The organism is Halomonas halocynthiae DSM 14573 (genome assembly GCF_000425725.1).
GTDB lineage: Bacteria > Pseudomonadota > Gammaproteobacteria > Pseudomonadales > Halomonadaceae > Halomonas > Halomonas halocynthiae.
Window position 1 is genome coordinate 376,121 of sequence record NZ_KE384441.1, and the last position, 43,941, is coordinate 420,061.

The 43,941-nt window shown below is 54.5% G+C and carries 36 protein-coding genes (1 of these 36 running past the window's edge); 21 read left to right on the forward strand and 15 right to left on the reverse strand.

Features of this window, described 5'->3' with window-relative positions:
* Together H616_RS0113645 and H616_RS0113650 are read left to right on the forward strand one after the other, a co-directional pair.
* A protein-coding gene (locus H616_RS0113645) for an NAD-dependent succinate-semialdehyde dehydrogenase (RefSeq protein ID WP_035573221.1) crosses the window boundary here: on the forward strand, window positions 1–222 show its 3' portion. Its footprint begins 1,260 nt before the window's first position; only the last 222 of its 1,482 coding nucleotides appear in the window; its start codon lies off the left edge, out of view; the stop codon is at window positions 220–222.
* A 115-nt stretch (window positions 223–337) separates the two neighbouring features.
* Window positions 338–1,756, forward strand: a complete 1,419-nt coding sequence (locus tag H616_RS0113650) for an aminotransferase (protein ID WP_027967850.1) — start codon at window positions 338–340, stop codon at window positions 1,754–1,756.
* Between the two features lie 64 nt (window positions 1,757–1,820).
* Here H616_RS0113650 and H616_RS15145 read toward each other — a convergent pair whose 3' ends face one another.
* From H616_RS15145 to H616_RS0113665, 3 genes are read right to left on the reverse strand one after another with little or no spacing between them, the layout of a single operon-like run.
* A complete protein-coding gene (locus H616_RS15145) occupies window positions 1,821–2,507 on the reverse strand; it encodes an ATP-binding cassette domain-containing protein (RefSeq protein ID WP_051234313.1) in 687 nt (228 codons plus the stop codon).
* Between the two features lie 20 nt (window positions 2,508–2,527).
* Window positions 2,528–4,273, reverse strand: coding sequence for an ABC transporter permease (locus tag H616_RS0113660; protein ID WP_051234314.1), 1,746 nt, complete (start codon window positions 4,271–4,273; stop codon window positions 2,528–2,530).
* Window positions 4,260–5,516, reverse strand: coding sequence for an ABC transporter substrate-binding protein (locus tag H616_RS0113665; protein ID WP_027967852.1), 1,257 nt, complete (start codon window positions 5,514–5,516; stop codon window positions 4,260–4,262). The genes H616_RS0113660 and H616_RS0113665 overlap by 14 nt, the downstream gene beginning before the upstream one ends.
* Before the next feature lie 338 nt (window positions 5,517–5,854).
* Here H616_RS0113665 and H616_RS0113670 point away from each other — a divergent pair, with 338 nt between their 5' ends.
* The 4 genes from H616_RS0113670 to H616_RS0113685 all read left to right on the forward strand — a co-directional run bounded on the left by H616_RS0113670 (window position 5,855) and on the right by H616_RS0113685 (window position 9,096).
* Window positions 5,855–7,345 (forward strand): SulP family inorganic anion transporter, encoded by a 1,491-nt coding sequence (locus tag H616_RS0113670; protein WP_027967853.1) that lies wholly within the window; start codon window positions 5,855–5,857, stop codon window positions 7,343–7,345.
* Between the two features lie 93 nt (window positions 7,346–7,438).
* Complete coding sequence (locus H616_RS0113675; RefSeq protein WP_027967854.1) at window positions 7,439–8,293, forward strand: universal stress protein; 855 nt, start codon at window positions 7,439–7,441, stop codon at window positions 8,291–8,293.
* 83 nt (window positions 8,294–8,376) lie between these two features.
* The gene (locus tag H616_RS0113680; RefSeq protein ID WP_027967855.1) at window positions 8,377–8,736 is read left to right on the forward strand and encodes a RidA family protein; all 360 of its coding nucleotides are present in this window, start codon (window positions 8,377–8,379) and stop codon (window positions 8,734–8,736) included.
* Window positions 8,737–8,850: 114 nt separating this feature from the next.
* Window positions 8,851–9,096: a hypothetical protein gene (locus H616_RS0113685; protein WP_027967856.1), complete on the forward strand. Its 246-nt coding sequence runs from the start codon at window positions 8,851–8,853 to the stop codon at window positions 9,094–9,096.
* A gap of 192 nt (window positions 9,097–9,288) precedes the next feature.
* On the opposite strand, the gene H616_RS0113690 is transcribed toward H616_RS0113685, so the two are convergent.
* Together H616_RS0113690 and H616_RS0113695 are read right to left on the reverse strand one after the other, a co-directional pair.
* Window positions 9,289–10,197, reverse strand: coding sequence for a LysR family transcriptional regulator (locus H616_RS0113690; protein WP_027967857.1), 909 nt, complete (start codon window positions 10,195–10,197; stop codon window positions 9,289–9,291).
* A gap of 181 nt (window positions 10,198–10,378) precedes the next feature.
* Window positions 10,379–12,445: a TonB-dependent receptor domain-containing protein gene (locus tag H616_RS0113695; RefSeq protein WP_027967858.1), complete on the reverse strand. Its 2,067-nt coding sequence runs from the start codon at window positions 12,443–12,445 to the stop codon at window positions 10,379–10,381.
* A gap of 193 nt (window positions 12,446–12,638) precedes the next feature.
* Here H616_RS0113695 and H616_RS0113700 point away from each other — a divergent pair, with 193 nt between their 5' ends.
* The 6 genes from H616_RS0113700 to H616_RS0113725 all read left to right on the forward strand — a co-directional run bounded on the left by H616_RS0113700 (window position 12,639) and on the right by H616_RS0113725 (window position 18,290).
* Complete coding sequence (locus H616_RS0113700) at window positions 12,639–13,517, forward strand: ABC transporter substrate-binding protein (RefSeq protein ID WP_027967859.1); 879 nt, start codon at window positions 12,639–12,641, stop codon at window positions 13,515–13,517.
* 83 nt (window positions 13,518–13,600) lie between these two features.
* On the forward strand, window positions 13,601–14,533 hold the full coding sequence (locus H616_RS0113705) for an ABC transporter substrate-binding protein (protein WP_027967860.1): 933 nt from the start codon (window positions 13,601–13,603) through the stop codon (window positions 14,531–14,533).
* 50 nt (window positions 14,534–14,583) lie between these two features.
* Window positions 14,584–15,552, forward strand: a complete 969-nt coding sequence (locus tag H616_RS0113710; RefSeq protein ID WP_027967861.1) for a FecCD family ABC transporter permease — start codon at window positions 14,584–14,586, stop codon at window positions 15,550–15,552.
* 12 nt (window positions 15,553–15,564) lie between these two features.
* On the forward strand, window positions 15,565–16,653 hold the full coding sequence (locus H616_RS0113715) for a FecCD family ABC transporter permease (RefSeq protein WP_051234315.1): 1,089 nt from the start codon (window positions 15,565–15,567) through the stop codon (window positions 16,651–16,653).
* 8 nt (window positions 16,654–16,661) lie between these two features.
* A complete protein-coding gene (locus H616_RS0113720) occupies window positions 16,662–17,459 on the forward strand; it encodes an ABC transporter ATP-binding protein (protein WP_027967863.1) in 798 nt (265 codons plus the stop codon).
* An 81-nt stretch (window positions 17,460–17,540) separates the two neighbouring features.
* A complete protein-coding gene (locus H616_RS0113725) occupies window positions 17,541–18,290 on the forward strand; it encodes a siderophore-interacting protein (RefSeq protein ID WP_027967864.1) in 750 nt (249 codons plus the stop codon).
* On the opposite strand, the gene H616_RS0113730 is transcribed toward H616_RS0113725, so the two are convergent.
* From H616_RS0113730 to argE, 4 genes are read right to left on the reverse strand one after another with little or no spacing between them, the layout of a single operon-like run.
* Window positions 18,287–19,207: an aldose epimerase family protein gene (locus tag H616_RS0113730; protein ID WP_027967865.1), complete on the reverse strand. Its 921-nt coding sequence runs from the start codon at window positions 19,205–19,207 to the stop codon at window positions 18,287–18,289. The genes H616_RS0113725 and H616_RS0113730 overlap by 4 nt on opposite strands.
* A gap of 56 nt (window positions 19,208–19,263) precedes the next feature.
* A complete protein-coding gene (locus H616_RS15320) occupies window positions 19,264–21,189 on the reverse strand; it encodes an FUSC family protein (protein WP_027967866.1) in 1,926 nt (641 codons plus the stop codon).
* Between the two features lie 4 nt (window positions 21,190–21,193).
* The gene (locus H616_RS15155) at window positions 21,194–22,000 is read right to left on the reverse strand and encodes a glutamine amidotransferase (RefSeq protein ID WP_084155933.1); all 807 of its coding nucleotides are present in this window, start codon (window positions 21,998–22,000) and stop codon (window positions 21,194–21,196) included.
* Between the two features lies 1 nt (window position 22,001).
* Window positions 22,002–23,348 carry an acetylornithine deacetylase gene (argE, locus tag H616_RS0113745; RefSeq protein ID WP_276195566.1) on the reverse strand — a complete coding sequence of 449 codons (1,347 nt, stop codon included), beginning with the start codon at window positions 23,346–23,348 and terminating at the stop codon, window positions 22,002–22,004.
* A 217-nt stretch (window positions 23,349–23,565) separates the two neighbouring features.
* Here argE and H616_RS0113750 point away from each other — a divergent pair, with 217 nt between their 5' ends.
* Window positions 23,566–24,111, forward strand: a complete 546-nt coding sequence (locus tag H616_RS0113750; RefSeq protein ID WP_027967868.1) for a DUF1415 domain-containing protein — start codon at window positions 23,566–23,568, stop codon at window positions 24,109–24,111.
* A gap of 66 nt (window positions 24,112–24,177) precedes the next feature.
* On the opposite strand, the gene H616_RS0113755 is transcribed toward H616_RS0113750, so the two are convergent.
* Window positions 24,178–24,888, reverse strand: coding sequence for a gamma-glutamyl-gamma-aminobutyrate hydrolase family protein (locus H616_RS0113755; protein ID WP_035573224.1), 711 nt, complete (start codon window positions 24,886–24,888; stop codon window positions 24,178–24,180).
* Window positions 24,885–25,880 carry an amidoligase family protein gene (locus tag H616_RS0113760; RefSeq protein ID WP_027967870.1) on the reverse strand — a complete coding sequence of 332 codons (996 nt, stop codon included), beginning with the start codon at window positions 25,878–25,880 and terminating at the stop codon, window positions 24,885–24,887. Before H616_RS0113760 ends, H616_RS0113755 begins: the two co-directional genes overlap by 4 nt.
* Window positions 25,881–25,995: 115 nt before the next feature.
* Here H616_RS0113760 and H616_RS0113765 point away from each other — a divergent pair, with 115 nt between their 5' ends.
* Both H616_RS0113765 and H616_RS0113770 read left to right on the forward strand, forming a co-directional pair.
* On the forward strand, window positions 25,996–28,335 hold the full coding sequence (locus tag H616_RS0113765) for a mechanosensitive ion channel family protein (RefSeq protein ID WP_027967871.1): 2,340 nt from the start codon (window positions 25,996–25,998) through the stop codon (window positions 28,333–28,335).
* Between the two features lie 113 nt (window positions 28,336–28,448).
* Window positions 28,449–28,664, forward strand: a complete 216-nt coding sequence (locus H616_RS0113770) for a hypothetical protein (RefSeq protein ID WP_027967872.1) — start codon at window positions 28,449–28,451, stop codon at window positions 28,662–28,664.
* Between the two features lie 17 nt (window positions 28,665–28,681).
* Here H616_RS0113770 and H616_RS15160 read toward each other — a convergent pair whose 3' ends face one another.
* Genes H616_RS15160 through H616_RS0113785 form a run of 3 tightly spaced genes read right to left on the reverse strand, consistent with a single transcriptional unit; the run spans window position 28,682 to window position 31,711 of the window.
* On the reverse strand, window positions 28,682–29,821 hold the full coding sequence (locus H616_RS15160) for a TIGR01620 family protein (RefSeq protein ID WP_035573226.1): 1,140 nt from the start codon (window positions 29,819–29,821) through the stop codon (window positions 28,682–28,684).
* The gene (locus H616_RS0113780) at window positions 29,818–31,206 is read right to left on the reverse strand and encodes a YcjX family GTP-binding protein (RefSeq protein WP_027967873.1); all 1,389 of its coding nucleotides are present in this window, start codon (window positions 31,204–31,206) and stop codon (window positions 29,818–29,820) included. The genes H616_RS15160 and H616_RS0113780 overlap by 4 nt, the downstream gene beginning before the upstream one ends.
* A gap of 31 nt (window positions 31,207–31,237) precedes the next feature.
* Entirely contained in the window at window positions 31,238–31,711 is a 474-nt protein-coding gene (locus tag H616_RS0113785; RefSeq protein WP_027967874.1) for a peroxiredoxin, read from the reverse strand.
* Between the two features lie 226 nt (window positions 31,712–31,937).
* On the opposite strand from H616_RS0113785, the gene dapA reads away from it, so the two are divergent.
* The 5 genes from dapA to H616_RS0113810 all read left to right on the forward strand — a co-directional run bounded on the left by dapA (window position 31,938) and on the right by H616_RS0113810 (window position 36,362).
* Window positions 31,938–32,822 carry a 4-hydroxy-tetrahydrodipicolinate synthase gene (gene dapA, locus H616_RS0113790; RefSeq protein ID WP_027967875.1) on the forward strand — a complete coding sequence of 295 codons (885 nt, stop codon included), beginning with the start codon at window positions 31,938–31,940 and terminating at the stop codon, window positions 32,820–32,822.
* Window positions 32,823–32,872: 50 nt separating this feature from the next.
* The gene (locus H616_RS0113795) at window positions 32,873–33,838 is read left to right on the forward strand and encodes an outer membrane protein assembly factor BamC (RefSeq protein WP_027967876.1); all 966 of its coding nucleotides are present in this window, start codon (window positions 32,873–32,875) and stop codon (window positions 33,836–33,838) included.
* Entirely contained in the window at window positions 33,838–34,668 is an 831-nt protein-coding gene (locus H616_RS0113800) for an MBL fold metallo-hydrolase (RefSeq protein ID WP_084155935.1), read from the forward strand. The genes H616_RS0113795 and H616_RS0113800 overlap by 1 nt, the downstream gene beginning before the upstream one ends.
* Window positions 34,669–34,705: 37 nt before the next feature.
* Complete coding sequence (purC, locus tag H616_RS0113805; RefSeq protein ID WP_027967878.1) at window positions 34,706–35,419, forward strand: phosphoribosylaminoimidazolesuccinocarboxamide synthase; 714 nt, start codon at window positions 34,706–34,708, stop codon at window positions 35,417–35,419.
* Between the two features lie 205 nt (window positions 35,420–35,624).
* A complete protein-coding gene (locus tag H616_RS0113810; protein WP_027967879.1) occupies window positions 35,625–36,362 on the forward strand; it encodes a response regulator transcription factor in 738 nt (245 codons plus the stop codon).
* A 117-nt stretch (window positions 36,363–36,479) separates the two neighbouring features.
* Here H616_RS0113810 and H616_RS15835 read toward each other — a convergent pair whose 3' ends face one another.
* Entirely contained in the window at window positions 36,480–36,827 is a 348-nt protein-coding gene (locus tag H616_RS15835) for a hypothetical protein (RefSeq protein WP_027967880.1), read from the reverse strand.
* A 627-nt stretch (window positions 36,828–37,454) separates the two neighbouring features.
* Between H616_RS15835 and H616_RS0113820 the strand changes: the two genes are divergently transcribed.
* Window positions 37,455–43,941, forward strand: a 6,487-nt coding sequence (locus H616_RS0113820) for an ESPR-type extended signal peptide-containing protein (RefSeq protein WP_027967881.1), incomplete at its 3' end; no start/stop codon positions are given.

Consider the following 43,941-nt stretch of genomic DNA (forward strand, 5'->3'; position numbering starts at 1 on the left):
TATGCGTATACCCATGACATTCGTCGCATTTGGAAACTACTTCGCGGGCTAGAGTTCGGCATGGTGTCGGTGAACTCGGTGAAAATGACCGGCCCAGTGGTACCTTTCGGTGGTGTCAAACAGTCTGGGCTGGGACGTGAAGGCGGCCCAACGGGTATCGACGAATACCTTGAAACAAAATACTACTGCTTAGGGGCGCTGCCTTCTGTCAGCGGTAGCTGAGAGCTGTTGTCACTACGTGATGGCACAACATAGTTTGTATTTCACAACATAGTTTGTATTTTCAGCACGACTCTCCATGGTGAATCATGGGGAGTCTAATATAGAGAGATATGCCATGAGCCAGCAGCATCAAGATCTTGTTAACCGCGACCGCAAAGTTACATTTCATGCGTCAACTCACCTACGTGATTTTGCTCATGGTGATGCACCAGGGCGCGTTATTACCGGTGGTAAGGGGTTGAATATCGTCGATAAAGACGGTCGTGAGTTCATGGACGCCTTTGCTGGCCTGTATTGCGTGAACATTGGTTATGGTCGTACTGAAGTGGCAGAAGCCATTTATCAGCAGGCGCTGGAAATGTCCTATTACCACACCTATGTGGGCCACTCTAACGAGCCGCAGATTGCGCTGTCTGAAAAGATTATCGAAATGGCCGGCCCCGGCATGTCCAAGGTTTATTACGGCATGTCTGGCAGCGATGCTAACGAGACTCAGCTCAAGCTGGTTCGTTACTACAATAACGTGCTGGGTCGCCCGCAGAAGAAAAAAGTTATCTCGCGTATGCGCGGCTACCACGGTTCTGGCCTAGCCACCGGCTCACTCACTGGCCTTAAAGCGTTCCACGACCAGTTTGATCTGCCGCTTGCCGGCATCCTGCACACTGAAGCGCCGTATTATTACCATCGAGCGGCTGAGCAGGAAGGCATGACAGAGCTTGAGTTCTCCCAGTTCTGCGCGACCAAGCTGGAAGAAATGATTTTGGCCGAAGGCCCCGATACCGTGGCTGCCTTTATTGGTGAGCCAGTGCTGGGCACTGGCGGTATCGTACCGCCGCCAGAAGGCTACTGGGCGGCCATTCAGGCGGTTTTGAGCAAGTACGATATTCTGTTGATTGCTGATGAAGTGGTATGTGGCTTTGGCCGTATCGGTAGTGACTTCGGCAGCCACCATTACGGCATCAAGCCTGACTTGATCACTATCGCCAAGGGTCTGACCAGTGCCTATCAGCCGTTGTCAGGTGTGATTGTTGGTGACCGTGTGTGGAGTGTTCTTGAGAAAGGTACCAGCGAGCTGGGCCCGATCGGTCACGGCTGGACCTACTCTGGTCATGTGCTTGGCTGTGCGGCAGCACTGGCTAACCTAGCGATCATCGAGCGCGAAGGCCTGACCGCTAACGCCGCTGAGACGGGTGCCTACATGCAGCAGAAAATGGCTGAGACCTTTGCTGATCACCCCATCGTTGGTGACGTACGTGGTGTGGGTATGCTGGCTGCGCTGGAGTTCTCTGCTGACCCAGCCGCTCGCAAGGCCTTTGATCCGAGCCTGAAAGTTGGCCCGCGTCTGTCTGCTGCTGCGCTGGAGCGTGATCTGATTACCCGCGCTATGCCACAGGGCGATATCCTGGGTTTCGCTCCGGCAATGACTGCCACACGTGAAGAAATCGATGAGATCGTTGCGCGCACTCGTGCTGCTGTAGATCAGGTCACCGATGAGTTGACCCGTGAAGGTGCAGTCAAGGCGGTTAGCGCCTAAAAGGCACGCTAAAGGCGCTGCCGTAAGCGCAGTGCAGCAAAGGCAGGAAAAGTAAAAGTGTCAATCATACGCCGCAGGGGTCACTTCCTGCGGCGTTTTTATGCGTGGTTAGCTCGATAACTGGCCCGCCGGCGGCTTTCGCGTCGGCCTGGTCGTGAGTCACTAGCAATGTTGGCAAGCCTTTGTCACGTGCGCGTTTGAAGACGAGTTGGCGAATTTCCTCGCGAAGAGCCGCGTCTAAGCGTGAGAAAGGCTCATCAAGCAGCATGGCGCGTGGTTCGGCCAGGAGTACACGCATTAACGCGACACGGGCACGTTGGCCGCCGGACAGCGTTTCTGGATTGCGATTGGCGAAGCCGGTTAAGCCAATGTCAGCCAATGCTTGCTCGGCTTTAGCATGGCGCTGACGTTTTGAACCGCCATGAGGGATGCCAAATGCCAAGTTGCCGCCAACGCTTAGGTGGGGAAACAGCAGCGGATCCTGAAACAGCAATCCTAATCGTCGGCGTTCTGCGGGTAATGCGCTGATTTCGCTGTTGCCAAGCCACACCTGCCCGCTGGCGCTAAAGGTTGAGGCCAGAAATCCAGCAAGAAATGCTAATAGGGTGGATTTTCCCACGCCAGATGGCCCCATGATGGTGAGTATTTCGCCAGGCTCAATACGCGTGTTTAGCGCAATTAGGCAGCGTTCAGCCTGATGAATGCTGATCTGTTCAAGAATCAGGGCGTCTGGTGTCGGCGGGTCGAACATCAGTTGGGTGAGCTCCTGGGTTATGCCGATAAGGGGCGGTGCTTTTTGTGGCGTGGGCTTCGCCTTTGCCTTAGCAAGCGTGGCAAGCCAAGTGCCAGGGCGAAGCCCAGGGCGGGCAGTGTTAATTGTGTTAGAGCGTAGACAGCGGTAAGCCGCCGGTCGCCGCCGCTTGAGAGTGCAACAGCATCAGTGGTTAGGGTGGCAAGTCGGCCTGCCCCCAGCAGTATCGTGGGTAAGTACTGGCCGACGCTGACCGCAAAGCCAACGGCTGCTGCAACACCGATAGGGGCTGCCATCAGTGGTAGTTTTATCTGCCAGAATACGCGACTGGGTTTCGCACCCAGTGCCGCGCCTAGCTGTGACCAGCGAGGGTCAAGGCGTCGATAAGATTCACTCAGTGATAGAAAAACATAGGGTAGCACGAACAACGTATGCCCTAGCACGACAGCCAACCAGCCAGCGCTGAGGCCGAACTGGACCTGCCACTGAGTCAGCCCATAGAGAAATGCCACGGGGGGTATCAGTAGCGGCAGGTAGATAATTGTTATGGCGCTGGAGGACAGTGCGCGGGTGCGCAAGGTTTCGGCCTCAAGACAGCCAATGACCAACACCATGGCTAGCGCGGTAGCCGCAAAGCCAATGGATAGGGTATGACGAAATGGCTCGCCTAGCGTGGTAGTCGCTTGCTGCCAAGTACCCAGGCTCACAGGGCTTGGCCAAGCTGCAGGAAAGGGCCACCAAGTGGCCACTGACCACATGGCTAGCCCGATCAGTGCGGCACTTAGCAGAAAGATTAGCGCGGCGATTAGGCTGCCGCCTAGCCAGCGACTTAACTGCTCCGCCTGGTGACGTTTGCCATTGATTCGCCAGCAAGTTAGCAGGGAGGCTAGCAGTTGTTCTATTAACCACCAGATGATTAGCGCGGCGGCAGTTACGCCAAGCTGGAGCAGTGCTCCGGCAGAGGCAAGGAAGCGCAGCGAGAGGTCGGGATCGGTCTGCCAGCGCATTACCGCCACCGGCAGAGTTGGTGGTGTCGAAGGTCCCAGGATGATCGCTACGTCTACGTTGGCTGATGCAAAAGCAATAACCGCATAAACCGGCAAGCGAATTAGCGGATACAGCCCTGGCAGCACGGCTTTGGTAAAGGCCGAAGCAGGGCTGTAGCCCATGGAGCGAGCAACCTTTAGGCGTTGGGACGCTTGGCACTGAGGAAGGGCCGCCAAACACATCAGCAGCAGGAAAGGCGTTTCTTTGAGCACCAGCCCGCTGATCAGCGCAAGACCGAAAGGGTCGCCTGGAAACAAGTAGTCAGGCGGCTGGGCCCAGCCACTGGCCCAGGGTGAAAGCAGTCGACTGGCCAGCCCCGAGGGAGCGAGTAAAAACGCTACACCAATAGCCGCTGCGGAGTGGGGCACAGCAAGCAGTGGCGATAATAACCCACGTACTAGCCGGAATACGGCTGTTTCCATGAAGGCGGCGATGAACAGCAAGACGATGGCTAGTGATAGCGCCGCGCTAATCAGCCCACTGGTGAGGCTCAGGCTGATCATTTTGCCCAACCCTGGTGTTTGCCCCAGCGCCTGCCAAGGGGCAAGGCTTAGTGATTCACCGCCCAGCGCGGGCAGCCAGCCCAATGCGGGGGCGATAATGCCAGCCAGGCCTGCTACGACAGGCAGTGTCAGTAAGCCCAGTGTAACGACTGGCATCAGCCGAATGAGGCGGGTGAAAACGCCAGGCGTGACAGGCGTTAAATTAGCGGCTGCCATAGCGCGTAATCCAGCCTTTTTCCAAGACTCGGGTCCAGCTGGGGTGAGGTTCTGGTAGCACCTGCTCAAGCGCTGTTGCAGGTAGTTGTGCTGGATGCTCAGCGGTGTTTAATAGTGCTGCTTGTTGGGTAGCGTTCAGTTGCTGGCTATCAAGAACCGTCGGGTCGCCCCATACCGTTGTGTCCTGCTTGCGTGTTTGAGCGTCTGGCGATAGCAGAAAATTGGCTACCACCAGGGCTCCCGCTTGGTGCCTAGCATTAAAAGGAATGGCGACGAAATGCACATTGCCTAAGGTGCCGCCCTCCAGTATCAGGCTGCGTGTACTCGGGGGCAGCTGATAGGCGGTCACGGTAGCCGCAGGTTCAGAGGGGTTGAATGTGAAGGCTAGGCTAAGCTCGCCATCGCCCATTAGCTGTTTTAGCTCGGGGCCACTGGCGGGGAAGTGGCGACCCCCACGCCACAGCAGGGGGTGTAGGGTGTCTAGGTAATCCCACAGCGGCGCAGTGATAGCGTCTACGCTTTGCTCGTCAACGGGGTGCGTTAGTACGGCGGGGTCATCGACCAGGCTGATGAGTGTCTGTTTAAGAAACGTGGTGCCTAGGAAGTCGGGTATTCGAGGATAGCTGAAGCGCCCAGGGTTGGCGGATGCCCAGTCGAGTAATGCCGTCATTGAACGTGGTGGTGACGAAACACGCTGGCTGTCGTAGTAGAAGGTCAGCTGCGCTTTACCCCAGGGTGACTCGAAGCCCTCGGTGGGACGGGTGAAGTCGGTGGTGATTTCAGGATTATCCTGAGGGTTGGTCAGAGAAAAGTGAGGCAGTTGTTGTGTGAATGGGCCGTAAAGCAGATCGTTATCGCGCATGGCAGCGAAATTTTCACCATTAAGCCAGATCAAGTCGACACTGCCGTGTGTCAGATTGCCAGCAGACTTCTCGGCCAGTACACGCGATACGGCGGTGGCAGCATCGTCCAGCTTTACATGGATGAGTTCAATGTCGTAGCGAGAGGCCACTTGCTCCGCGACCCAGCGAATATAACGGTTGACGGTAGGGCTGCCTCCCCAAGCATTCCAATAGACTGTCTGGCCCTGGGCCTGCGCTTCGATACTCGCCCATGAAACGCTGGCTGCGTTATTTTCAGCGCCATCCGTTGCTGTGGGTGACAAGTTCGTGGCAAACGCCGTTGGCAGGGTGGCGCTGATGATAATGCAGATAAGAAACTTAGCGAGGCGGCAGCCTGGCATAGGCGATTCCTTAGGTCAGTGATTGTTATGGTGCTGCGCTATCGCTCGGCAGGGTACGGTAGCGCCGTCGTTGCATTAATCGCATCGTATTATTACTCGCTCTTAGTGGCTACACAGGAGCCGTTGTTCACGGCATATTAGCCCGTGTATTAGGCGGCGTAGAGTGCCATGATGGAAAGTCTTTACAGCGCTTGACATGGCAGGTTTAACGTCAATCTGCTAGAGTTCGCGGTCTATAATTTCCCACTTTCCTCGTAGATGCCATGCATCGGATAGCGTTCGCTAGCCAGATTGGTGCGCGTGCCCTAACTGATACGAACTCCTGACTGGACCGCTTCATGATCCGATCTCTCAAGCAAGACTGGTTTTTCAATATCCGAGGCGACATTCTGTCTGGCCTGGTTGTTGCCCTGGCTTTGATTCCTGAAGCCATCGCTTTTTCTATTATTGCTGGCGTTGACCCTAAGGTCGGGCTTTATGCGTCGTTCTCCATGGCGGTGATTATCGCTTTTGCTGGAGGACGGCCTGGTATGATATCGGCCGCGACGGCTGCCATGGCGCTACTAATGGTAACGCTGGTTCGAGAGCATGGCCTTGAGTATCTGCTGGCGGCAACTCTGTTAACTGGGGTGTTACAGGTTATTGCGGGCTACCTGAGGCTTGCTGATCTGATGCGTTTTGTGTCGCGCTCGGTGGTAACTGGCTTCGTGAATGCCTTGGCTATTCTGATTTTTATGGCGCAACTGCCGGAACTGACTAACGTCACCTGGCATGTTTATGCCATGACAGCCGCGGGTCTGGGCATTATCTATCTGTTTCCTTATGTGCCGACTATCGGCAAGTTGCTACCGTCGCCGCTGGTTTGCATTTTGGTGCTGACGGCGGTGTATCTGGTCACCGGTATGGAGATTCGCACAGTGGGTGACATGGGCGAGCTGCCGGATACCTTGCCGGTATTTCTATGGCCCGATGTACCGCTGAACTTGGAAACCCTAACGATTATTTTCCCCTACGCGGTGATGCTGACTGTCGTTGGTCTGCTGGAGTCGATGATGACAGCCACCATCGTTGACGACTTGACGGATACCACCAGCGACAAGAACCGCGAGTGTAAAGGCCAAGGCCTGGCTAACTTCGGTACAGGACTACTGGGTGGCATGGCTGGCTGCGCGATGATCGGTCAGTCGGTGATCAATATTAAATCGGGTGGTCGTGGTCGGCTTTCGACGCTGGTGGCAGGCGTGGTGCTGTTGATCATGGTGGTGTTTCTGTCGGACTGGGTATCGCAGATTCCTATGGCGGCACTGGTCGCTGTAATGATCATGGTGTCGATCGGTACGTTCAGCTGGACCTCGATTCGTGATCTGAAAAAGCACCCGATGTCCACCAATCTCGTGATGTTAGTGACGGTAGGGGTCACGGTGAGCACCCACAACTTAGCCATCGGCGTGTTTGTTGGTGTGCTGCTGGCGGCCATGAACTTCGCGAACAAAGTTGGCAACATTCTGTATATCGGTAGTGAAGACGACCCGCACGTTAGTCATCGCACCTATCGCGTTGTCGGGCAAGTGTTTTTTGCCTCGTCTGAGCGTTTCGGCAGGGCGTTTGATTTCAAAGAAACCGTCGAGAAGGTCACTATCGACCTGTCCCGAGCGCATTTCTGGGATATTACGGCAGTACAGGCACTGGATATGACCGTGATTAAATTCCGGCGTGAAGGGACTCAGGTAGAACTGATTGGCTTGAATGATGCCAGCGCTACCATTGTTGATCGCTACGCCATTCATGATGACCCTAAGGCTGTTGAAAAGCTGATGGGCGGCGAGTGACAGACGGCGAACCGTGGGTTATTACACCACGGCTGGACATAATGCAGAGCGTATTGGGTCAACTCTTATTCGCTAACTTGTGGAGCAGAAAAGATGACTGAACAGGTGATGGCCGCCATTGACGGCTCACATTTCTCAGAAGGTGTCTGTGATTATGCTGCTTGGGCTAGCTTGGCGCTGGGCGCACCACTGACCTTTCTGCATGTGGCCGACAATCATCTGCAAAGCCTTGAAACCGACCTGTCGGGCAATATTGGCCTGGGCGCGCGTGAGCATCTGCTTGAAGAGCTGGCGAAGCTTGATGAAAAACGTGCCCGTATTGCCCAAGAGCAGGGGCGTTTGATGCTTAAGGCCGCACAGGATCGCGCCATTGCTGGTGACGTTAGCGAGCCAAGTATGCGCCAGCGTAATGGCACCCTAGTGGAAACACTGGAGGAGCTGGAGGACGAGATACGCTTGCTGGTCATTGGAAAGCGTGGCAAAACAGCGCATGAAGATAGTGATCACTTAGGTTCCAATTTGGAGCGTGTAGTGCGCACGCTCCATCGGCCTATTCTGGTAGTGCCCGAGACGTTTCGCCGCCCAACAAAGATTATGGTGGCGTTCGATGGCAGCAGGACCACTCGCAAGGGCATTGAGATGTTGGCAAGTAGCCCACTGTTTCGCGGCATTGAATGTCATGTCGTGATGGTTGGCGCAGACACTGGCGATAATACGTCGCAACTGGCTTGGGCGTTAGCAACGTTGCGAGATGCTGAGCACAAAGCAGAAGGTGTGATTCGTGCGGGTGATGTGGAGCAGGTGTTGCGTAGCTACAAGCAGGAGCATGACATTGATATGACGGTAATGGGTGCCTACGGACATTCACGGATTCGTCACTTGCTGCTGGGGAGTACAACCACCAGTGTGTTGCGCGGTGCGAGTATTCCGGTGCTGTTATTGCGTTGATCAGGCGCGTGCCAGATGGATGTTTTTCGGTGTGTCTTTTCAGAGTACCATGTGGCCCCAAACAATCTGCAGGAGTTCTACCCATGAGCATTCAGCGTCACGATACACAAGCCCGTATGAGCCGTGCTGTTATCCATAATGGTGTGGCTTACCTTTGTGGTCAGGTGCCTGGTCCCGAGGCGCGCAACGGTGATATCACCGAGCAAACCCAAAGCATGTTGGCCAGAGTGGATGCACTGCTAGAAGAGATAGGTTCTGATCGTGAGCATCTGCTTGCTGCGACGGTTTATCTCACCAATGGTGAAGATGCCGCTGCCATGAATGCTGTGTGGGATGCTTGGGTGCCTGAAGGTCACGCGCCAACCCGTACTTGTGTTTGTGCGCCACTGCCTGCCAAGGAACTGCTGGTGGAAGTGACCGTGACGGCGGTAGTAAAAGGTTGAACCATCAACCGTAGGCTGTAGGATAGATTTGTTATTTTTGCTGATGTGTTGTTTGTGTCTAGACTGACAGTCTGTCGTGTCATTCAAGACATGCTCTGACAAGGAGGTGGAAAAATGGCTTACGTAACAATCGGTGGTGTGCAGTACGAAAAGGAATTAATTGACTTGGCCAACGCTCATACGACTGGGCAAGGCGAAGGAAAAGTCTCTAAAGATGAAGTGGATGATCTGCTCAAGTCGGCCCTTGATGGCCAGGGTGTCACGGACGTTGAGCGTCGCACGCTTGAGTACATTCGCAATAACTTTGATTTCACCGATGCGGCGGCTGAACGTTTTGACAAGAAGTTCGCCGAGCTGTAAACGCTGACAAGTAAAGTGACAGTGTATTAATCATGCTGCGCGAAGTGCCATGCCAGTCAACTGACGTTGACTGGCATTTTTGGTTTTTGATGTCAGGCGCAGAACGTATTGTTTTTTTTATCTACGTCAAAAGACGCCTTCTTTAGCGCCAAGGGTGATGACCTTGATGAGGTAGCCAGCGTTGCTCTGCTGCTACGGCATAGAGCGCCACGCTGACGGAACAGCTTGGCGTAGAGCATCAAGCAAAGCGTCTAGGCGTCGGGGGTGTGGCCCATAGGGAGAAAGTAGGCTGACGGCCAGAGGGGCTGGGCGCCATTCTGCCAAGCAAGGCACTAGCTCGTTGGGATGGTACTGCTCGCGTCTTGCAACAGACCATTCTGATAGAACGCCGATGCCTTGCCCTTGAGCGATGGCATCTACTTGCAACGTCGGTAGATCGACGCATAGCCGTGAGCGGGGGGGATGAAAGCAGAAAGAGCGTCGCTCAGGGTGGTGTAGCATCAGTCCGTTATGGGTTGTGCCAAGCAGGTCGATCCAGGGGTGTTGTGCTAACTCCTCGGGAGTTGTAGGTGCTCCGTGGCGTTTAAGATAACCAGGGCTGGCGTAAAGCCATTGGGTGAGTTGTCCTAGGGACTCTACCCGCAGTGGTGTGTCTGCAGGTAGGTCGCCTATCCACACTTGGGCGATCTGGCTTTCTGGTGAGTTTTCTGGCCGGTCGCGCGCCTGTAGGGTTAATTCCATTTCAGGGTGGCTTGCCAGAAAGGTTTTGACGACGTTAGCCGCCCAGTTACGCGCTAAACTGCAATGTACGCCTAGGGTCAGGCGTCCGCGCATTGTTCCAGAGAGGTCTGCCAAGGCTTCATGACTGTGGTTAGCCAAACTCAGCATCTGGCAACAATAGTCGTGAAATACCAGCCCGGCCTCGGTGGGAATCAGCCGATTGGCCTGTCGTCGTAGCAGTGTTTGCCCAAGCCGTGACTCCAGCTGGGTAATTCGACGGCTGAGTGTTGACTTGGCCAAGTCCATGCGTTGAGCGCTGCGTGTCAGGCTGCCAGAGGTCATCACAGCATCGAAAGCGGCCAGTTCATCGAAGTCATACATGGTTATGGGACGTATCGTGAGGAAGGTGTAAACATATCATGTCTATTTGCAAATGAAAATTATTATAATCTATTCTTTGGTCGTTCTGAGCAAAGAAATAAATATGCCAACGCTCCGGGGTGGCCGGAGCGAAAGGGCGATCTCAATTCACAAAGCGCATCACCAATAGCCTGCGTAAGGCTTAGAAATCTACAGTGAGTCCAAGGCTAACTTGGCGACCGTCAAGCACGACTTCGTAGTCGTCGTTGGTCACTTTCTTGTCACCTATGTTGTAGATACCCGCCTTGACGCGGGCATTATCATTCAGAGCATAAACTAAGCCAGCATCAACAAAACCATAGCCAGGAGTGCCTTCACTCATGCTGCTACGGCCCAGGTAGTCGCTGGTACTGCCTCGAATGTTGTTTTGCACCCAAAGGTTTAGGTCCTGGGTGGCTTGCCAGTCGAGGAGCAGGTTAAACATGTGTTCGGGAACTTTATTGAGCGGTTCGCCAGAAAACTCACCGGTTTTCTGTTCGGAGTGAGTGTAGGTGTAGCTGGAGGAGAGGTTCAGCTGTGGCGTGATGTCATAGGCCAGAGCTAGCTCGGCCCCCTGTATTTCGGCCTTGGAAATGTTCTTGCGTGTGCTGAGAAAGACAAAGTCATTACCCGCATAGTGGCAACCCCAAGTGCTAGGATCGTTGCGATCTGCGTCAGGCGTTACGCAGAAGCGATCTTCTGCGATTTTATCGTCGAACTGCGTATGAAACAGCGTCGCGCTGGTCGTCAAGCCGCCTGCAGCACTGTTGTAGGCAAGGCCGAATTCGTAGTTGGTGCTGGTTTCTGGGTCCAGGTCTGTGTTGCCAATGATAAGCGCTCGGGGGTGTGGCGCAGGAGAACCGCCACCGCCAGTACCACGACCAAAGCCTTCGGTGGCCTCTGATAAGCTGGGCTGTTTGTAACCGGTAGAAACGCCGCCTTTAAGTGTCCACTCTGGGGTCAGGTGGTAGTTAGCGTAAACGCGTGGTGAAAAATGGCCGCCGAACAGCTCGTCATCGTCATAGCGCACCCCAGTGGTCAGGTTAAGGTCGTCGGTAATACTCCACTCCATCTCCATGAACAAGGAGGCCAGCCAGCGGTCTGCTTTATTAATAGCGCCGGGCACGTTGGAAGAGAGTAAGCCATTGGTGTCGTCGGTCAGGTTTTCGTGCTTGTACTGGCCGCCGAACGTGAGCATGTGACTACCCCAGAAATAGGTTGTCTGGGAGTTGAACGTAGTCATTTCATTGGTTTTTTTCTTACTGTTATCGCTAAGGTGCCGGTCAGAGATATCGTGCTGCAGGTAGGTATCAGTTAAAAAGTTGCCGTAGTTACCACGATGAGACAGGGTGTAGATATCTTTGTCATAGCGCGTGGTATTCGCTTGTGTGGGGTTGCCGCGACGATCAACTGAAGCGATGCTGCGCCCAGGGGTGTGGGTGTATTCCTTGGTAGATGACGTGTAGCCCAAAGAGAATTCGTTACTGCCGTCAGGTGTTAAAATCAGTTCTACGCCACCTTGTCGAGTATCACTTTTCGGGTTGCTTTCAGCATTATCTCCGCCACCGATGTAATCGCTTTCCTCATTTCCGACCCAGCTGCCATGAACGCGAGCACCGAGCAAGCCTGCAATTAAAGGGCCGCTGGTAAAAAAGCTGATTTGTTGGGCGTCGTTACTGATGTCATTAAGTGAGTGCGTATACTCGGTAGTCACTGACCCCATCCACTGCTCAGTGACCTTTTTGGTAATAACGTTGACGACCCCGCCCATGGCCTGAGAGCCGTATAGCGATGACATCGGGCCGCGAATGACCTCGATACGTTCAATCATCGAGATCGGCGGCAGGCCGATCTGTTTACCGCCATCGGAACCGTTAGTATTAACGGTACGTCCATCGTTGATTGGGCGGCCATCAATCAGGTACAGCGTATAGCTATCATCTAGGCCGCGAATACTGATGTCCTTCGACTGCCCGCCTCCGGTGACATAGACGCCGGGAATGTTGTCCATAGCGTCCACGATGCTCGAATAAGACTGCTTGTTAAGCTCCTCACCAGTGATTACCGAGATGCTTGCTGGCGCATCAGAGATAACCTGCTCGAACCCCGAGGCGGTAATAACCAAGGGTTCTAGCTCGGTCGTGTCTTTCGCTAGGCTGGTGCCACTGGCGACAGCTGTAGAAATTGCTAGAGCCAAGGTGGAGTGGTAATGGGGCAAGAAAATCGGCATCGTAACGTTTCCAGTTGTTGGGTAGGCAGATCGATCGGACGCAAATGATAAAGATTATTATTAATAATTAAAGGTCCGTTCTGCCGAATGCTATGTTCCTGATAACGCAACGCAAACCGTGGTAGCCTTCTTTCCCTTATTGCAATCGATTCCCATTCGTGGGTCGGTTAATCAAAAACTAGGGGAGCGGTTCATGAAAACATCTGGCACATATACGCTGATGCTAACGTTGGTAATGTTGGCTCTGCCGGGAGCGGTGAATGCAGAGGCGGAGGTTGTTAACGAGCCAACGGTGGTGAGTTATGACTGGGGGAGTGTTGACACGCTAGAGGCGCTAGGGCTCGAAGAACATATTATCGGTTTGCCCTACCAGGCAGCACCGGCGTATATGCAGCATTTACTTGAAGGACGCACTGACGTTGGTGGCCTTAAGGTTCCAGACCTTGATGCAGTTATCGCCTCTCAGCCGCAGCTGATTGTGGTTACTGGGCGTCAGGGTGAGGCCGTTGAGTCGTTGGCTAATATCGCTGAAGTCATCGATGTAGGCCTTGAAGAAGGTCCGTATTTTACTGCTTTTAGTGACAAGGTTACGGGGCTGGCCGAGCGTTTCAATGCCGAAGCCGAGGCAGCAGAGGCTCTTACCGGTTTATCCGAGTTCATCGAGCAAGCACGAGCTTCGCTTCCTGAAGAACGTTCGGTCATGGTGATTACTCACAACGATGGCCGCTTTTCTTTACGCCAAGAGAGCGTGGTAAACGAACTGTTACAGCTTGATGTTCCAGCGGTGCCTGAGGATGTCGAGCTGGTACAGCGTGGCGAGCGGGTTTTCACGCCTTTAACGCCAGACATTATGGTGCGTATGTCACCTGATGTGGTGTTGGTTGTAGACCGTAGCTTGGCAATCGGTAAAGAACCGCTGGACGTATCAACACTTCAGAGCGCGCTGGCCGAACGTGGGGGCGAGTCTATCCGTGTTGTACCGCTGTCGGCCGATCTTTGGTATCTCTCTGGTGCGGGCCTTGGCAGTGTGCGAGCGCAAGTTAACGAAGTGATTGAAGCGGTTGGCCGCTGATAACTACGAAAATCATTTAAACATAATTATGCAAATGATTCTGATGTAGATTAAAATTATTGGCAGCCAAGGAGCCTTTACTGATGCCACTGTTTACACGCCCGACTGCCGCTATAGCTGGCCTGTCAATTCTTTTGACTTTTTCTACGGCGCAAGCCGCAAGTGTTTCTACTGCTTATGGAAACGTTGAGGTGCCTGATGCTCCTGAGCGAGTAGTTACCCTTTATGAGGGCGCACTGGATGCGGCCCTGGCGGCAGAGGTAATGCCTGTCGGCGCCGTTACCACCCGCGGTGGAGATAGTGTGGCGCGCTATATTGAAGCTCACCTGGATGAGGAAACTCGGCCAGCGATTGTTGGCGTGGTTCGTGAGGTGAATTTGGAGGCTGTATTAGCCGAGCGGCCCGATATGATTCTGGCGGCTCCACAGCTTGCTGATGAGCAGTATGCCTTGCTGTCTAAAATCGCGCCCACTGTGGTTCCTGTTGCTCGTGAACGTGCTGCCGATAACTGGAAGCATGAAGCGCGTCTTTTCGGTGAAGCGTTGGGCCGAGCGGAGGTACTGGAAGCCGTTATCACTGACGTGGAGGAGCGAGCATCAGCATTGTCACAGGCGCTTGCTGAGGCGGGAGTCGATGGGAGTACTAACCTAGTGCGCTGGATGCCCCAAGGCCCGCTAGTGATGTCTGACACCTTGTTTTCTAGCGGTATTCTGGCAGCCTCAGGCCTTAAGGTAAGTGATGCCGGATTGGTTAACCAAGGGGGCGCTCACAGCGACCCGCTGAGCCTTGAAAATCTCTCGCGGCTGGATGGCGACTGGTTATTTCTCGCCACGTTAAATGCAGAAGGTGAACAAGCGCTGGAAGCCGCTAAGCAATCGGCTGCTTTTGCTCGCTTGCCGGTAGTAACGCACGATCGAGTGGTGGTAGTGGATGGGCAGTTGTGGACCAGCGCTAGCGGCCCGCTGGCTGCCCAGGCAATTCTGAGCAATATTGAAGCCGCATTGTTGCCTGAATGATGATACCTCACTTATCAAAGCCCCACCGTGAGGCGGGGCTTTGGCGTGTCATGGCTCTGTTGCTGCTACTGCTGGCCGTGACCGCCATTATCAGTGTGTTACTCGGTGCCGGAGAGGTCACGCCAGCGCGTGCTCTAGCGGTGTTAGTAGGACATGGCGATGATGAGGCCACCTTTGTTGTGGGTTCGCTTCGTGCGCCACGCACCCTGATCGGTATTGTTGTCGGGATATCCCTCGGCGTGGCTGGCGCGTTGTTGCAAGCGGTTTCGCGTAACCCGTTGGCAGAGCCTGGGCTGCTCGGAGTTAGTGCTGGCGCGGCCTTCGCGGTGGGAGTGGCTTTATGCTTGGGGGCTAGTGCGGCAACACTGCGTATCGCAGTCGGGCAGGTCGGGGCATTGCTCGGGTGTCTGGCGGTACTTAGCGTTGTACGACTGCGTGGCATGGGCAGTGACCCTGTTCGCCTGATATTGGCTGGTGCTGCTTTTTCTGCGCTGCTTGCCTCGCTGACGTCGCTTTTATTGCTGTTTGACCAACGTGCCGCCGATGAAATTCGTTTCTGGGTTGTCGGTAGTTTAGCAGGGCGTCATGTAGACGATTTGTTGGCAATACTCCCTAGCCTGGTTCTAGCGCTAGCGATTAGTGCCATCATCGCGCGTCCTTTAGCGGCTTTGGCCTTGGGCGAGCGCGTTGCCTCTGGCCTTGGCCATCATCCGGGGCGTGTTCGCTTGCTGGTGGTTTTAGCGGTTGCGCTGATGGTTGGTGCGGCCACAGCGGTGGCCGGGCCAATCGCGTTTGTTGGCCTGGTCGTTCCTTTTGCGGCGCGTGCTTTGGCTGGGCCTGATGTGCGTCGTACGTTGTGGCTTTGCTTACCGCTAGGGCCGCTGATGGTGTTGGCGGCTGACATTATTTCGCGCCTGATAGTCGCTCCCTCAGAGCTGCCTATTGGCGTGTTAACGGCTTTAATTGGAGCGCCAGTGCTGGTAGTCGTGGTTCGAGCCCGGCGGTTGCCGACGCTTTAAAGGAGAACAGCAATGGACGTGTGGACTCTGTGGGGGCGAACCTCGACGGCAGGTGAAGAGGCGCAATGCCTAAGCGCTCCTTCAGGTTATTGGCAGTTCAGCATTGGCGCTGTGAGTGTATTGATTGAGCGCAGAGGGCTGTGGGTTAGTGGGCTGCTGTTGTCTGTATTACTGCTCGCATCGCTGGGCTATCTTGCATTAGGCACTGAGACGCTGTCGCTAGCGGCATTGTGGCCCGCCTTACAAGGGAATGGAGATCCTTTTTCGGTTTTTATTGTTCAAGAGTTACGTTTACCACGTTTGGCAGCCGCCTGGTGGACTGGCGCTGCCTTTGCCGTGGCGGGCTGTCTGATGCAGACCCTAGCGCGTAACCGCTTGGCCACGCCTGGCATTATCGGCATTGATAATGGCGCCACCGCTTTTGCCGTGGCTTCGGTGGTTGGGCTGGGTGTGTCTCTGGCTCCTCCTGCCATGGCACTGATAGGCAGTGCCACTGCGGCCAGCATTACCTTTGGTTTAGCCAGTGGGAATGATACCCGAGGCTACCGCTTTATTGTTGCTGGAATCGGCATTGGTGCAGTGTTCGGGGCTGTCACTCAGTTGCTGTTGTCTCAGGTTGATATTGACAGTGCGAATGCTGCCTACCCATGGACTGTCGGCACGCTCAACGCGCGGTCTTTAGGCGCTGTGAACCTGCTTTTTGCAGGGCTGTTGCTGGGGTTGCCTGCAGCGATTGCGCTTGGCCGGTCGTTATCTGGCATGCGTTTTTCTGATGCGGTGGCCGCGGGCATGGGGATTCCTTTGAAGCATCGCAGAATACAGGTGCTAACGCTTGCTGTGCTGCTTACTGCGTTGGCTGTGGCTGTGGCTGGCCCAGTCGGTATGGTGGGGCTAATTGGCCCCGAGATTGCCCGCTCGCTTTCTTCTCCGCGGGGAGTACCGCTGGTTGCTTCGGCGCTCGCTGGCGCACTGGTAATGGTATTGGCCGACCTGGTTGGTCGCTTACTGTTGGCACCTGTCGAGCTACCCGTGGGTATTGTTACGGCTCTTGTTGGCGGCCCTTGGCTGCTATGTATTCTGCTGCGGCCATCGAGGAGCTAAGGAGGAACATGTCTGCTCAACCGGCGTACCTACTGGAAGCCAAAGCGCTTTGTTTGGCTCATGGAAAAACAGCCGTTATCGATGCGCTGAACTTGACTCTTCCACCGGGGCGGGTAACGGCGATCGTCGGTCCTAATGGTTGTGGAAAATCAACGTTACTGGCAGGCCTGGCACGTTTGCATAGCCCGAATGAGGGAGCTGTGTGTCTTGATGGAGTGGATATTCAGCATTTGTCGGCACGAGATCTGGCCCAGCGCCTAGCCCTGTTACCACAAGAAGCCAGTGCGCCGGAGGGGCTGACAGTTGCCGATTTGGTGCGTTTTGGCCGACAGCCCCACCAGGGGTGGTTGCGCCAATGGTCGGTGGAAGACAGGCATGCTGTGGCCGAAGCGCTTTCTTCGGCAGGTCTTGACGAGCTGGCTGATCGCCCGTTAGAGGCGCTTTCCGGTGGTCAGCGGCAACGCGCCTGGATTGCAATGACCATTGCTCAACAGACTCCACTGCTGTTGTTGGATGAGCCTACGTCTGCCCTGGACCTGGGGCACCAGTTAGAGGTGTTTGAATTGATACGTTCGCTCGCGGGCCGTGGGCGAACAATTGGCGTGGTTCTCCACGACCTGGCTAGTGCTTGCCGCTACGCTGATCATCTTGTTGCCATGCGCGATGGCTGCATTGTGGCTCAAGGAGCACCAGCTGATGTGGTGACTGAAGCACTAGTGGCAGAGTTATATGGTGTCGCCTGCACCCTGCTTCATGATCCATCGACAGGCGCTCCCATTCTTACGGGGCTACGTCGGCTGCCGTGATTTTTTGCATTACGTTGTCATGTGGGTGGTCTTTGGTGGTGCAGACGGCGGGCAATCTGGAACAGTATAGGAGTGATAGGTATGGGTAAGCCCATGACAAGAGAGTTGGAGGTATTACGCACGGCCCAATTGTCGCCGCATATGCGGCGTATTACGTTAGGAGGTGATGGTCTGGCAGACTTTCCAGCAGACCAGGAAAGTGCCTATATCAAACTGATATTTCCGCGTGGTAATGGGGAAAAACCGTTGATGCGGACCTACACTATTCGGCATCAGCGCGAGAGGGAAATTGATGTGGATTTTGTTCAGCATCACCCCATGGGGCCAGCATCTCGCTGGGCTGATAATGCAATGCCGGGTGATCGTATCTTGGTTGGCGGGCCTGGTGCGAAGAAGCTGGTTCAGCAGCAGGCCGATTGGTTCTTGCTGGTGGGTGATATGACAGCGTTGCCTGCACTCAGTGTTAACCTTGCCGCGCTACCTGACGAAGCCTGTGGCCATGCGGTGATCGAAATTCTGCACCCCGCAGACAAACAGTGCCTGGTACACCCTGAAAACGTGCAAATTCATTGGGTCATTAACGCTCAGCCAAACCCTCTCGGCGCGCCTCTCTTAAACAAGGTACAGAGCTTGCCCTGGCTGAAAGGCCAGCCCGGAGTCTGGGCGGCCTGTGAGTTCGGAACGATGCGTGCGTTGCGGCGCTGGTTAAAGCAGGCGCATGAGGTGCCTAAGTCGCACATGTATGTGTCGAGTTACTGGAAAATTGGCCAGACTGAGGATGGACACAAGCTGGCCAAACAGCAGGATACGATGGCTGAGTCGGTGAGTTAGGCTGTGTCGTCGCCGTCGTGTTGCGGCAGTTTGCTGTCCAGAGACAGGGTCGTGCCTAGCAGGTGTTGAGCACCGGGCACCAACCAGACTGGGTCAAGGCGCGTGTTGGCTGATTCAACGCAAAGAAAATGTCGCGCTGCTTCAGGTGAGGTGTCGGAGGGCGGCTGTTGCGCAGGGTGCCAGATAACGGCAGAGTCGCTGTTTTGGCGGGCGACTCGTAGGCGCTTTCTGCCATCATCCAGAATCAGTTCAGCGTTGGTGTGGTAAATGCGGTCAAGCCCACCACATACGGCGAGTTCGCCAACCTGCTCGCTTTGTGAAAAATCGTTGTGTTTATCCAGGTAGCGTGCCCCAGCAAGGCCTTTGATCTGGCAGGCAAAGGCATCGGCTACGGCTAGGTAGCTGTGTAGAGCGCCAGTTAGCTTCACGGGGGTTTCGCCGACATGCTCTGTAATTAACTCGACATGCAGGCGCTGGGCATTGGCCTGTATCAGCGCACGAGGCGTTAGTTGAGAGTGCAGGCGCTCAACGGGAGACAGGTGCAGCTCAACGCCATCTTCATGTGGGTCTGCTGCGTCTAAGCGCCACTCAGCCAAGCGTGCGGGGCCATGCATTGGGCCTGAACGATCGGGTGACTCGTCAGCGGTGCGCTCGTCGGCAAACCACGGCCAGCACAATGGAATACCGCCGCGAATGGCACCGGGTAACGCCTGTGGTGTCGGTGTTACCCACAGCCAGCCACCAAGCGTGCTGTTAGACGGCGACGCGGGTAAATAATGCAGCACTTGGGCGCCTTGAAGAGATACCGCCAACTGGCCCCAGGGTTCATTGGCCAGCCACACTTGCCGTCCTTCCCAGTGTGCGAAACGCTGGCCGTCGGTGCCATCAATCAGCACTTGCAGGCTGTGTGGAATCATAACCTTAATCCTTCTATTGTGCCGTTCACGTATTGCCAACGGTCAGTGGTCAGAATTTACGTGGGTGACGCGGCTTTCAGTGCCGCTAACTGGCGAGAAAGCGTGTTGATATTTTCAATAATCCCATTAAGAAATGGGTTGTCTGAGGGGGGCTCGCTTGCTTTCAGCCGGTGATGATCGGTAGTTATCATCTGCATATGCGTTGCCAGTAACTCGACACACTGGTGATCAAGTGGTGACTCATCTGGCCGTGTGTTTTCAATATAAATGGTGATGCGGTCAGCAAGACGTTCCGTTGCCACAATCACGGGAAACCATTGCGCGGCTTCTTTGTTAGCCGGGGGTGGTTCAGACAGTTGCCTTTGCAGCTGTATACGCAGGTTAGAGAGTTTGCTGTAGACCTCAAAACGCAGGCTCTTTGATGCATCCGGGTCAGCACGACAAGCCATCAAGAAATAATCAGACATCGTCTTCATTGCAATAGTGTAAGCACCTGATAACTGCTTTTCATGGGTTTTTGGCCAAATAAAATAGCCAAAAATCAAAACAATTCCACCGCCGATTGCGGTATCTGTCAGTCGCTGCCCCGCATAGTTAATAGTCGCCGTGCCTGGTGCCACCAAGTCGACAAGAATTAATACCAGCGGTGTAATAAAAACAGACAGCAAGGCATACGATTTCAGCATGGCCCAAGGCATGCAGCTTGCCAGTATAACCAAGGCTATTAGTAGCGCAGAGCCCTTAGGAATTACCATCAACATGACTGTGCCGATAATGACTCCGATAGTTGTGCCAAGTGTGCGCAATACTGCTCGCACAAATACCGAGCCAAGTTCCGGTCTCATGACCAGCGATACGGTCAGCGGAACCCAATACCAATGATTGCTGTGAACAACAAACTGTGCGGAAAAAGCCAGCCCCATACAGAGGGCCAGTTTGGCGGCAACGCTAATAACCTCAGGGCCAACAATTAAGTGACTTAAGGCTAAGGCTGGGGTTCGATGTCTGGCTGAAAAAGGCGCTATAGGTGCGGTTTGTGAAGAGGTGTGGTTTTTCAACGAGCCTGCAACAATGAGGCTATCAGACAAGTCGATGATTCGCTCACCCAGTCGGCTATCAGGCAACTGGGTAGCCGGGCAGGCAGGTAGCCTATGGTGGTGTTGAACTGACTGAGCTGCCGCTTGTAACCAGCTTGCTGCGGCTGATAGGTGTTTTGTGTTGTTATTTGCCAGCACAGAAGAAAATATTGCGTCACCTGCCTGAAGAATATCAGCATTGATTTTATTTTCTTTTGAGCGAGTCGTATTAGCAGAGCGATGGTCTAGCAACATGCCATACAGCACGTTGTACTTGTCGATAGCCACGCGCCTTTTTTCTTCAATGGCTTTGTTGTCTGCCTCACGTTTGATACCAGAAGAACGTGCCGCTGCCAATGCCGATAATGCTGAGAGGTATTCGGCGAGTTGTTGGCGCTGAGGGCGTCTTTTATCTATCAGTGCTTCAGTAGCAAGCAGCAGTGCATAAAAGAGGGTGCCCAGCAGAAACAGGCCGCTTATCTTCCAGAATGCAATGACAGCATGAAGCTCTGGTGCCAGACCATAGGTTACCGATGCGGTAAGTAATGCCTGTAATGTGCCCTTGGAATAGGCCGCGCCATAGCTGTTGACAATGCCTGCAATGAAAGCCAAGAAGCTTAGGATAATAATTGCGGTAATTGATGGAAGAAACCACAAATAGCCGGCCAGAAAACCCAAACACCCGATAAGTGAAGAAATAAACGTATTTCGAAACAGCGAACGATAAGACCCGACTCCCTCGCCAGAAGACTGAAGCATGACAGCGATTGCCATCCACATGAAAATCAACGCATGGTCAGTAAAATAGCCCAGCGTCAGAGGTATGCCTAGGCCAAGGCTGATACGCACACTGCGATTAACCGGCCACTTGGCCGGTGTTAGTTTAAGTAGGTTTTTCAGCCACATATCGTTAGCCACGCTTTGGAAGAAAGGGTCTTATTTCTGCTCGGCTCGGTATTTCCAGCGCTGCTTTTCTCTTGCTGAGGTTAAGGCTGCACATGAGTTCGGCAAACCGGACCAGTAAGCTGGCAGACTGCGGCGTTTCTTGAACGTCGTGCAGTAGCTGCTCGGGGTTTTCGCCTTGCTGGCGCATGGCGTCGGTTTGGCGCATCAGGTAAGCGCGCATGACAGCAGCGTTAAACTCGGGATGAAACTGAACACTCCATTGCCTGGGGCCATAGCGTAGCGCCTGATTAGCATCAAACTCATTGGCAGCTAGTACGCTGGCATCGCTGGGTGCTGTGAGGACTGACTGGGCATGGGTTAGCTGGGCGACAAAGGGCGTTGGCAGTATGCCTAGCAGTGGGTCATGACGACCGGCGTCGGTTAGCATGATATGTCGACTGCCTGACTCCCGCCCAGCTGGATTATAGTCGCTGACGCCGTCAAACGCAGAGGCCATCAGCTGGTGGCCATAGCACACACCGAGCATGGCGATATTACGTTGGCGAACGTGTCTCAGCCAGGGTTTGAGTGCCTCGCTCCAGGGTTCGGCATCGCTCACCATGGCATGAGACCCAGTAATGATGAGGCCGTCTTTATCGTTCAACGCAGGCGGCTCGCCATCATAACGGGCGTCGTATACAGCAAGCTCCAGTTCAGGGTGGCTGTCAGCCAGAGGGCTTAGTGCAGCAAGAAAGCGTGCGTCGAAATCACCGTGGTCGGCAACTACCTCGGGAAAGGCGTCACCGGTTTTGATAATCCATAACGTTGGCATGTCAGTTATCCATTACCAGTCGGCTACCCAGTTTGCGCATGAAATCGCTGGCGGCCAGAAGTTGTGTCTGTTCGATGTACTCATTTGGCTGATGCGCCTGAGCGATACTCCCCGGACCGCAGATTACCGTCGCGAGTCCCTGGCGCTGAAACTGGCCAGCTTCAGTCGCATAGGCCACGGCGCTTGTGGGCTGATCGCCCAGTAGCTCGGTACATAGCGCGAGTGCCTGTGTGTTGTCTCGGTTGGCCAGTGCTGGCACGGTATCGACAAGGCGCTCAGTATGAATTTGGCAGTTTGGTGAGCGGGTCTGCATGTCGGCTTCCAAGGTTGCTGCGTAGTTGCTCACTCGGGCCAGAAGATCGTCGAAGTGGTCGCTTGGGAGGTGGCGAATTTCCCAGTCAAACTGGCATTCGCGAGCCATGATATTGATTGCCGTGCCGCCTTGAATTTTGCCGACATGCAAGCTGGAATGTGCCACGTTGAATGCGTCGTCAACGCGGCCTTCGGTGCGCAGTTCAGCCATTATGTCTTCGATGCGAGTGACCAAGCGGGCGGCCACATGAATGGCTGACACTCCTTGGTTCACTTGGCTGGAGTGAGCTTCCAGGCCAGTGACGGTGGTGCGCAGATTAGTGCTGCCTTTTTGTGCGACTACCGGCTGCATTAGGGTTGGCTCACCGACAATAACGGTGGCTGGGCGAGGGTGGTCACGCATTAAATGCTCGATCATGCGCGGTGCGCCAAGGCAGCCGACTTCTTCGTCGTAGGAGAGTGCTAAGTATATTGGCTTGTTTAGCTCCAGCATGACCCAGCGAGGCACCTCGGCCAGCGCACAGGCAATAAAGCCTTTCATGTCGCAGGTGCCGCGCCCATACAGATGACCATCACCGCCATCGGTAAGTGCGAAGGGGTCGCTAGACCACGGCTGACCATCCACGGGGACCACATCGGTATGGCCTGAAAGAACCACGCCACCCTCAACCGCGGGGCCAATACGCGCTAGCAGGTTGGCCTTGCGGCCGTCATCATTGGCCGTTCTCCATGACTCTACGCCATGGCGTTTTAGCCACTGCTCAATAAAATCAATTAGCTCCAGGTTAGAGTCACGCGATACTGTGGCAAAGCCCACCAGGCGTTCAAGCATCTCGACGGCGGTCATGGGGTTTTCCTTTGATGAAGTTAACGGGAGACTATCACGCGGCGCGGGGCGTTGTCGGGGCGACTGGTGACGATACAATAGCGTAATGACTCGGCTGAAGCGGGGGAAGTTCAGCCGTGGATAGTCACCGTTGTTAGAAGCAGCGAGTAGAAACTGAGCCAAAGCTAAATGATGACGCCAGCACGGCATGAATGGAACCTTTGCTCCACGTGACAGCGCTGCCTGTAGCGCTAACTGGCGGAGCAGGTTGCCCACCGCGAGCCGACACGCCTGGCTGACCGTTTGGCATCGCGGCGCAGCGGTTGGACGAGGTAGAATAGACGTTGGTGTTATGAGTTTCTCAGTGCTTTCTTTCTTCTTTTTCCTTTCTTTCTGCTGACGTAATAGCCTGTTGCGAGATCTGTTAATGAGCCAAACTGCTGCCTGTCCACTTGCCGCGTCCCGTGCCTGGGTCGAGTCTTTTGTTGTTAAACATGATATTTGTCCGTTTGCCAAGCGGGAGCTTGAGCATAACTCCGTTCGTTTTGTGGCACTGCCTGCCAGTGACCCTGTTGAAGCGATGCAAGGGCTAATCGAGGAATGTCGGCGGCTGGATAGCGAGCCTGACATACACACGACCTTGATTGTGTTGAGTGACGGCGTGAATGACTTTGACGATTACCTTGACTTACTCGGGCTGGCCGAAGCGCTGATGGAGGACCAGGGCTATGACGGCACCTACCAGCTAGCCAGTTTCCACCCTGATTATTGCTTTGACGGTGTTGAGGAAGACGATGCCGCTAACTACACCAATCGCTCGCCGTGGCCCATGTTTCATATCTTGCGTGAAGCGAGTATCGAAGGTGCGTTGAAACACTACCCTGACTCAGAAAATATCCCTCTGCGTAACGAACAGCAAATGCGCGACATTGGACGCCAACAGTTAGCTGAGTGGCTGCACGCGTTGCGTTAAATGTCATTCGGCGCAGTTTACTCGGCTCAGTGAGAAGGTCGTGTTAAACAAGGCAAAGGCAGCGTTTCAACCGAGAGTGGGGTGCTGTTGCAATGCGGCATCAACCAAGGCGCGAATCAGGCGCTGCTGAGGGCGATTAAAAATCAGCCACTCCGGATGCCACTGCACACCCAGCAAAAAGTCATGGTGTCGAGACTCGATGCCCTGCACTAATCCATCTCGGTCGCGCGCGACTATCTCCACATCATCACCTGTTTGGTCAACGGCCTGATGATGCAGGCTGTTGACACGACACCAACGCACCTTAAGGATGCGGTGTAGTTGGCTGCCATTGGTGATATCAACGGTTTTGCGCGGCAGCACCGTGCGCCGACGTTTCAGGCCATCGTGCGTGGTATAGATATCTGGATCTAGGGTGCCGCCGAGGTGTACATTAATTAGCTGGGCACCACGACAGATGCCTAATACGGGCGTGCCCTGAGGAATGAAATGTTCGAGCAAACTCAGCTCCAGCGCATCACGCTTAGGGTCAACACGCACATCAAGCTGCACTTCGCCGCCATAAAGTGATGTCTGTATATCATCGCCACCGCCAATAATCAGCCCATCAAGCGCTGCGGGCTGTGGCCGTGAGGGCGACAGACGTAGTGGTCGGCCGCCATGACGCCACACGGCAAACCAGTCAAACCACCAGGCAATCTGGCTTTTGCTGTCAGATGTCGTAATGCCAATGAGCGGCCTATTGTCTGGACGCGTTTGCTGATATCGACGTGTCATGAGCCCAGTACCCAGCGACGCAATGCTTTGCAGCCCTGTGCCCAGCGAGATGCGTGGTGTTGAGCAAGGTACGTTATGCTGCGCTGTTTTAATACCTTAGGGTTGGCTGCTAAGCGCTCTACCGCCAGCCAGCGGTTCCACTCACTGACGACCCCCCAGCAAGGGTCCGAAAGCTGAGCGTTGGGAAGCCGGTAGTGGAAGGTTGGGCGAGGCTGAACCAGTGGGCCGCTCAGCAGGGGGTGAGGGTGCTCGGGGGCCACAAAAGCAAACAGAGGTAGCAGGTCCAGTTCACGGTTGCGGGTCGGGTTGTAGTGCAGGTAGTCATCAATCAGTGTGGGTAAGTTGGGCGCATAGTCTGGGGCCAATACAAGCGAGGAATAATCGTAAGGAAAGGGGTTGGCATGAGGCAGTACTTCACGGGTAATATCCACTTGAATTTGGTCGCGCAGCCAGGTCGCCAGCAACAGATAAGCCCTGATATGTGCAAGGATGGTATCCACGCTGAGACTCGGTAGCTCAGGGTTGAGGTGCAAGCCAAAACCGTAGAGAAGGCTGGCATCGGTACCTTTGGCACCATGTTCTCGCAATACATGGAATAAGTTGTCCAGTGCGCCAAGCGCGTTCCAAGGGGTTGGCGGGCAGACAATTTCGGTTGGTACCAAGCCTGTGGCAACATCGCCAATGAGCTCGCGAATGCGGCCGTGAAACTCTTTGCGCACGCGCTCCCACTCGCTGTCATCAGACGTTGATGGGTGCATTATTCGCTCATCAGGGTGAGCATATTGGGAATCGAGTTCAATGCGAAAGTCACCCCACTGGGTGTTGTGTACCCATAAGCGGTGAGGACTAGAAGCCTCTAGCTGGCCGCCAAACAGGCGATGGATCAGCTCTGCAGTGGTACGAGGTGGAAGCCCCGCAAACTCGATTTCAACCCCCACACGGCGATAGTCGCCTGTTGCATTGCGTTCCGTGGGCGGCGATTGTGTTGTCATAGCGTCATCCTGTGAAACGGTGAAGCATCGTGTCGAGCAGGCTAACATACTGCGAGATAACGTCAGGGTTGGGTAGACAGTAGCGCCAGTGGATCCGAAAAGGAAAGGAGATTTAATGTCGCGTTTTGCGCCGTGCCGTCTGGCTGGATTTGCCGGGCTCTTGATCTTGTTGATGCTGTCCCTGGTGTGCTCGCCAGCCGCATCGGCCCAGACCTTGCCGTTTGGCATTGGTGGCAGTGACAAACCAGAGCAAGGGCCAAGTGCCCAAGAGCTTCAGCAGTCGTTGGACCAAGTCATTGGGGTGCTACAGAATGAAGCACAGCGTAACCAGCTGCTTGATGAGCTTGAAGCGTTGCGAGAAGCCAATAACCAGGTGCGTGACAAAGAGAGCCTGACCACCCAACAAGGGCTGCTGGGAGCTCTAGCAGAAACCTTTACTGACCTAGGAGAACAAGCTAGCTCAGACCAATCACCACTGGTGGAGTGGAAACGACAGTTAAAGGAAGGCTGGGTTGACTGGACAGGCTTGTTAATGACCACCGGCAATTCCGAGCTGGCAAAATTTACGGTTAACCTGGTGGTGTTGCTGTCGATATGGGTTGGTTTTCTGGTGCTGTTTATTGCATTGGGACGCATTATTGCAGCGCGTAATAACTGGCCGCTTGATTTGCCAAGAGAGCCGAAGGGCGGTTTGATGGTTTTCCATTTCTTACGCCGTTTGCTGCCTTGGGCGTTATCGTTTGCTGTTACCTTGGGTATTGCCCAACTCCTCCCAGAAAGCGCTGGGCGGATGGTCGGGTTAGTTCTTGCGTATGTGGCGCTGTGCGGCCGAGTGCTATCTGTTGTTGTAGAAACGGTAATTTCAGTCTTTACCAGTGGACACCGTTTTACAGCGGTGCACTTGCTGCACCGCGGCAGTTTACGGCCATTGTTTCTTATCGGTGCCTTTATTGCGCTGGGTGATGCGCTTAATACGGCGCGAATTATCGACATCATGGGCGAAGACCTTGCCGGGCTAATGTCTGTACTGAGCAATATTCTCGCAGCAGTTCTCAGTATTCGCTTCATTATTCGCTTTAAGCGACCTATCAGCCATTTGATTACTAATCGCTCTTATTCAGACCGTCGTGATGCGAGCAGTGCAATAGAAATGGTGCGCGTTCTGGGTGGGCTCTGGCATGTGCCAGCACTGCTGTTAGTGTGTGGTTCGTTGGTCGCCATTTTTATTTCTGGCGGCGATGTCGGGTCGGCGTTAGCCAGGTCGATTATTTCTGCCGCTTTACTGGTGCTGGCACTGGTTATGGTCGGGTTGATCCGGCGTAATGCCACACGCCGTTCAAAACGTCGCCGCTCAGAATACCGCCAGCGTCTTGAACGCTTCGGTTATGTACTCGCTCGCGTGTTGACCTGGATCGTGTTTGGTGAGCTGTTTCTGCAGGTATGGGGCGGTTCGCTGGTGGGTATTGGCCAACAAGGTGTGGCCAGTGTGCGTATTGGGCAAGCGCTCTTGGCCATTGGTTTTACCGGGTTGATTGCTTGGTTAGTATGGATTTTTGCTGATACGGGAATCCAACGAGCCTTGGTTGCCTCTGCCGGTGCGCGAGGACGGCGTGTTAATCTGGCGCGGGCTCAGACTATTACGCCGATGATTCGCAATATCATTTTTATCACTATCGTGATTATTGCCTCTATCGTTGGTTTGGCAAATCTTGGTGTTAACGTCACTCCTTTGTTGGCGGGTGCGGGTGTTATTGGCCTAGGGCTGGGTTTTGGGGCGAAAACGCTGGTGCAGGATCTAATTACCGGCATTTTCATTATTATTGAAGACTCTCTGGCTGTTGAAGACTTCGTTCGTATCAACGGCCACATGGGAACGGTTGAAGGCCTGACGCTACGTACCGTGCGGCTGAGAGACTTAGACGGTGTCGTGCATATCATTACCTTTAGCCGCATTGACTCTATTCACAACATGTCGCGTCAGTTTGGTATCGCCTTGATGAAAATTCGTATTCCTTACGACATGAAAATAGACGACGCCATTCAGTTAATGCAGGAGAACGCTTTGGCGTTGCGGAAAGACCCAATGATGCGCCACCACATTTGGTCACCGTTGGAAATGCAAGGCATTCATGCGTTTGAGGACGGTTGTGCGATTTTGCGAATGCGCTTTCGCACATCGCCAGAAATGCAGTGGGATGTGATGCGTGCCTTTAACCTAATGCTTAAGCGGCGTATGGAAGAACAATCCATGGATCTTGGTGTCCCTCGTATCAGCGTAGGAATGGAAGGCATTGCCGGAGGGCGCCTGAATAAGGCCAGTGGCGATAACAGCAGTCCAGATGCGAGCGAGGGCACTGAGCGGCGTGATGCCAGTGGGCGTCGCCCAGGAGACGCAGGGTCTGCCGACCCTGGGCGCAACACCAGCGCTACGGGTGCCTCACCAGACCCAAGCTAATGGTGGCTGGCTAGCTAACATATGGCGTGTTGGAATGGTTGCCTTGTCTTTGTCAACGAGGAATGGAGACCTCAGAATGACCTTAACTCTTGAGCTATGACGAGGAGAAAACGATGTCTGTCATCAGTCAGTTAAACGAGAAAAAAGCCCGAGGATTTGCTCGGCACTGCTTTGAAAAGATCACCGAAGAGAAACTGCGTGACATGGCCATGGGGCCTGCCAGCGAGCATGACATGAAACACTGGGGGCTCAGTGAAGGTGAGTGGGAAGAAGCGGTCTCTGCGGCGTTAGCCGATATGCAGTCTGAGAAAACGCCTCCGTCGGACTGATGCGTTGGCAGCGTGTATTAATCAGGCTCCACTGCTCGGCTTTCCAGACGCCGCAAACGTTGCCACATTTCGCTGCGCAGGTCAGAGAGGCGCGGGCGTTCGTCCTCAGCAAAGTTTAGTGGGCGCACCAGGCGCTGGGCCCGTAACCCTAAACGTGCCCCTAGCAGCCCAACGCCCAACCCTTGAGCGGCACGACTCGAGAGCTTGCCGGCTAAGTTCATTGACACCAGCTGCATGCTGGCATCGCTGGCCATTTCGCTAACGCCAGCAAACGCCATGTCACGTAGCACATGGCGCAGCAGTCGCAACCGCGAGGCATAGTTTAGCTCTAATCCGTACAGGCGGCTGAGCCGGTCAATCATGGCGAAATGACGCCAAGCCACCAGTGCCATATCTACCAACGTTAGAGGACTGACAGCCACCAGCACGGCAGTTTCGCTGCTCATGCGTGAAATTAGTCGGCTGGCCTCGCGGTCGCGGGGGGCTAACAGGTGGTGATCAAGCAGCACGTAAATGTCTTGACCATCGTGATGCGGTTGGCTGGCGGCGATAAATGCTTGCCAGTGTGGATGGTCTTCATCAAGGCGTAACCCTTGGCGTAGTAATTGCGCAGTGGCTAGGGCGTGTTGGTGGCTGGCCTGTGGCAAGGCATTGAGCGCCTCGCGTAGTTTATCATGGCGACGTAAGCGGCGAAGCCGAAATAGCTCGCGGGCCAAAGCCGCTGTGCCAAGGCCAACAGCCGTTAGTCCGAGCATCTGCCAGCCTGCGTTGAGCCAGTCTCCGGCCGCCAGGCTAGCTGGCAGTGATCGCCCAAGCTCAATAACACCTAGCGTAATGCCACCTGTTAGCAACCCAAGCAGCCCCCAGCGGCGCTTGCGTGGAGGCGCAAGGCTATCGGCCAGGCGGCGCTCAGCATGGCGGCTCTGGTCAGTCGTGTCGGTCACCAGCGGTTTGCTATCGGTGTCTGGTGAAAAGTGTTGGCCTGGGGCAGGGTCGTTGCTGCCGAATGGGGCGCGGTGTATTTGATCGCTGTGTTTGGCGTTTTGTCCGCTTTGTTGCCCAGGTTCGGGGGCGGTAAAACGCCGGCCAGGGCGTGGGTCTTTGGTGCTGTCTTGCCATGAGGCGTGGTTGTCAGAGGGCGGGTGACGTGAATTCATTGCAGCTTGTCTCCAATCAGCCAGTCGATGGCAGCATCCATGCGAATGTGAGGTAACGCGCCGCTTGTGCGTGGTAACGGGCGAAAGGCGGTGAAGTCAAACCCTTGGCGTGCCCAGAAGTCTGCTGTTGGTAATTGGCTGGGTACGTCTCCGGGAAACATCAAGGTAGGTTCTCCACTTAGGGTCGTGCCGCGCAGTGCGGTCAGGGTGCTGCCATTATCGCTGACTTCACGGACTTGTGTGGCGCGAATAGAGGCCAGTGAAAACGCTTTGACAGGCACGTCGGCATAGCGCAAATCCTTGATTGGCTCGGCCAGCAGTGCCTCTAGTAGCCCCGTCAGGCGTGAGTGTTGCTCTGGCGTTACATGGTCAGCTTTCGTCGCGGCGATGGCCAAACGGTCAATGCGTGGTGAGAACAGTCGGTTGAGCAGGCTGCGTTGGCCGTAGTCGAAGCTTTCCATCAGGCGAGACAGGGCGCGAGACAGGTCGTCGAAACGCTCAGGGCCAGCATTAAGCGCACCGAGTACATCTACCAGCACAATTTGGCGATCGAAGCGCTGAAAATGGTCACGATAAAATGGCTTAACGATGTGTTGCTGATAATAGCGAAAACGCCGTTTCAGCGTGGCATACAGGCTGTCGGCAGGCAGCTTAGCCAATCCGCCTGGGTCGTGCTCGTCAAGACCGAGCAATGGGAAAAACTGAAGCACTGGCGCACCATCAAGATCACCCGGTAATAGAAACCTGCCCGGTTGCAGGTCAGAAAAACCGGCTTCACGGGCTGCGCGTAGGCCAGTGGCATACAGTTCGGCGATCTCGGCTAGGCGAGTTTCATCAAGCTCATCGCTGGGTTTTAGGCCGGTAACAGCGCTGTGCCATTGGCTGAAAAATTCGTCGCGCTGTTGGCCGCTGGTACGTTGTTGCTGGCTCCAGCTGTTAAAGTCGTGAGCTAGCAGCGGTAAGTCCAGTAGCCATTCTCCTGGGTAATCAAACAGGTCCAGCGTTAACTCACGAACCTCCGACCCAAACAGGCGGCTTTTGCGTGGGCGGTAGCGCAGCACCAGGCGCAGCTCGCTGATGCCGCGAGTGGCCTCAGGCCAGCGGGGTGGGTGGGCGTCAAGCGCTGCCATGGCTTGGTCGAAAGGAAAGCGCGGAACGCCAAGGTCTTGCTGCTCGACGCGCCTGGCCCCCAGCAGTCGTCCTTCTCTGGCTGCACCGAGCAAGTCTAAGCGAGCTTCAACGCCCGCGTGTCGCAGTTGGTGGATCAGCGAGGTAAGAAAGGCGGTTTTTCCTGCTCGTGACAAACCCGTGACCGCCAAGCGCAGCTGGCGATCACGCGTGCGCTCAATGAGATCATTTAATTCCCGAGTCAACGGCTTGAACATGCAAAGGGGTCCTTATCCAAGGTCAAACGGTTTACTCGCCATGCAACTGCTGCGCGGCGGCTAAGACCTCTTCGACATGCCCCTTAACCTTCACGCCACGCCACTCCTTGGCAAGCTTACCTTGGCTATCTAGCAAAAACGTGCTGCGCTCGATGCCGAGGTGTTCTTTGCCATACATTTTTTTGAGTTTGATCACGTCAAACAACTGGCACAAGGCTTCGTCTTTGTCGGAAACCAGGGGGAAATTAAATGCCTGCTTGGTTTTAAAGTTTTCCTGAGCGCGAATGCCGTCGCGGGAAACGCCGATAATTAAGGTGTTGACAGCATCAAATTCGGCTTTGCTGTCACGAAAATCGCCGCCCTCTGTGGTGCAGCCAGGGGTGCTGGCCTTGGGGTAGAAGTAGATTACCACCTGCTGGCCATGCAGAGCTGACAACGTCAGTTGTGTATCGTTAGTGGCGATTGCGGTAAAATCCGGCACAGCGTAGTCAAGTTGCACAGTCATGTGAGTTCCTCGTAGTGATGCCCAGTGTGGGGGTATAACGTTCTTTCTGGGTAGCATGAATAGGCAGCAGATTACACGCAAGATACGTCGAACTGTAAAGTCCTTGCTGTACAGGCTCTCTGGTGCTGAGTAACATTCAATATTTGGTAGTGTAACGCGGGTGGGACACCGCTATGTGGCGGCGGCTCAAACTGGCAGCGGCAGGTAGCGAGAGGAGAATAGAAGTATGGTCACAGGCAGTATTGTCGCATTGGCGACGCCAATGATGAGTAACGGCGACATCGACTGGGAGCGGTTGCGTCGTTTGGTGCATTTTCATCTTGATAACGGCACTGATGCTATTGTCGCCGCGGGTACCACCGGCGAACCAACCACTATGTCATTTGCCGAGCACTTTGATGTAATCCGCTGTGTGGTAGAAGAAGTGAATGGCCGTATTCCGGTGATTGCTGGTACCGGTTCAAACAACACCCGTGAAGCGGTCGAGCTGACCCGCTACGCTAAGGACGTCGGCGCTGAATACTGCCTTACGGTTGCGCCGTATTACAATCGGCCCACCCAGGAAGGCTTGTTTCAGCACTTCAAAGCCATTGCGGAAAGCAGCGACCTGCCAGTGATTCTTTATAATGTGCCAGGCCGCACCTGTTCTGATATCTACAACGAAACCGTGCTGCGTCTTGCTAGGGTAGACAATATTGTTGGTCTTAAAGATGCCACTGGTAACCTGGAGCGTGGCGAAGACCTGATCAGCCAGCTTAAAGGTAGCGGCTTTATGCTGTATTCCGGCGATGACAGCACGGCCTGCGATTTCATTCTGATGGGTGGGCATGGCAACATCTCTGTTACGGCCAACGTGGCACCGCGTGCCATGCACGACCTGTGCCACGCAGCAATGGCAGGAGATGCTGACAAAGCCCATCAGATTAATACTCGGTTGATGCCGCTGCATACGAATCTTGGCATTGAGGCTAACCCGATTCCTGTTAAATGGAGCCTTAACCGCATGGGGCTGATTGAGCCTGGCATTCGGTTGCCGCTAACCTGGCTTTCTGAGAAATATCACTCCTCTGTCAGCGAAGCCTTACAGCTGGCAGGCGTGATCGACGACTGAGCGGCCTTACCGCCCCCAACCCGGGCCTAAAAATGATGCAAGGTGGATGCATGAGTTGTGCGTTGAAATGGATGCCGCTAGTGGCTGCTCTGGCCTTGGCGGGCTGTGCCCGTGAAGGGTATTTTGATGACCGTGAAACAGACTACGCCGAGGCTCAGCTGAGTAAACCGCTAGTGCTGCCAGAAACTCGTGACCAGCGGCGCTATGGTAATCGCATGGCGGTGCCCGAAAGTGTTGGCAGCTTTGCCGCTGTTGGGTCTGATTTCCGCCTGTCGCCACCGCGTGCATTAGGCGTTGGCAGTTCGATGAAGCCGGGGAGCGTGGCGCGGCGTCAAGCTGGCGATGTGCACTGGTTAGTCGTCGGTGCTGAGCCTGCCGCAGTGTGGGGCCAGCTAGATGGCTTCATACGCCAGCAAGGGATGAGCATTCAGCGCCAAGAGCCAAACCAAGGCTTGCTGGCGACTAGTGCTGGCGATATCCGCTTGCGCCATGGCCTGCACCCCGGAATTACTGAAGTTTACTGTGAGCGTAATGGCGCGACTCAGGCGAACTGCTTACAGGCGCTTGAGCAGTATTTTGCGTCCACAACGGCCACTGCTAGCTCTTCTTCGTTGATAGTACAGCGCCCTGCAGAGCAGCGTGTAAGGCCATTGCTGGAAAAAGAAAACGACCAGTGGTTGCTAAAGCTGCCGTTTTCTCTTCAGCGCGTGTATGCCGAGCTTAATCACCAGCTAGAGGCCGACTTCATTGTTGAAGGCGAACGCCAGCTGCTTGAGTCCTCGCCCCAGCGCCATGACTTCCTCGTTGAATACATGGTGGCATCAGAACGCGAGCGTAGCATGCTCGAAATCATTGCTAGCCCAGATGTACGTCAAATGTCGCAAACGCTGCGTCTTGTGCTTAAGTCCACGGGGCCTGACAGCAGCGTGTTGACCGTTAGCAACGAGAGCGAGCGGGAGTTCAGCGAGCGTGATGCGCACGAGGTGCTCGAGCGGGTGGCGGATCTGTTGCGCTAATGAGCGTGTTGGCCACACCGGTTCATGTCTCTGAGCAGCTGCCCAGTCAAGCCAGTGGGCAGCTGTTCTTTGCTTCGTTGGGTAGTGGCAGCCAAGGTAATGCAACGCTGGTGAGTGATGGCATCACCCGTGTGCTGGTTGACTGCGGCTTTACCCTGAAAGAGACCGAACAGCGTTTAGCTCGATTGGGCGTCTCGGCCTGCCAGTTAGACGCTATTCTGGTAACCCACGAGCATGGCGATCATATCGGTGGGGTGGGGCCATTAGCGCGGCGCTACAAGCTGCCGGTGTACCTTACGCCAGGCACTTGGCGGGCAGGCAAGCTGGGGCGAATTGCGCCCCAGCAGCTTTTTTGGATTACACCCCAGCAGCGTTTCGCTCTTGTCAGCCTCACGATTGACCCAATTACAGTGCCTCATGATGCCCGTGAGCCAGTGCAGTTCTGTTTCTCCACGGACGCTTGTCGGCTCGGCTTACTGACCGACCTGGGGCACGCCAGTGCCCATGTCATTAGCGCGTTTCGCGGTTGTGATGCTTTGCTGCTTGAATGCAATCACGACACGCAACTGCTGCAGGAGGGGCCTTATCCAGCCAGCCTCAAGCGCCGCGTAGGTGGGCGCTGGGGGCACCTAGCCAACCGTCAGGCTGCCCAGCTATTGCAGCAGCTAGGGCTGGACCGGCTCCAGCATATCGTTTGCTCGCACTTGTCTGAGCAGAATAACCGCCCAGAACTCGTGCTTGAATCGTTGTGCCCACTGCTCGACGGTGACGAATCACGCCTTACCATTGCCACTCAGCACCACGGAAAAGATTGGCAGAGCATTTGCTGAACCTCAACTTACTCCCCCTATCCTTCTGGAGATACTTATGAAAAAGCGCCAGGAACTTTACGCCGGTAAAGCCAAGTCAGTACACACCACTGACGACCCTGACCGTTTGGTCTTAACTTTTCGTGATGACACCAGCGCTTTTGATGGCGAGCGCGTGGAGTCGTTGGCGCGTAAGGGCATGGTTAACAATCGTTTTAACGCTTTTATTATGGGCAAGCTAGAAGAGGCCGGTATACCTACCCATTTTGACGCCCTGCTGTCAGACACCGAATGCCTAGTGAAAAAGCTCGACATGATTCCTGTCGAGTGCGTGGTGCGTAATATTGCGGCAGGCAGTTTGGTGAAGCGGCTGGGGGTAGAGGAAGGGCAGGCACTAACACCGCCGACATTTGAACTGTTTCTGAAAAACGATGCCCTGCATGACCCGATGATTAACGAATCATTGGCGGAAACATTTGACTGGGCAACGCCGCAGCAACTGGCCGAAATGAAAGCGCTAACCTTCAAGGTTAATCAGGTGCTTAAGGCACTGTTTGCTGAAGGTGATCTGTTGCTGGTGGACTATAAGCTGGAGTTTGGGGTGTTTAAAGGCAACATTGTGCTGGGTGATGAGTTTTCACCCGACGGCTGTCGTTTATGGGATGCCGCTACCCGTGAAAAACTGGATAAAGATCGTTTTCGTCAAGGGTTGGGTGGTGTAATAGAAGCTTACGAAGAAGTGGGTCGTCGCATAGGGGTTTGCATTAGTTAACTTAATGGGGTCGTCAGTGATTCGCGTGGTAAAAAATAAAATTGGCAAATAATGTAAAAAATCGTACTCTCATGATATGAAAGAAAATAAGCACGAGTTAAGCCGTGTAAGATGTGAGAGTACGTTTTTACAGGCAGCTTGCTTGGCGAGTCCGTTAGCTGGCATGGATGAGTTGGCATGTGGTCAATTAGAGTGAGGATTCATAATGCGTATAGCCGTATTGGACGACGATAGAACTTCGCTTGAACAAATGTGCCAGGCACTGGCGGAAAGCACAAAAGAGTTGCCGGATATGGTTGATATTCAAGCCTTCCATACTGCTGCTGATTTTGTTCGAGCGCTCAAGCGTGACACGTTCAAGCTAGTCATGCTTGACTGGGAAATGCCTGACTCGTCGGGCATTGAATTGCTTGAATGGATTCACGGCTATTTTGATGTGCCGCCTGCCGTTATCATGGTGACGAACCGCAATTCAGAAGAAGATGTGGTTGAGGCGCTAGGAAAAGGTGCCGCCGACTTCCTTAGCAAACCGTTTCGCCCGCTTGAGTTGAAAGCACGGGCTTTTGCTGTGTTAAGGCGGCAAACGCGAACCGGTATGCCTAATGGAGGTGCTGAGAATGCGGAACTGGTATGTGGCAATATTCTCATCGACCAAACCGTTGGCACAGTTTTCGTGGATGGCGAAGAAGTTAAGTTAACCCGTCAAGAATACCGACTAATCTATCAGTTCTTTGTGCACTTAGGGCGGCCGTTGGCGCGGGCGTATCTGTATGAATATATCTGGGGTAGAGAGGAACGGCCTGGTTCGCGCACTTTGGACGTACATGTGTACCGAATTCGCAAGAAACTTGGTTTAGAAGCCCAGAAAGGATGGAACCTGGTGTCCGTCTATGGCTATGGCTACCGCTTGCAAGCACTCAGCGAAGGCGAGGCAGAAGCATGAGCTGAAATATGGTAACCCCCCCCTCTTTTTTCTCCAAAAATAATCGCGGTGGTAAAGCGCGTGTCTTAGATTTGCCGAGCGCCAGATCCATTGACAGTGGCATTACGTGACCGCTGGTCAATGGGCTTCATGCCCACTCAGCTGGCTGACGGTCGAAAGTCTCAGTTGTTCAATGCCCTTGACGACGACAATTAGAAAGGCCTGATTATTGATGCCGACTTCTCCTTGTCGGCAGAGCGCGTTATGCGCTTTCTCACCCAGTTGACCGAATAGCGTGGTAAGCCCCAAAACCATGCGATGTAACAACGACCCAGAATACATTAGCGGCAAACTGGCCTTGCTGGGAAAGGTCGGTGTTCGGTGTACAGCCAGAGTGCGGCGTACGTGCAGGATCTCGCTGAGTTGGTTGGCAGTATGGCTTTGGTGGCTCAACAAAATGGGCACGAGCTTGGCGACGTAAGACACGCTTCTCACCATGGTCATAGGTAGAAGGCAAGGTCTGCTGCTCAGAATCAAAAAGTGAAGCAACACAGCGCCTTGTCATGAGTTTGATCTGAGTCAGAGGTTCTGGCTCCGTTGATATGTGAGAGCGTTAGATCAGACGCTTAGTTTGAATGAATGACATGTTTGTTTACATGAAAAAACTGTTTTTTGTGGTTTTTTCTGCAATGTTAAAATAAGCGTAAAGATTTCTGCTGAGCTGAATGATTTTTCAGTAAATTCTTTTCGTGTTAGTGGCTAGGTTAGCAAATTCTTTTTTATTAGTGGCTAATAAGGATTGTTGGCTAATTGTTAATTATTGGCAAATAATTTTTCGGCTGTTCATTTTCTTTTAACATATAAACTCTTGTTAACGCTTGTTTTTTAAATTGCATCCCGCTAAGTGCTGTACCAAAATCGCGCTCATGTGGCAGTTGTGTTTTTCTGTGCTACTTCCATTTGAATTAGGGTCGTAAGTTGTAAGTTCCCTAGTTTTAAATGAGACGCTGGCATTGTTGAACGAGCACCTGCTTGACAGCTAACGAGATAAAGAACAATACAGCTGCCGTGGCCAATGCCCAAGCTGTGAATTTCAAATAGAGGTACGAAAAAATGAATCTCATTTTCCGGATTGTATGGAATCGCACCCTGGGCAGATTGGTTGTGGCATCAGAAGCCGCGCGCAGTAATGACAAAGCAGCCACGCCCAGTATGTTGGTCGGCGCAGTGGCTGCTCCAGAAGCCACCAGCAGTGCAGGCAGTGCAGGAATTGCTGCTCTGCTGCGGCCAGCCGTTATTGCCGTTGCCCTCGCAGCCGGCTCCATGGTGTTGGTGGCACCGGAGGCGATGGCGTGGAAGCCGGGTGATGGTGATGGGACGGCTGATTCTGGAGCGTTAGATTGTAATACTGGTGATAATAGTCGTGTGGGTATTGGCGGTGGGGCAAACGCATGCAGCTATGGGGCTGTTGCAATTGGCAAAGACGCACGTGCGACAGACAGGGCTGTAGCAATAGGCGTTAATGCGCGTGCTTTTGAAACTCAGAGTATCGCAATTGGCTGGGACTCGCTGGCTCGTGACCATGGTATAGCATTAGGGCAAGGGTCTAGTGCGACAGTTGCCCATGGCATTGCGATTGGGTCTGGGGCCTCTGGTGTTGAAAATTCTGTTGCGATTGGTCGTAATTCCAAGGCTGCTGAAGATGCTGTTGCGATTGGGCGTGCGAGTGTTGGAGATGCAGACGGTGTTGTGGCCATTGGTCAGGGGAGTAATGCAGGCGTTGTAAACGTTGAACTGATTAATGAACCGCTTCCTATAGATGTCATTCAGCGTGGTGTGGCACTGGGGAAAGGAGCAAAGGCTGTTGGTTCAGTAGCCCTGGGGCATGATGCTGTAGCAGGAAGGGAAGGTAGTGGCGATAGTAATGCGTGGGTCGGAACCGCGATAGGTGCCGGGGCGCAGTCACTGGCTCATCGGGGGATTGCTATCGGCACAGGCCGCAACCGTCGCACCATTGCAACCGGCACTGAATCGATTGCAGTGGGTAATGCGGTGGCGGCTCAAGGTAATCAAGCCATTGCGATTGGTAACAGTACCCCGGATGCAGCAGGCAATTACAGTACGTCTACGCGGCATAGGGCAATGGGCACAGCTGCGATTTCTTTGGGGTACATGTCTCAGGCAGATGGTAATAATTCGATTGTATTGGGTCGTAGCTCGAAAGCGACGGGCAATCATTCAATCGCTATGGGTAGGAACGTTGAGGCAAAAGGTGATCATACCATCGCTCAAGGTGATGGTGCTAAAGCGCTAAACGCTTCATCCATCGCCCATGGTCATAATGCTAAAGTAACGGCTAATAATGCAGTGGCATTAGGCCGCAATAGCAGCGCAAGTGGCGAAGCGTCTATTGCTCAAGGCCATCGTGCAAATGTAGAAACAAGTTATGGTGTTGCAATTGGATATGACTCGAAAGTAACCGGTGGTGGTTCCGGGGGGGGGCTCGCCATCGGTGATGATACTCTATCGGTTAACAGCGGAATTGCCATTGGGTCAGGTTCGTATGCAAAAGGTAGCTTGGAACCTAATGATAATACTGTGGCTTTCGTATCCACAGCTGTGGGATATAAGGCTCGTGCAGTGGGCAAGGATGCATCCTCTTTCGGGAATCAAGCCAATGCAGGAGCTGATTTTGCAACGGCCTTGGGTAATTTTGCCAAGGCAAGTGAACGCAATGCGACTGCTGCTGGTAACTCTGCCAGTGCTTCAGGAATTGGCGCCTCTGCATACGGTAATTTCTCCAATGCTACGGGTTATAACGCGACTGCCTTGGGTGGTGGTGGTGGTCAATCGGGTGCATTCGAGGGAGCCCAGGCAACGGCAGACGGTGCAGTTGCGGTTGGTGGTAACGGGGTAAGAGGCGCTCAAGCGAGCGCAGATGACGCCATTGCCGTAGGTGGTCAGTCTAAGGCTCAAGGGACTGATTCTATTGCGCTGGGTAAAGGGTCTAACGCCTCGGTTGATTACGCCATCGCTATGGGTAGCAGCGCGAAAGCCACGGGTGTGGACAGTATTGCTATTGGTCAGGATGCCTGGGCGGCAGGTTCGCAGGCGGTTGGTACCAGCACGCGTGCAGCCAACGGCGGCTCTGCCTTTGGTGACGGTGCTCAAGCCACATGGCGTGTGGATGGCGACGCCAGCACGGCGTCCGAGGCATTTGCGGTTGCCGGTTCAGCCTTGGGTGAAAATGCCTTTGCCAACCGCTCCGGTGCCACTGCGCTGGGTGCTGGCTCCGAGGTGACGGTTGATGGTGGTGTCGCTCTGGGTGCAGGCTCCGTAGCGAGCCGTGATGCTGGCGTTACAGGTTACGATGTTTCTACGGGTGCAGCGGCGGTTCCCGGTACTGCTGTTGCCGATACGCAAAGCACCTTGGGAGCGGTGTCTGTTGGTGGTAACGGCGACTTCCGCCAGATTACCCACGTCGCGGCGGGTTCTGAAGACAGCGATGCGGTCAACTTGGCTCAACTTAGGGCTGTAGAAACGTTGGCGGCGTCTGGTGGTGTTAATTACTACGACGTCAACGACAATGGCGTCCAGCAAGACAACTACAACAACGACGGCGCGACCGGGGCGGGTGCCCTAGCGGCAGGCGTAAAGGCCAGCGCTACCGGGCAGTCCTCCGTGGCCGTTGGCAATACGGCCACTGCAGGTACAACGCGGGATATTGCCATTGGTAACTTGGCCGAGACGGGGGTCATTGCTGGCGCGACAGGGGGCCAAGCTGACAACGTAGCCATCGGAACGGGAGCGCAGGCGCTTGGTGGCACCTCCATTGCCATTGGTGAAGGGGCAACGGCGACTGGCTCCTCTACAACAAACGTCAACTCGGCCGTTGCTATTGGCCGTCAAGCAACGGCCAGCGATGTCGCTGCCCTTGCCTTAGGCTCCAATGCAAGCACAGGGGAAGGGTCGAGCTATGCCGCGGCGATCGGCCCCTCTGCGAAGGTCGGCGACAATGCAAGCAACTCGGTCGCCATCGGCGACGGCGCGACAGTGGCGGATAACGCCACCGCTTCCACGGCAGTCGGTCAAGGTGCCACGGTCAATGCGTCGACCTCAGTGGCCGTCGGGCAGGGGGCGACAGTGGCGAGTGGTGCCTACTATTCCACGGTACTTGGTCCCAACGCCACGGGCAATTCGGATAGCTCGGTGGCCATCGGATCGGAAGCAAATGTAGCGATTAACGCCGATAATGGAACGGCCATTGGTAGTTACGCTAAGGTGCTTGATGGCGCGGTATCGGGCATGGCGATTGGCTTCGGGGCTGTAGCCAGTGGGCGTGATGCGGTGGCAATGGGATCTGGCGCAGAAGCAGCCACAAACGCCATTGCCGTAGGTGGTGAGTCTAAGGCTCAAGGGACTGATTCTATTGCGCTGGGTAAAGGGTCTAACGCCTCGGTTGATTACGCCATCGCTATGGGTAGCAGCGCGAAAGCCACGGGTGAGGACAGTATTGCTATTGGTCAGGATGCCTGGGCGGCAGGTTCGCAGGCGGTTGGTACCAGCACGCGTGCAGCCAACGGCGGCTCTGCCTTTGGTGACGGTGCTCAAGCCACATGGCGTGTGGATGGCGACGCCAGCACGGCGTCCGAGGCATTTGCGGTTGCCGGTTCAGCCTTGGGTGAAAATGCCTTTGCCAACCGCTCCGGTGCCACTGCGCTGGGTACTGGCTCCGAGGTGACGGTTGATGGTGGTGTCGCTCTGGGTGCAGGCTCCGTAGCGAGCCGTGATGCTGGCGTCACAGGTTACGATGTTTCCACGGGTGCAGCGGCGGTTCCCGGTACTGCTATTGCCGATACGCAAAGCACCTTGGGAGCAGTGTCTGTTGGTGGTAACGGCGACTTCCGCCAGATTACCCACGTCGCGGCGGGTTCTGAAGACAGCGATGCGGTCAACTTGGCTCAACTTAGGGCTGTAGAAACGTTGGCGGCGTCTGGTGGTGTTAATTACTATGGCGTCAACGACAATGGCGTCCAGCAAGACAACTATAATAATGATGGAGCTGATGGCATCGACTCCATGGCAGCTGGCATCCAAGCCGGCACTGATGTCAGCGCCGAGCGAGCGACTGCAGTAGGCTACAATGCCCAGGCTGATGGGAAAGATTCTGTCGCGTTAGGTAGTGGTAGCTATACCACTGCACAAGGTACTAATAGTGTTGCAGCAGGTAAGGGTGCCCGCGCTGGAGGTAACTCTACAGTATCTATTGGCGATGGTTCAAACGCTGGACATGCAGATGCTATCGCTATAGGTACGGGGGCTACTACAAAATCAACTTGGGCGACTGCCATAGGACTTGGTGCCGAAGGAAATGGTACGTATAGCTTGGCGATAGGTAGCAACACTAAGGCTAGTAACAGTTCTGTTGCGCTTGGTAACACTGCAAATGCTTCATCTAGCTTTGGTGTGGCGGTAGGTGCTGGTGCCGAAGCGAGCAAATCACAGGCTGTAGCTTTAGGGCAAGGTTCTAGAACAACAACCGATGCTACTGAAGAAACACAAGCTACGGTGGGCAAACTGACCTACGGTGGATTTGCAGGTCAAGCCCAAAATGTAGGTCGTCAAGTATCTATTGGTCAGGCAGGTAATGAGCGCCAGATCAAACATGTCGCTGCGGGTGCAATTAATGCAACCAGCACAGACGCGATCAACGGTAGCCAGCTTTATGCCACTAACGCAGTCCTTGACAATGTGGGTGGTAGCATTGTTAATAACTTTGGTGGTAATGCCGTAATAGATGCTGATGGCAATATCACCTATACCGATATTGGCGACACTGGTGAAGATAACATCCATGATGCCATCAAAAATGCAGCCCAAGGTTGGAACGTACAGACCAACGGTGATACAGCGACTAAGGTTGCCCCTGGTGACACCGTACAGTTCATCGATGGCAAAAACATCGACATCACTCGTACAGGTAGTGACATCACTGTTGCGACAAGCGACGTTGTTGAGTTCACTGATGCTACCGTAACCAACAACCTAACAACCAACAACTTCACCGCAACGGGCGATACCGTCTTGCAAGGTGACACCATTATAAATGGTGATACCGTTTATACTGGCCCGATCATCGGCGATACTAATATCGTTAACAAGGCTTACGTCGACGGCAAAGAAACCCACTTCTATAGCGTTAACAACACAGACCCAACCACGGGTAACTACAACAACAACGGCGCGACGGGTGCTAATGCTATAGCTGCAGGTACCAATACTAAGGCCCTGGGCGATAGCTCGGTGGCCATGGGAGATGGTGCATTCACCGGCAGCGGTGGCGACTATCAGGTGGCCATTGGCGGAGATGCAAACGGCGATGGCTTTGGAGCGAGTGCCAGCGGTAATGGCGCGATTGCCATTGGTCAGGATGCGCAGGCTTCCACTAATGGACTCTTTGATCCTAGTCCGGGTGGCCAAGATACCGTTGCGATTGGTAGTAATGCCTCAGCGCAAGGCAGTGATAATGTCGCTTTAGGCTCTGAGTCTCTGGCGGATGGCAGCACGCTGGGCACGGCGGCCTATCAGCCCGTTGATGTTAATGGCACCCCCATTGCCGTGGCTGCACCCACAGCAAAAAGCGAATTTTCAGTTGGTAGTGCTGGTAACGAGCGCCGCATTACCAACGTAGCGGCGGGTGGCAATGACACTGACGCGGTTAACGTCAGCCAGTTGAAGGCGGTCAGCCAACAAGCGACCAGCCCGCTGACCTTTGCTGGTGACACTGGCACTGATGTGGATCGCAAGCTGGGCGAAACCCTGAACGTGACAGGTGGCGCGACCGGCACCCTGAGTGATGGCAACATTGGCGTAGAGGCCGATGGCAGCGACACGCTGAGCATCAAACTGGCCAAGAACCTGACGGATCTTGAAAGCGTGACGGTTGGCGACACCGTCATCAACAACGATGGTCTGACCATCACGGGTGGTCCAAGCATCACCAAGACCGGCATTGACGCTAGCAACACCGTTATCAAGAACGTTGCGCCTGGCGTAGACGGCACGGATGCGGCCAACGTCGGCCAGTTAAGTAACGTGGTTGCAGGCACGAATGCCACTGTCGACGCTAATAAGGATCCTGTTACTCAGCAGACGACTTACACCGTGAATGCCGATGGTGCGAGTGTCAGCGCTGGTTCGTCAGCGGTAACGGTGGCGGCGGCAGCTAAAGATGCCAATAACGTCACTGACTATGAGGTGGACTTGAGTCAGGACAGCAAAGACAAGCTGGACCTAGCCGATACGGCGCTGCAGGAAGTCGTGACTCAGGTTGACGGCGCTGATGTCAAAACGCTGACCAAGGACGACAACAACGCCAACTTCATCTCGGGCAAGAACATCGAGCTTAGCGATGATGGGAAAGGCGGTATTAACGTGGCCACCGCTGATGACGTGACGTTCACTAACACCACGGTCAACAACGACCTGAGTGTGGGTGGCGTGACTAAGCTGGGTGACAACTTCACCGTCAACGACGACAACAGCGTTGAGTACACCGGTCCGATCACCAAAGGCGACCACATCACCAACAAGACCTACG

Bases quoted from the DNA above. Each gene is read 5' to 3' on its own strand.
- H616_RS0113710 (WP_027967861.1), top strand. From the start codon at position 14,584: ATGGCTCTGTTGCTGCTACTGCTGGCCGTGACCGCCATTATCAGTGTG.
- H616_RS0113725 (WP_027967864.1), top strand. From the start codon at position 17,541: ATGGGTAAGCCCATGACAAGAGAGTTGGAGGTATTACGCACGGCCCAA.
- purC (WP_027967878.1), top strand. From the start codon at position 34,706: ATGAAAAAGCGCCAGGAACTTTACGCCGGTAAAGCCAAGTCAGTACAC.
- H616_RS15145 (WP_051234313.1), bottom strand. From the start codon at position 2,507: ATGTTCGACCCGCCGACACCAGACGCCCTGATTCTTGAACAGATCAGC.
- H616_RS0113670 (WP_027967853.1), top strand. From the start codon at position 5,855: ATGATCCGATCTCTCAAGCAAGACTGGTTTTTCAATATCCGAGGCGAC.
- H616_RS0113760 (WP_027967870.1), bottom strand. From the start codon at position 25,880: ATGACAACACAATCGCCGCCCACGGAACGCAATGCAACAGGCGACTAT.
- H616_RS0113765 (WP_027967871.1), top strand. From the start codon at position 25,996: ATGTCGCGTTTTGCGCCGTGCCGTCTGGCTGGATTTGCCGGGCTCTTG.
- H616_RS0113680 (WP_027967855.1), top strand. From the start codon at position 8,377: ATGAGCATTCAGCGTCACGATACACAAGCCCGTATGAGCCGTGCTGTT.
- H616_RS0113705 (WP_027967860.1), top strand. From the start codon at position 13,601: ATGCCACTGTTTACACGCCCGACTGCCGCTATAGCTGGCCTGTCAATT.
- H616_RS15320 (WP_027967866.1), bottom strand. From the start codon at position 21,189: ATGTGGCTGAAAAACCTACTTAAACTAACACCGGCCAAGTGGCCGGTT.
- H616_RS0113750 (WP_027967868.1), top strand. From the start codon at position 23,566: ATGAGCCAAACTGCTGCCTGTCCACTTGCCGCGTCCCGTGCCTGGGTC.
- argE (WP_276195566.1), bottom strand. From the start codon at position 23,348: ATGCCGTGCTGGCGTCATCATTTAGCTTTGGCTCAGTTTCTACTCGCT.
- H616_RS0113665 (WP_027967852.1), bottom strand. From the start codon at position 5,516: ATGCCAGGCTGCCGCCTCGCTAAGTTTCTTATCTGCATTATCATCAGC.
- H616_RS0113755 (WP_035573224.1), bottom strand. From the start codon at position 24,888: ATGACACGTCGATATCAGCAAACGCGTCCAGACAATAGGCCGCTCATT.
- H616_RS0113695 (WP_027967858.1), bottom strand. From the start codon at position 12,445: ATGCCGATTTTCTTGCCCCATTACCACTCCACCTTGGCTCTAGCAATT.
- H616_RS0113660 (WP_051234314.1), bottom strand. From the start codon at position 4,273: ATGGCAGCCGCTAATTTAACGCCTGTCACGCCTGGCGTTTTCACCCGC.
- H616_RS0113785 (WP_027967874.1), bottom strand. From the start codon at position 31,711: ATGACTGTGCAACTTGACTACGCTGTGCCGGATTTTACCGCAATCGCC.
- H616_RS0113720 (WP_027967863.1), top strand. From the start codon at position 16,662: ATGTCTGCTCAACCGGCGTACCTACTGGAAGCCAAAGCGCTTTGTTTG.
- H616_RS0113780 (WP_027967873.1), bottom strand. From the start codon at position 31,206: ATGTTCAAGCCGTTGACTCGGGAATTAAATGATCTCATTGAGCGCACG.
- dapA (WP_027967875.1), top strand. From the start codon at position 31,938: ATGGTCACAGGCAGTATTGTCGCATTGGCGACGCCAATGATGAGTAAC.
- H616_RS0113690 (WP_027967857.1), bottom strand. From the start codon at position 10,197: ATGTATGACTTCGATGAACTGGCCGCTTTCGATGCTGTGATGACCTCT.
- H616_RS0113795 (WP_027967876.1), top strand. From the start codon at position 32,873: ATGAGTTGTGCGTTGAAATGGATGCCGCTAGTGGCTGCTCTGGCCTTG.
- H616_RS0113700 (WP_027967859.1), top strand. From the start codon at position 12,639: ATGAAAACATCTGGCACATATACGCTGATGCTAACGTTGGTAATGTTG.
- H616_RS0113810 (WP_027967879.1), top strand. From the start codon at position 35,625: ATGCGTATAGCCGTATTGGACGACGATAGAACTTCGCTTGAACAAATG.
- H616_RS0113715 (WP_051234315.1), top strand. From the start codon at position 15,565: ATGGACGTGTGGACTCTGTGGGGGCGAACCTCGACGGCAGGTGAAGAG.
- H616_RS0113770 (WP_027967872.1), top strand. From the start codon at position 28,449: ATGTCTGTCATCAGTCAGTTAAACGAGAAAAAAGCCCGAGGATTTGCT.
- H616_RS15155 (WP_084155933.1), bottom strand. From the start codon at position 22,000: ATGCCAACGTTATGGATTATCAAAACCGGTGACGCCTTTCCCGAGGTA.
- H616_RS0113675 (WP_027967854.1), top strand. From the start codon at position 7,439: ATGACTGAACAGGTGATGGCCGCCATTGACGGCTCACATTTCTCAGAA.
- H616_RS0113730 (WP_027967865.1), bottom strand. From the start codon at position 19,207: ATGATTCCACACAGCCTGCAAGTGCTGATTGATGGCACCGACGGCCAG.
- H616_RS0113800 (WP_084155935.1), top strand. From the start codon at position 33,838: ATGAGCGTGTTGGCCACACCGGTTCATGTCTCTGAGCAGCTGCCCAGT.
- H616_RS15160 (WP_035573226.1), bottom strand. From the start codon at position 29,821: ATGAATTCACGTCACCCGCCCTCTGACAACCACGCCTCATGGCAAGAC.
- H616_RS0113650 (WP_027967850.1), top strand. From the start codon at position 338: ATGAGCCAGCAGCATCAAGATCTTGTTAACCGCGACCGCAAAGTTACA.
- H616_RS0113685 (WP_027967856.1), top strand. From the start codon at position 8,851: ATGGCTTACGTAACAATCGGTGGTGTGCAGTACGAAAAGGAATTAATT.